This is a genomic window from Pantoea sp. sgz302252, from assembly GCF_042610525.1.
Classification (GTDB): domain Bacteria; phylum Pseudomonadota; class Gammaproteobacteria; order Enterobacterales; family Enterobacteriaceae; genus Erwinia.
The window spans coordinates 1-57,413 of sequence record NZ_JBHDVM010000015.1 but is presented as its reverse complement, the minus strand read 5'-3'; the positions used below and the strand labels follow the sequence as shown (position 1 = coordinate 57,413).

General features: G+C 53.6%; 52 protein-coding genes, 9 tRNA genes and 1 pseudogene (1 of these 62 running past the window's edge). 39 read left to right on the top strand and 23 right to left on the bottom strand.

Annotated elements, in window-relative coordinates; all coding sequences use genetic code 11:
- Positions 1-98, top strand: partial view of a 3-demethoxyubiquinol 3-hydroxylase gene (gene ubiF, locus ACETPC_RS20940; protein ID WP_380184405.1) — the end only. Its footprint begins 1,081 nt before the window's first position; only the last 98 of its 1,179 coding nucleotides appear in the window; the start codon falls outside the window, past its left edge; its stop codon occupies positions 96-98.
- Positions 99-334: 236 nt separating this feature from the next.
- On the opposite strand, the gene ACETPC_RS20935 is transcribed toward ubiF, so the two are convergent.
- From ACETPC_RS20935 to nagB, 14 genes are all read right to left on the bottom strand, one after another.
- Entirely contained in the window at positions 335-727 is a 393-nt protein-coding gene (locus ACETPC_RS20935) for a hypothetical protein (protein ID WP_380184404.1), read from the bottom strand.
- Between the two features lie 54 nt (positions 728-781).
- Positions 782-979 carry a hypothetical protein gene (locus ACETPC_RS20930; protein WP_380184403.1) on the bottom strand — a complete coding sequence of 66 codons (198 nt, stop codon included), beginning with the start codon at positions 977-979 and terminating at the stop codon, positions 782-784.
- Positions 980-1,293: 314 nt separating this feature from the next.
- Positions 1,294-1,368, bottom strand: a tRNA-Gln gene (locus tag ACETPC_RS20925).
- Positions 1,369-1,409: 41 nt separating this feature from the next.
- Positions 1,410-1,484: transfer RNA gene (locus ACETPC_RS20920), tRNA-Gln, on the bottom strand.
- Positions 1,485-1,491: 7 nt separating this feature from the next.
- Positions 1,492-1,568 (bottom strand) — tRNA-Met (locus tag ACETPC_RS20915).
- Positions 1,569-1,604: 36 nt separating this feature from the next.
- Positions 1,605-1,679, bottom strand: a tRNA-Gln gene (locus tag ACETPC_RS20910).
- Positions 1,680-1,713: 34 nt separating this feature from the next.
- Positions 1,714-1,788, bottom strand: a tRNA-Gln gene (locus ACETPC_RS20905).
- 19 nt (positions 1,789-1,807) lie between these two features.
- A tRNA-Leu gene (locus tag ACETPC_RS20900) sits at positions 1,808-1,892 on the bottom strand.
- Between the two features lie 11 nt (positions 1,893-1,903).
- Positions 1,904-1,980: transfer RNA gene (locus tag ACETPC_RS20895), tRNA-Met, on the bottom strand.
- 207 nt (positions 1,981-2,187) lie between these two features.
- Positions 2,188-3,855 carry an asparagine synthase B gene (gene asnB / locus ACETPC_RS20890; protein WP_380184402.1) on the bottom strand — a complete coding sequence of 556 codons (1,668 nt, stop codon included), beginning with the start codon at positions 3,853-3,855 and terminating at the stop codon, positions 2,188-2,190.
- A gap of 459 nt (positions 3,856-4,314) precedes the next feature.
- Complete coding sequence (locus ACETPC_RS20885) at positions 4,315-5,100, bottom strand: HAD-IIA family hydrolase (RefSeq protein ID WP_380184401.1); 786 nt, start codon at positions 5,098-5,100, stop codon at positions 4,315-4,317.
- Complete coding sequence (locus tag ACETPC_RS20880) at positions 5,100-6,320, bottom strand: N-acetylglucosamine repressor (protein ID WP_380184400.1); 1,221 nt, start codon at positions 6,318-6,320, stop codon at positions 5,100-5,102. Before ACETPC_RS20880 ends, ACETPC_RS20885 begins: the two co-directional genes overlap by 1 nt.
- 7 nt (positions 6,321-6,327) lie before the next feature.
- On the bottom strand, positions 6,328-7,476 hold the full coding sequence (gene nagA, locus ACETPC_RS20875; protein WP_380184399.1) for an N-acetylglucosamine-6-phosphate deacetylase: 1,149 nt from the start codon (positions 7,474-7,476) through the stop codon (positions 6,328-6,330).
- Positions 7,477-7,528: 52 nt separating this feature from the next.
- A complete protein-coding gene (gene nagB, locus ACETPC_RS20870) occupies positions 7,529-8,329 on the bottom strand; it encodes a glucosamine-6-phosphate deaminase (RefSeq protein ID WP_380184398.1) in 801 nt (266 codons plus the stop codon).
- Between the two features lie 322 nt (positions 8,330-8,651).
- Here nagB and nagE point away from each other — a divergent pair, with 322 nt between their 5' ends.
- The 4 genes from nagE (at position 8,652) to ACETPC_RS20850 (ending at position 16,842) form a co-directional block, all read left to right on the top strand.
- Positions 8,652-10,604, top strand: coding sequence for a PTS N-acetyl glucosamine transporter subunit IIABC (gene nagE / locus ACETPC_RS20865; RefSeq protein WP_380184397.1), 1,953 nt, complete (start codon positions 8,652-8,654; stop codon positions 10,602-10,604).
- Positions 10,605-10,743: 139 nt separating this feature from the next.
- Positions 10,744-12,411: a glutamine--tRNA ligase gene (gene glnS, locus ACETPC_RS20860; protein WP_380184396.1), complete on the top strand. Its 1,668-nt coding sequence runs from the start codon at positions 10,744-10,746 to the stop codon at positions 12,409-12,411.
- A gap of 257 nt (positions 12,412-12,668) precedes the next feature.
- The gene (locus ACETPC_RS20855; protein WP_380184395.1) at positions 12,669-14,072 is read left to right on the top strand and encodes an OprD family outer membrane porin; all 1,404 of its coding nucleotides are present in this window, start codon (positions 12,669-12,671) and stop codon (positions 14,070-14,072) included.
- Between the two features lie 100 nt (positions 14,073-14,172).
- Complete coding sequence (locus tag ACETPC_RS20850) at positions 14,173-16,842, top strand: beta-N-acetylhexosaminidase (protein WP_380184394.1); 2,670 nt, start codon at positions 14,173-14,175, stop codon at positions 16,840-16,842.
- A 107-nt stretch (positions 16,843-16,949) separates the two neighbouring features.
- Here ACETPC_RS20850 and fur read toward each other — a convergent pair whose 3' ends face one another.
- The 4 genes from fur to ybfF all read right to left on the bottom strand — a co-directional run bounded on the left by fur (position 16,950) and on the right by ybfF (position 19,608).
- Entirely contained in the window at positions 16,950-17,393 is a 444-nt protein-coding gene (gene fur, locus ACETPC_RS20845) for a ferric iron uptake transcriptional regulator (protein WP_336143781.1), read from the bottom strand.
- Between the two features lie 363 nt (positions 17,394-17,756).
- Complete coding sequence (gene fldA / locus ACETPC_RS20840; RefSeq protein WP_380184393.1) at positions 17,757-18,287, bottom strand: flavodoxin FldA; 531 nt, start codon at positions 18,285-18,287, stop codon at positions 17,757-17,759.
- A gap of 129 nt (positions 18,288-18,416) precedes the next feature.
- A complete protein-coding gene (gene ybfE / locus ACETPC_RS20835; RefSeq protein ID WP_380184392.1) occupies positions 18,417-18,698 on the bottom strand; it encodes a LexA regulated protein in 282 nt (93 codons plus the stop codon).
- A 145-nt stretch (positions 18,699-18,843) separates the two neighbouring features.
- Positions 18,844-19,608: an esterase gene (gene ybfF, locus ACETPC_RS20830; protein ID WP_380184391.1), complete on the bottom strand. Its 765-nt coding sequence runs from the start codon at positions 19,606-19,608 to the stop codon at positions 18,844-18,846.
- Between the two features lie 228 nt (positions 19,609-19,836).
- Between ybfF and seqA the strand changes: the two genes are divergently transcribed.
- The 6 genes from seqA (at position 19,837) to ACETPC_RS20800 (ending at position 26,030) form a co-directional block, all read left to right on the top strand.
- Positions 19,837-20,397, top strand: coding sequence for a replication initiation negative regulator SeqA (gene seqA / locus ACETPC_RS20825; protein WP_380184390.1), 561 nt, complete (start codon positions 19,837-19,839; stop codon positions 20,395-20,397).
- A gap of 24 nt (positions 20,398-20,421) precedes the next feature.
- On the top strand, positions 20,422-22,062 hold the full coding sequence (gene pgm, locus ACETPC_RS20820) for a phosphoglucomutase (alpha-D-glucose-1,6-bisphosphate-dependent) (protein ID WP_380184389.1): 1,641 nt from the start codon (positions 20,422-20,424) through the stop codon (positions 22,060-22,062).
- A 351-nt stretch (positions 22,063-22,413) separates the two neighbouring features.
- Positions 22,414-22,620, top strand: coding sequence for a YbfA family protein (locus tag ACETPC_RS20815; protein WP_380184388.1), 207 nt, complete (start codon positions 22,414-22,416; stop codon positions 22,618-22,620).
- A gap of 208 nt (positions 22,621-22,828) precedes the next feature.
- Positions 22,829-23,785, top strand: a complete 957-nt coding sequence (locus tag ACETPC_RS20810; protein WP_380184387.1) for a YbgA family protein — start codon at positions 22,829-22,831, stop codon at positions 23,783-23,785.
- 18 nt (positions 23,786-23,803) lie between these two features.
- Positions 23,804-25,222 (top strand): deoxyribodipyrimidine photo-lyase, encoded by a 1,419-nt coding sequence (gene phrB, locus ACETPC_RS20805; protein ID WP_380184386.1) that lies wholly within the window; start codon positions 23,804-23,806, stop codon positions 25,220-25,222.
- 64 nt (positions 25,223-25,286) lie between these two features.
- On the top strand, positions 25,287-26,030 hold the full coding sequence (locus ACETPC_RS20800; RefSeq protein WP_380184385.1) for a type 2 GTP cyclohydrolase I: 744 nt from the start codon (positions 25,287-25,289) through the stop codon (positions 26,028-26,030).
- A 48-nt stretch (positions 26,031-26,078) separates the two neighbouring features.
- Here the strand turns inward: ACETPC_RS20800 and ACETPC_RS20795 are convergent, their stop codons facing one another.
- Entirely contained in the window at positions 26,079-26,285 is a 207-nt protein-coding gene (locus ACETPC_RS20795; protein WP_380184384.1) for a hypothetical protein, read from the bottom strand.
- 272 nt (positions 26,286-26,557) lie between these two features.
- Here ACETPC_RS20795 and pxpB point away from each other — a divergent pair, with 272 nt between their 5' ends.
- The 7 genes from pxpB to nei all read left to right on the top strand — a co-directional run bounded on the left by pxpB (position 26,558) and on the right by nei (position 32,144).
- Complete coding sequence (gene pxpB, locus ACETPC_RS20790; RefSeq protein ID WP_380184383.1) at positions 26,558-27,214, top strand: 5-oxoprolinase subunit PxpB; 657 nt, start codon at positions 26,558-26,560, stop codon at positions 27,212-27,214.
- The gene (gene pxpC / locus ACETPC_RS20785) at positions 27,208-28,140 is read left to right on the top strand and encodes a 5-oxoprolinase subunit PxpC (protein WP_380184382.1); all 933 of its coding nucleotides are present in this window, start codon (positions 27,208-27,210) and stop codon (positions 28,138-28,140) included. Before pxpB ends, pxpC begins: the two co-directional genes overlap by 7 nt.
- Positions 28,130-28,864: a 5-oxoprolinase subunit PxpA gene (gene pxpA / locus ACETPC_RS20780; protein ID WP_380184381.1), complete on the top strand. Its 735-nt coding sequence runs from the start codon at positions 28,130-28,132 to the stop codon at positions 28,862-28,864. The genes pxpC and pxpA overlap by 11 nt, the downstream gene beginning before the upstream one ends.
- Positions 28,865-28,976: 112 nt before the next feature.
- Positions 28,977-29,705 carry a DUF969 domain-containing protein gene (locus tag ACETPC_RS20775; RefSeq protein ID WP_380184380.1) on the top strand — a complete coding sequence of 243 codons (729 nt, stop codon included), beginning with the start codon at positions 28,977-28,979 and terminating at the stop codon, positions 29,703-29,705.
- A complete protein-coding gene (locus ACETPC_RS20770) occupies positions 29,702-30,694 on the top strand; it encodes a DUF979 domain-containing protein (RefSeq protein ID WP_380184453.1) in 993 nt (330 codons plus the stop codon). Before ACETPC_RS20775 ends, ACETPC_RS20770 begins: the two co-directional genes overlap by 4 nt.
- A 7-nt stretch (positions 30,695-30,701) precedes the next feature.
- Positions 30,702-31,343: a pyroglutamyl-peptidase I gene (pcp, locus tag ACETPC_RS20765; protein WP_380184379.1), complete on the top strand. Its 642-nt coding sequence runs from the start codon at positions 30,702-30,704 to the stop codon at positions 31,341-31,343.
- A 9-nt stretch (positions 31,344-31,352) separates the two neighbouring features.
- On the top strand, positions 31,353-32,144 hold the full coding sequence (nei, locus tag ACETPC_RS20760; protein WP_380184378.1) for an endonuclease VIII: 792 nt from the start codon (positions 31,353-31,355) through the stop codon (positions 32,142-32,144).
- A gap of 325 nt (positions 32,145-32,469) precedes the next feature.
- On the opposite strand, the gene ACETPC_RS20755 is transcribed toward nei, so the two are convergent.
- The gene (locus tag ACETPC_RS20755; RefSeq protein WP_380184377.1) at positions 32,470-33,051 is read right to left on the bottom strand and encodes an SLATT domain-containing protein; all 582 of its coding nucleotides are present in this window, start codon (positions 33,049-33,051) and stop codon (positions 32,470-32,472) included.
- Positions 33,052-33,056: 5 nt separating this feature from the next.
- Positions 33,057-34,418, bottom strand: coding sequence for a nucleotidyltransferase (locus ACETPC_RS20750; protein WP_380184376.1), 1,362 nt, complete (start codon positions 34,416-34,418; stop codon positions 33,057-33,059).
- A gap of 457 nt (positions 34,419-34,875) precedes the next feature.
- Here ACETPC_RS20750 and ACETPC_RS20745 point away from each other — a divergent pair.
- Positions 34,876-35,371, top strand: a pseudogene (locus ACETPC_RS20745) (glutathione peroxidase).
- 238 nt (positions 35,372-35,609) lie between these two features.
- Here the strand turns inward: ACETPC_RS20745 and ACETPC_RS20740 are convergent.
- On the bottom strand, positions 35,610-36,890 hold the full coding sequence (locus tag ACETPC_RS20740) for a citrate synthase (protein ID WP_380184375.1): 1,281 nt from the start codon (positions 36,888-36,890) through the stop codon (positions 35,610-35,612).
- A gap of 611 nt (positions 36,891-37,501) precedes the next feature.
- Here ACETPC_RS20740 and sdhC point away from each other — a divergent pair.
- From sdhC to sucD, 8 genes are all read left to right on the top strand, one after another.
- On the top strand, positions 37,502-37,891 hold the full coding sequence (sdhC, locus tag ACETPC_RS20735; RefSeq protein ID WP_380184374.1) for a succinate dehydrogenase cytochrome b556 subunit: 390 nt from the start codon (positions 37,502-37,504) through the stop codon (positions 37,889-37,891).
- A complete protein-coding gene (gene sdhD, locus ACETPC_RS20730) occupies positions 37,885-38,232 on the top strand; it encodes a succinate dehydrogenase membrane anchor subunit (RefSeq protein ID WP_380184373.1) in 348 nt (115 codons plus the stop codon). The genes sdhC and sdhD overlap by 7 nt, the downstream gene beginning before the upstream one ends.
- A gap of 3 nt (positions 38,233-38,235) precedes the next feature.
- Positions 38,236-40,002: a succinate dehydrogenase flavoprotein subunit gene (sdhA, locus tag ACETPC_RS20725; protein WP_380184372.1), complete on the top strand. Its 1,767-nt coding sequence runs from the start codon at positions 38,236-38,238 to the stop codon at positions 40,000-40,002.
- Positions 40,003-40,017: 15 nt separating this feature from the next.
- On the top strand, positions 40,018-40,734 hold the full coding sequence (locus ACETPC_RS20720; protein WP_253454879.1) for a succinate dehydrogenase iron-sulfur subunit: 717 nt from the start codon (positions 40,018-40,020) through the stop codon (positions 40,732-40,734).
- 145 nt (positions 40,735-40,879) lie between these two features.
- Complete coding sequence (sucA, locus tag ACETPC_RS20715; protein ID WP_380184371.1) at positions 40,880-43,687, top strand: 2-oxoglutarate dehydrogenase E1 component; 2,808 nt, start codon at positions 40,880-40,882, stop codon at positions 43,685-43,687.
- Between the two features lie 14 nt (positions 43,688-43,701).
- Positions 43,702-44,925, top strand: coding sequence for a 2-oxoglutarate dehydrogenase complex dihydrolipoyllysine-residue succinyltransferase (odhB, locus tag ACETPC_RS20710; RefSeq protein WP_380184370.1), 1,224 nt, complete (start codon positions 43,702-43,704; stop codon positions 44,923-44,925).
- A gap of 105 nt (positions 44,926-45,030) precedes the next feature.
- Positions 45,031-46,197, top strand: a complete 1,167-nt coding sequence (sucC, locus tag ACETPC_RS20705; protein WP_380184369.1) for an ADP-forming succinate--CoA ligase subunit beta — start codon at positions 45,031-45,033, stop codon at positions 46,195-46,197.
- A complete protein-coding gene (gene sucD, locus ACETPC_RS20700) occupies positions 46,197-47,069 on the top strand; it encodes a succinate--CoA ligase subunit alpha (protein WP_380184368.1) in 873 nt (290 codons plus the stop codon). Before sucC ends, sucD begins: the two co-directional genes overlap by 1 nt.
- A gap of 352 nt (positions 47,070-47,421) precedes the next feature.
- Here sucD and ACETPC_RS20695 read toward each other — a convergent pair whose 3' ends face one another.
- Positions 47,422-47,697: an Abi family protein gene (locus ACETPC_RS20695; RefSeq protein WP_380184367.1), complete on the bottom strand. Its 276-nt coding sequence runs from the start codon at positions 47,695-47,697 to the stop codon at positions 47,422-47,424.
- 612 nt (positions 47,698-48,309) lie between these two features.
- On the opposite strand from ACETPC_RS20695, the gene cydA reads away from it, so the two are divergent.
- The 12 genes from cydA (at position 48,310) to ACETPC_RS20635 (ending at position 57,410) form a co-directional block, all read left to right on the top strand.
- Positions 48,310-49,875 carry a cytochrome ubiquinol oxidase subunit I gene (cydA, locus tag ACETPC_RS20690; protein WP_380184366.1) on the top strand — a complete coding sequence of 522 codons (1,566 nt, stop codon included), beginning with the start codon at positions 48,310-48,312 and terminating at the stop codon, positions 49,873-49,875.
- A gap of 2 nt (positions 49,876-49,877) precedes the next feature.
- On the top strand, positions 49,878-51,017 hold the full coding sequence (gene cydB / locus ACETPC_RS20685; protein WP_380184365.1) for a cytochrome d ubiquinol oxidase subunit II: 1,140 nt from the start codon (positions 49,878-49,880) through the stop codon (positions 51,015-51,017).
- A gap of 15 nt (positions 51,018-51,032) precedes the next feature.
- A complete protein-coding gene (gene cydX / locus ACETPC_RS20680; RefSeq protein ID WP_380184364.1) occupies positions 51,033-51,128 on the top strand; it encodes a cytochrome bd-I oxidase subunit CydX in 96 nt (31 codons plus the stop codon).
- A 244-nt stretch (positions 51,129-51,372) separates the two neighbouring features.
- Entirely contained in the window at positions 51,373-51,777 is a 405-nt protein-coding gene (ybgC, locus tag ACETPC_RS20675) for a tol-pal system-associated acyl-CoA thioesterase (protein WP_380184363.1), read from the top strand.
- On the top strand, positions 51,774-52,460 hold the full coding sequence (gene tolQ / locus ACETPC_RS20670; RefSeq protein ID WP_380184362.1) for a Tol-Pal system protein TolQ: 687 nt from the start codon (positions 51,774-51,776) through the stop codon (positions 52,458-52,460). The genes ybgC and tolQ overlap by 4 nt, the downstream gene beginning before the upstream one ends.
- Before the next feature lie 9 nt (positions 52,461-52,469).
- Positions 52,470-52,898: a colicin uptake protein TolR gene (tolR, locus tag ACETPC_RS20665; RefSeq protein WP_380184361.1), complete on the top strand. Its 429-nt coding sequence runs from the start codon at positions 52,470-52,472 to the stop codon at positions 52,896-52,898.
- A 25-nt stretch (positions 52,899-52,923) separates the two neighbouring features.
- Complete coding sequence (gene tolA, locus ACETPC_RS20660) at positions 52,924-54,285, top strand: cell envelope integrity protein TolA (RefSeq protein WP_380184360.1); 1,362 nt, start codon at positions 52,924-52,926, stop codon at positions 54,283-54,285.
- 119 nt (positions 54,286-54,404) lie between these two features.
- The gene (tolB, locus tag ACETPC_RS20655; protein ID WP_380184359.1) at positions 54,405-55,697 is read left to right on the top strand and encodes a Tol-Pal system beta propeller repeat protein TolB; all 1,293 of its coding nucleotides are present in this window, start codon (positions 54,405-54,407) and stop codon (positions 55,695-55,697) included.
- A 42-nt stretch (positions 55,698-55,739) separates the two neighbouring features.
- Positions 55,740-56,264, top strand: coding sequence for a peptidoglycan-associated lipoprotein Pal (gene pal / locus ACETPC_RS20650; protein ID WP_380184358.1), 525 nt, complete (start codon positions 55,740-55,742; stop codon positions 56,262-56,264).
- Between the two features lie 9 nt (positions 56,265-56,273).
- Positions 56,274-57,062 (top strand): cell division protein CpoB, encoded by a 789-nt coding sequence (gene cpoB, locus ACETPC_RS20645; protein WP_380184357.1) that lies wholly within the window; start codon positions 56,274-56,276, stop codon positions 57,060-57,062.
- Positions 57,063-57,226: 164 nt separating this feature from the next.
- A tRNA-Lys gene (locus ACETPC_RS20640) sits at positions 57,227-57,302 on the top strand.
- Between the two features lie 32 nt (positions 57,303-57,334).
- Positions 57,335-57,410 (top strand) — tRNA-Lys (locus tag ACETPC_RS20635).
- Positions 57,411-57,413 lie beyond the last annotated feature (3 nt).

The window sequence follows — 57,413 nt, the reverse complement described above, 5'->3', positions numbered from 1 at the left end:
CCGCGCCGTTAAAAGTGCTGCGCAACTTAGGTTTGATGGCGGCGGAGAGATCGGGCGTGCTGAAGCGCCAGGCGCTGCGTTACGCGTTGGGCTTATAAGCTTTCAGGCATAGTTTCAGGCGCAGCGCACGGGCCATTACGGCAAAAATTTCATAAAAGCCTGAGGCCCGCCAGGGCCTTAGTGGCCAGAGGAGGAACAAGCGGCCAGGTTCATGCTGTGTGCAGTTGTTTTGCGGCGTGGTTGCGATGTGTTTTCCGGAAATACTACGGAACTAAAGTCAGCGGCGAAATTAGCGGTGAAGAGGCTTCAATAGAAAATTCAATGCAAAGAGTTGTTACGCAAAATCATCATCAGGAAATTTTCCCTGTATCAGATTATCCAGTTTGGTATGGATACGGTTCATTTGCGTTCTGTTATGTTTCGCTTTACCTTTTGCGCCAAACATATCTGCATGGTCAATCATGGTTAAAATTATCAGGACCGGGTCAGCTAAACCTTCGCGCATTTCAAAAGAGACAACCAGTAGCGGATCCACCTCTTCCTCATCATCCATAACCCGCGTATGGTGCAAACCAATATATAAGGGAACGATGGATCCATCGGTTCTTAAGTGCGATTCTTTAATCCATCCGTATTGATAGCGTTCGCCCTGAGAATAAACCCAGACCTGGCTATCTTTTTCCCATAGCCGCTGTAAATCGTCTATATCCTGAAAGTAAGAAAGCAAAACTTTATCGTCAAAACCATACTCATTGCTGATTGCCTGAAAAGGGCACTGGTTTCAACGTGCGGGATCTTTCTTTTGATGGCCACGGCTTTTTCCTTCAACCCGGATTAACTCTTCCTTGCCCAGTATCTCTTTCATGAACTGCGCACGACGCTTTTCATAAGAATCACCTTCAATGCGCACAGAACCAGCTTTGCGGGCTTTGGTTAACATGCTTGTGAGATTCTCGGCATTTACTGGGGTACTTTTCATACAGCCTCCTGTTCATTTATCCGGCAACTATACCACAGGCATAAGTACTAAAAAGAAGATGGCTCGCTATGAAAATCTCTATTTGCGAGAGAGCTTCAGAATTTGACCGTTCAGGTACCTGAAAACACATTAACCTGCCGTCCGAATGCTGAAAGCATTGGCTAAAGTGTGAAGCTGACCAACGACTACCCGATAAAGCGCCAATGTTGTAAGAAGGTGTAATGAGTGTGATTCCCACGCCGGCCGTCAGACAGGAAGAGGTGAGGAGAAGCACAGACGTAAAAAAGCCCGCTTGCGCGGGCTTCTTTACTTATTGGCTGGGGTGCAGGGATTCGAACCCCGGAATGCTGGTATCAGAAACCAGTGCCTTACCGCTTGGCGACACCCCAATTTTTTGGGTGCGACCCGTTTGCACAGGTCGTCTTTTTTATGGCTGGGGTGCAGGGATTCGAACCCCGGAATGCTGGTATCAGAAACCAGTGCCTTACCGCTTGGCGACACCCCAATAAAATTGGTGGCTACTACGGGAATCGAACCTGTGACCCCAGCATTATGAGTGCTGTGCTCTAACCAGCTGAGCTAAGTAGCCTAATTTTACTGCGTTACAACTATACTACATTCTGACTGGCTGGGATACCTGGATTCGAACCAGGGAATGCCGGTATCAAAAACCGGTGCCTTACCGCTTGGCGATATCCCAATGTCCGTTCAAGTCACAAACCATCAGAAAAAACTGGCTGGGGTACCTGGATTCGAACCAGGGAATGCCGGTATCAAAAACCGGTGCCTTACCGCTTGGCGATACCCCATCCGTGCAATACCTTGAAATGGTGCGGGAGGCGAGACTTGAACTCGCACACCTTGCGGCGCCAGAACCTAAATCTGGTGCGTCTACCAATTTCGCCACTCCCGCTAAAAAAAAGATGGTGGCTACTACGGGAATCGAACCTGTGACCCCAGCATTATGAGTGCTGTGCTCTAACCAGCTGAGCTAAGTAGCCATCTTTTTTCGCGTTACCTTCATCGGCGTTGCGGGGCGCATTATGCTAATTTGACCTGAAAGCGTCAACTGCTTTTTTCCCGTTTTTTCGCTGAATTGATCTGTTTGTCTGGCTTATAACCATTATGGCGACTAATTGGTCAGGGTTTGCGTTTTTTTAAACAACTACGGGCCGCTGAGGGCCCGTTTTGCGAGTAAAAGCCGTCAGTTATTTATAGGCGGACTGGTGAACGCCTACGGCGCGACCGGAGGGATCGTCCATTGTTTTGAACGCTTCATCCCATTCAATGGCTTTTGCCGAAGAACAGGCAACGGATGGGCCGCCCGGCACGCATTCTGCCGCGCTGGGAACCGGAAACAGCTCTTCAAAAATTTCCCGATACAGATAGCCCTCTTTAGAGGTTGGCGTGTTGTAAGGGAAACGGAAGTGCGCCGTTTGCAGCTGCTGGTCGCTGACCTGCTTCGCCGCTACTTCTTTCAGCGTATCGATCCAGCTGTAGCCTACGCCGTCGGAGAACTGCTCTTTTTGGCGCCATGCCACGCTTTCCGGCAGGTAGGAAGAGAAGCATTCACGCAGGATATGCTTTTCCATTTTGCCGTTAGCGCCACACATTTTGTCCGCCGGGTTGATGCGCATCGCCACATCCAGGAATTTTTTATCCAGGAAAGGTACGCGAGCCTCTACGCCCCAGGCCGACATCGCTTTGTTAGCGCGGGCGCAGTCGAACATATGCAGCGCCAGCAGCTTGCGCACGTTCTCTTCATGGAATTCTTTGGCGTTCGGCGCCTTATGGAAATAGAGGTAGCCGCCGAAGACTTCGTCCGCGCCTTCGCCGGAAAGCACCATCTTAATGCCCATTGCCTTGATTTTACGGGACATCAGATACATTGGCGTGGAGGCGCGAATGGTGGTCACGTCGTAAGTTTCAATGTGATAGATCACATCGCGGATCGCATCCAGGCCTTCCTGCACCGTAAAGTGGATCTCATGGTGCACCGTGCCCAGATGGTCGGCGACCGACTGGGCCGCTTTCAGATCCGGCGAGCCTTCCAGGCCTACCGCAAAAGAGTGCAGCTGTGGCCACCAGGCTTCGCTCTTGTCCTGATCTTCGATGCGTTTGGCCGCGAACTTTTTGGTGATCGCGGAGATCACCGAGGAGTCCAGGCCGCCGGAAAGCAGCACGCCGTAAGGCACGTCCGACATCAGATGGCTTTTCACAGACTCTTCCAGCGCTTCTTTCAGCGCCACCGCGTCAGTTTTGTTATGCTCGACCGCTTCGTAGCTGAACCAGTCACGCTGCCAGTAGCGGCGGATCTCGCCGTCGGTGCTGGAGAGATAGCTTCCCGGCGGGAATTCTTTAATGGATTTGCATACCGGCACCAGCGCTTTCATCTCTGAAGCGACAAACAGGTTGCCGTGCTCGTCGTTGCCCATATAAAGCGGGATGATACCGATATGGTCGCGACCCACCAGCCAGGCTTTTTTCACGCTGTCATACAGAATAAAGGCGAACATGCCCTGTAAGTCATCAAGGAAATCGACGCCTTTTTCCTGGTAAAGCGCAAGAATAACTTCACAATCGGAATCGGTCTGGAACTGATAGCGATCGCCCAGCTCTGCCCGCAGCGCCTGGTGGTTGTAGATTTCACCGTTTACCGCCAGCACATGCGTGTGGTCGGCGTTATAGAGAGGCTGCGCGCCGTTGTTGACGTCCACAATGGAAAGACGTTCATGAGCCAGAATCGCGTTGTCGTCTGCGTAAACGCCTGACCAGTCCGGGCCGCGGTGACGCATAAGACGGGAAAGCTCCAGGGCTTTCTTACGCAGTTCAACAGGATCGCTTTTAAGATCCAGCACGCCAAAAATAGAACACATAGCTAACTCCCTAACGACGAACCGTAACGGTGGTGAAAAACAGGATTTAACGGCGATTTCTTCGCCCGATAGATAAGAAAATGCTCTGGTTTGAGAGAGTATGCAAGCGTTTTAGTGTTTCGCTGATAAATAACCTCTTCGTCAACGCTTAAAATTGAATATTATTCATTTTTAAGGCTGTTTTTTTGATGATTGTTTAATAAGGCTACAAAAGCGAATAAAAAGTGAGCTGTGATGTGATAAAAAAAGCCCGACGCGAAGGTCGGGCTGAGATTGATGTCAAAGTATACCGGTGCCGGCTCAGGAGGGCCTGTGTCTTCCGCAAAGACGCAAAAGGCGCCGTCCATAGCAGCTCAGTACGGGCCGTCCATGGCCCGTAATGCTTTGCTCCAGCCACAGGCCCTCCATCGCTTCAAGCTTGTCAGCAGTCTGAGCCCGACACGCAGGTCGGGCTGCTTGTCAGAGAATGTCGATATCCGCCACGGAGGGGAATACCCAACTGGGTCGGAAAGGCATGGCGTCAATATCGCTAAGCGTGGAGACGCCAGACAGCACCAGAATGGTCTCCAGACCCGCCTGGAAACCCGCCAGGATATCGGTACGCAGGTTATCGCCGACGATAACCGTTTCTTCCGAGTGCGCCTGCATCTTGTTTAATGCCGCCCGCATAATCCACGGGCTGGGTTTGCCAACATAAAACGGCGTACGGCCAGAGATCTTTTCTATCCCGGCACAGAGTGCGCCACAGGCTGGCACAAAGCCACGCGCATGCGTATCGGGGTTGGTGGCAATAAAACGCGCGCCGTTCGCTACAAAATAGGCAGCCTTATGCATCATATCCCAGTTAAAGGAGCGGGTTTCGCCCACGATAACGAAATCGGGATTGATATCAGTAATGGTGAAACCGGCTTTATAAAGCTCGTGCACCAGCGCGCCTTCGCCAACCACATAGGCTTTTTTGCCTTCCTGGCGGCGCAGAAAATCTGCGGTAGCCATTGCCGAGGTATAGAAAACGCTTTCCGGCAGATCTATTCCCGCAGAGGAGAAACGGTTTGCCAAATCCATCGCGGTTTGCGAAGGGTAGTTGGTCAGGACGACCAGCGGCATGCCTTTATTCAGGATATGCTGCAAAAATTCGTTGGCGCCGGGTACGGCGGTATTGTCGTGCATTAAAACGCCGTCGATATCGCAGATAACGTTTTTAATCGTCCTTTTTTCACTGTCGTTCAGAGTTAGAGCGCTCATCAACTTTCCATTAAGTGTTGTAACAGGATGCCGTTAAGCATGGCGCGCTTCGCCAGGGCGAAAGCGCCAATTGCAGAACGATGATCGAGCTCAGAGCGCACCACCGGCAAATTTTTGCGGAAAGCCTTTAGCGCCTGAGTGTTAATGCAGCCCTCAACAGCGGGCAGCAGAATTTTATCGGCTTCGGTAATCTCGCCGGCGATCACCACCTTTTGCGGATTGAACAGGTTGATGGCGATGGCGATAGCCTTGCCTAAATGGCGGCCAACGGTTTCAATCACTTCCGCCGCCAGCGCGTCGCCGCGATTAGCGGCTTTGCAAATTTTCGCTATCTGACAGTCATCCAGCGTCAGCGAGCTGGGATAGCCCTGTTTAATCAGATTACGCACGCGGTTTTCGATAGCGTTATTGGCAGCAAGCGTCTCCAGGCAGCCAAAGTTACCGCAGTGGCAGCGCTCGCCCAGCGGGTCAATTTGAATATGGCCCAGCTCGCCTACGTTGCCGTTGCTGCCTAAAAAAATATGGCCGTTAGCGATAATGCCCGCGCCCGTACCGCGATGTACCCGCACCAGGATCGAATCAGCGCAGTCGCGGGATGCACCAAAGTAGTGCTCGGCAAGCGCCAGGCTGCGAATATCATGACCAACAAAGCTGGTCACGTTAAAGCGCTTTTGCAGGTTGGCGACCAGCGGCCAGTTATTAACGGCAATATGCGGCATATAGCGAATAATGCCGTTATTGGGATCGACCAGTCCCGGCAGGATTACTGCGATAGCGATAAGCTCCCGCAGTTTGCGCTGATGCTGTTCGTGAAAAGCCGCAACAGCGTTAAAGAGCGCATGCTCCAGCGTATCCTGAGTTCTTTCCGGTAGCGCGTAATCTTCCTGCGCCAGCACTTTTCCGCTGAGGTCGAACAGGGTAAGGGTAGCATCGTTACGGCCAAGGCGAATGCCGATAGTGGTAAAGCTGCGGGTTTCGGTCACGATTGAGATAGCGCGGCGGCCTCCGGTGGAAGCCTGCTGATCGACTTCTTTGATCAGCCCGCGCTCTATCATCTGGCGGGTTATCTTGGTGACGCTGGCGGGGGCTAGCTGGCTAAGCTCGGCGATCTGTATGCGCGATATCGGGCCCTGCTGGTCGATAAGCCGGTAGACGGCCGCGCTGTTGAGTTGCTTGACAAGATCGACATTTCCTATTTGAGCCTGGCCGCCAGTGGTCATTCAGTTTCTACTCGCTTAAGACCTCGTCACCATTAACGATGGTCTGGATTATTTGATAGTCACGGGTGAACACCGTCAGGTTCGCCGTTTTTCCGGCTTCAATGGAACCTAACTTATCCTCCACACCCATAGCGCGGGCTGGATACAGCGTTGCCATCCTCAGCGCTTCATCCAGCGAAATGCCGACATGTTCGACGCTGTTGGCCACAGCTTCGATCATAGTCAGCGCAGATCCACTGAGCGTGCCGTTTTCGTCAACGCAGAGTCCATCCCGATAGTATATTGTTTTTCCTGCAAAAATGAACTGGTCAATGTTCGCACCAGCAGGCGCGGTGGCGTCGGTCACCAGCACCAGCCTGTCGCCTTTAATGCGTTTTGCATTACGGATATTAACGTAGTCGACGTGCAGGCCATCCGCGATTATGCCGCAGTAAACCGCTGGCGAATCAAACAGCGCGCCGATTAAGCCGGGTTCGCGGCCTGTCAACGGCGGCATAGCGTTATAAAGGTGAGTAGCGAAACTGATGCCCGCAGAAATGCCCTGACGTGCTTCATTGCAGGTGGCATAAGAATGGCCGGCAGAGATAATGATGCCGGCCTGGCGCAGCTGGCGAATAACGGTGGCATCGACCTGCTCAGGGGCCAGCGTGATTTTAGTGATGACGTCGCTGTTTTCGCACAGGTAGTCGACCAGCGCCTGCTCGGGGCGGCGGATTAGCGCCGGATTATGCGTGCCTTTTTTTAGCGGATTCAGCCATGGTCCTTCCAGATGCAGGCCCAGCGCCTGATTGGCGTTTTGCGCCAGGTAAGCGCGCATTACTTCTACCGCGCGCTTTATCAGCTCGTCGCTGCTGGTGATCAGCGTCGGCAGAAAACTGGTGCAGCCTGATTTTTCATTGGCTTTTTGCATAATATTCAGCGTTTCTACGCTGATGGCGGCAATATCGTCGTTAAACTGCACGCCGCCGCAGCCGTTCAGCTGCAAATCGATAAAGCCGGGAGCGATCAGCGCGCCTTGCATATCACGGCGAACGATGTCGGCAGGCAGCTCCTCCAGCCTGCAAACGCGGTTAATCAAGCCATTGGCGATAACAACGGCGTGATTATCCAGTATTTCATAGCCGGTAAAAATTCGGCCCTGAGTTAAAGCATACATAATAGTCTCCCGGCTTTATCGGGTTCAGTTCCGATAATCCTGTGCAGATGAGTTACAGATTTTCCATGTTTTCCGCTTCCATTTCGCGGAAATATTTAACCGTTTTAACTTTCAGTTCCATGGTGGCCGGTTCGTCGCAGACCACCACAGATTTCGCATGCAGTTGCAGGCAGCTAATGGTCCACATATGGTTGACGTTGCCTTCTACCGCGGCCTGCAGAGCCTGCGCTTTAAGATGGCCTGTCACCAAAATCATTACTTCTTCTGCATCCAACAGCGTACCCACGCCCACGGTCAGCGCATACTTAGGTACCTGATTAACGTCGCCGTCGAAAAAGCGGGAGTTCGCCAGGCGAGTATCATGCGTCAGGGTTTTGATACGAGTGCGGGAAGCCAGCGATGAGGCAGGCTCATTGAATGCGATATGCCCGTCGTTACCCACGCCGCCCATAAACAGATGAATTTTGCCGTAAGCACGGATTTTTTCTTCATACTGGCGGCATTCTGCGTCAATATCCGCCGCGTTGCCATTAAGAAGATTGATATTTTCTGGCTGAATATCAACATGATCGAAAAAGTTGCGATACATAAAGCTGTGATAGCTCTCCGGATGCGTCTTAGGCAGGCCCACATACTCATCCATGTTAAAGGTCACCACATTTTTAAAACTAACCTGGCCTGCTTTATGCATTTCAATCAGATGGCGGTAGGCTTCCAGCGGCGTGCCGCCGGTAGGTAAACCGAGCACAAACGGACGTTCTGCCGTGGGTTGAAAAGCGTTAATACGGTTTACAATATGACGAGCGGCCCATTTGCCGACCTGGTTTGGCGTTGCAAGGGGAATCAGTCTCATTTTTTAACCTCTTGATAGGAAGTATTTGGAATAATAAAAAGCTAACGTGCTGCTGTAAGCCTAACCTGGCTGGGCAGCAAAGCGGAAAAACCACCGATAATCATTTTTTTTATCATAAAATAAGTGGCGAAATGTCGCCAGCAAGTTGCGATAAAAATTGCAGGGTTTGGTGATAAAAATCACAAATGCTGCGGTTTTAATTTGCGTGACGAATTAATTTTTTCCTAAACTGCAGCGGATAAATTTCAGGCCATTCAGCAAGCAGTCAAGCCAATAAAAAAACTGTATTACTGGCGACTCATCGGTTCTCATAGGGGGAAGAGTGAATATTTTAGGATTTTTCCAAAGGCTGGGGCGCTCTTTACAGCTGCCGATAGCCGTGCTGCCGGTCGCGGCGCTGATGCTGCGCTTCGGCCAGCCCGATCTACTCAATACGCCGTTTATCGCGCAGGCCGGTGCGGCGATTTTCGAAAATCTCGCGCTGATCTTCGCCATCGGGGTTGCCTCGACCTGGTCAAAAGATAACGCGGGCGCCGCTGCGCTGGCAGGCGCTGTTGGCTATCTGATCCTGACCAAAGCCATGGCGACCATTAATCCGGCGGTCAATATGGGCGTACTGGCGGGGATTATCGCCGGTCTGGTGGCGGGCGTAGCCTATAACCGCTGGGCGGATATCAAACTTCCCGACTTCCTGAGCTTTTTCGGCGGCAAACGCTTTGTGCCTATCGCGACCGGCTTCTTCTGCCTGATCCTGGCCGCTGTTTTCGGTTATGTCTGGCCGCCGGTACAGAACGCCATCCATGCGGGCGGCGAATGGATAGTATCGGCAGGCGCGTTTGGCGCTGGCGTGTTCGGTTTTGTTAACCGACTGCTGATCCCTACCGGGCTGCATCAGGTGCTGAATACCATCGCCTGGTTCCAGATCGGCGACTTTACTAACGCGGCGGGCGCTGTGTTCCACGGCGACATCAACCGTTTCTATGCGGGCGACGGCACGGCGGGCATGTTTATGTCCGGCTTCTTCCCTATCATGATGTTCGGCCTGCCGGGCGCGGCGCTGGCAATGTATATGGCTGCGCCAAAAGCGCGTCGTCCTATGGTGGGCGGCATGCTGCTCTCTGTAGCGGTCACCGCTTTCCTGACCGGCGTAACGGAGCCGCTGGAATTTTTGTTTATGTTCCTGGCACCAATGCTCTATCTGATCCACGCCATTCTGACCGGCATTAGCCTCTATGTGGCAACGGCACTGGATATTCACGCTGGCTTCTCCTTCTCTGCGGGTGCCATCGACTATGCGCTGATGTACAACCTGCCGGCAGCCAGTAGTAACGTCTGGATGCTGCTGGTTATGGGCGCGATTGCTTTTGTGCTCTACTTCGCTCTGTTCAGCGCGGTCATCCGTATGCTGAACCTGAAAACGCCGGGTCGTGAAGAAGCGACAGCGCCGGTAACGGAAGAAGCCAACAGCAATACAGAAGAGGGGCTGGAGCAGCTCGCTCGCCACTATATCGCAGCGGTCGGCGGCTCTGACAATCTGAACGTCATTGATGCCTGCATTACCCGTTTACGTCTTTCCGTCAAGGATTCCGCGCAGGTTAATGATGCAGCCTGCAAGCGTCTTGGCGCGTCGGGCGTGGTGAAGCTGAACAAGCAGACCATCCAGGTCATTGTCGGCGCGAAGGCCGAGTCCGTAGCAGAAACAATGAAAAAACTTATCGCCAAAGGCCCAATCGCGCCGGTCGCGGTCAGCGCTGCTGCGGTAACCAGCGCGCCCACCACGCCGCCGGTTACGCAAACCCCGGTTCAGGCTAAGGGCGTAGTTGAAACGCTGCTAGCGCCGGTCAGCGGCGAGGTGGTGGCGCTGGAGCAGGTGCCGGACGAAGCCTTTGCCAGTAAAGCGGTAGGCGAAGGTTTGGCGATCAGACCAACCGGCAACACGGTGGTTTCACCTGCCAGCGGCACCGTCGTTAAAATCTTCAACACCAACCACGCGTTTTGCCTGGAAACGGCAAAAGGCCTCGAAGTGGTCGTGCATATGGGCATTGATACCGTAGCGCTGGAAGGCAAAGGCTTTACGCGGCTGGTGGAAGAGGGCGCGCAGGTCGAAGCTGGCCAGCCGGTGCTGGAGATGGATCTGGCTTGGCTAAACGGCAATGCGAAGTCGATGATCAGCCCGGTAGTGGTCACCAATATCGAAGATTTCAGCGGTATCCGGCTGGTAGCCGGAGCGACCGTAACGGCGGGTGAGAGTCCGCTCTGCGAAATCATCGGCTAAGGGGAGCGCCAGCAATAAGGGCGGGAAGCGATTCCCGCCCTTTTTTATGTGATATACCAACAAACGGTTGTTTCCCTTCGCGGCTTTGTGGATCATACTCCGTTATTTCACGTACTAAAGTATTCCAGAGGATATTGAGATGAGTGAGGCTGAAGCCCGCCCAACTAACTTTATTCGTCAGATCATCGACGAAGATCTGGCGAACGGTAAGCACAGCAGCGTGCATACCCGCTTCCCGCCGGAGCCGAACGGCTATCTGCACATTGGCCATGCCAAGTCCATTTGCCTCAACTTTGGCATCGCTCAGGATTATCAGGGGCAGTGCAACCTGCGCTTTGACGATACCAACCCGGTTAAAGAAGACCTGGAATATGTCGAATCCATCAAGCGCGACGTGCAGTGGCTGGGCTTCGAGTGGAGCGGCGACGTTCGTTACTCCTCTGACTATTTCGACCAGCTGCATCACTACGCGGTAGAACTTATCAACAAAGGCCTCGCCTATGTTGATGAGCTGTCGCCAGAGCAGATCCGCGAATATCGCGGCACGTTGACATCGCCAGGTAAAAACAGTCCTTACCGCGAGCGCAGCGTGGAAGAAAACCTGGCGCTGTTTGAAAAAATGCGCAACGGCGAGTTTGCAGAAGGCAGCGCCTGCCTGCGAGCGAAAATCGATATGGCCTCCAGCTTTATCGTGATGCGCGATCCGGTGATTTACCGGATTAAATTCGCCGAGCATCACCAGACCGGCAATAAGTGGTGCATCTACCCGATGTATGACTTTACCCACTGCATTTCCGATGCGCTGGAAGGCATTACCCACTCGCTCTGTACGCTGGAGTTTCAGGATAACCGCCGCCTCTATGACTGGGTGCTGGATAACATTACTATCCCAACGCACCCGCGCCAGTACGAGTTCTCGCGCCTGAATCTTGAATACGCCATCATGTCCAAGCGCAAGCTGAACCTGCTGGTCACCGAAAAAGTTGTAGAAGGCTGGGACGATCCGCGCATGCTGACCGTTTCCGGTTTGCGTCGCCGCGGCTATTCTGCCGCTTCGATCCGCGAGTTTTGCCGCCGTATCGGCATCACTAAACAGGACAATATCGTCGAGATGGCGTCGCTGGAATCCTGTATTCGTGACGATCTGAATGAAAACGCGCCGCGCGCGATGGCCGTTCTGGATCCGGTCAAGCTGGTAATTGAGAATCTGCCGGCCAATCACGAAGAAATCATTACCATGCCAAACCATCCGAACAAACCGGAGATGGGAACGCGTGAAGTGCCATTCAGCCGCGAAGTCTATATTGACCGCGCGGATTTCCGTGAAGAGGCCAACAAACATTACAAGCGTCTGGTGCTGGGCAAAGAAGTTCGCCTGCGCAACGCCTATGTGATTAAAGCCGAGCGCGTCGCCAAAGATGAAGAGGGCAATATTACCTGCCTGTTCTGCACCTGCGATGTCGATACCCTGAGCAAAGATCCAGCCGATGGCCGCAAAGTCAAAGGCGTCATTCACTGGGTTTCCGCCGAGCACGCGCTGCCAGCCGAATTCCGTCTTTACGATCGCCTGTTCAGCGTGCCTAATCCAGGTGCGGCGGAAGATTTTCTGACTACCATCAACCCGGAGTCACTGGTTATTCGCCAGGGCTTTGTTGAGCCGGGTCTGAAAACGGCGGAAGCTTCCAGTCCTTACCAGTTCGAGCGTGAAGGTTACTTCTGCGCGGACAGCGTCTACTCCAGCAGCAGCCATCTGGTGTTTAACCGCACCGTAGGCTTGCGCGACACCTGGGCCAAAGCGGGCGAATAAGCGTTTCTGTAATAAAACAGCAGCCTTCGGGCTGCTTTTTTTTTGGAAATTTTCCTTATTTTATTAACAGCTGAAATACATAAAATTTATAACCTGTCTCAGGTCATATTTTGCGTCTGAGAATAATGTAATTTATTGATAATTTTTGGCGCGAAAAATATACTTGCTGCGTTTTCCGGGGAATTAAAATTAATTAATTTTTATTATTTTCATCTTATTTAGCTTTTGTTTAATTCTTTTTCCGAGAAGGGTTTCTCATGCAAGATTTAAATTTTACGCGAAAAGCGTTGGCAATTGCTGTTGCCTGCGGCTCTGTATTCGTCGGCGGCTTTTACTCTCCTGCTTCTTTAGCCTCAGGTTTTATTGATGACGCCAGCCTGACCGGCGGTATTTATTACTGGCAAAGGCAGCGAGACAGAAAAGAAATGGATCCGGTTCATAATAAATATGGGCAGTATACAGAAAACCTTCATCATGCCACTTTTAACGGCAGTCTTGATTTCTCATCGGGCTACGCGGCGGATTTTGTTGGCCTGGAACTGGGGGTTAATGGCGCGTTGCAGCTGGCGGGAACCGGGCCAGCAGCGCCAAATGAAATCGCGTTCAGCAACGTAAAAAATCGCTGGGATGAAAGGTTTGATGGCGATGCCAGCGGTGCCTCTTTTTATAAAGCTGCGTTAAAATTTAAATATGATAATTATTGGTTAAGAGCTGGTTATATTCAGCCGCAGGGAGAGACGCTAATTGTGCCGCAGTGGGGGTTTGTACCTGGAACCTATCGCGGATTTGAAACGGGCGCGCTGTATGATTTTGACGATGCGGGCGCGCTTTCGCTCTCCTATATGTGGACAGATGAGTATAAAGCGCCCTGGTATCGGCAAATGTACGAATTCCGCAAGCCCGATTTAAAAACCAGAATAAACTATCTGCATTCGGTCGGCGTAAAATACGATTTTAAAAATAAACTGGTGCTGGAAGCTGCGTTGGGCCAGGCCGAAAACTATATGGAACAATATTTTACCGAAGCTTCCTGGGCCTTTCCGGTTGCCGGCAACGATCTGCATACCAGCTGGCAATTTTACGGGGCGCGGAATAAAGAGCAGGGCGGCGTAAATAATATTAATAATGTGTATGACGGGCTGGCCTGGCTACAGGCCGTGACGCTGGGCTATAAAACCGGCCCGTTTGATTTCCGTGTCGAGGGCACAATGGTGAAAGCCCGCGGCAATCAGGGTTTCTTTCTGGCGCGCATGACGCCGGTTGGCGCGACTTCCAACGGCCGTAACGATGTCTGGTGGGATTCGCGCAGCGACTTTAATGCCCATGGTGAAAAATCACTGTTTGCGGGCGTGCTTTACGATCTTAATGGCTGGCAGCTTCCCGGCTGGGCAGTTGGTACTTCTTATGCCTATGGCTGGGATGCCCGTCCCTCCACCAACCCAATCTACGATCAGAGCCTGCGTCGTAGCGAATCCGCATGGAATATGGATTTGCGCTATACGGTGCCGCAAGGGCGCGCCAAAGATACTCAGATCAATCTGCACTATACGCGCTACAAAAATCACTCCGATATCCCCAGCTTCAGCGGCGGTTACGGAAATATGTTCCAGGACGAGAAAGACGTGAGACTGACGGTTATCGCGCCTTTTACCGTGTTTTAAAGTCAGGAGATGCTAAACCTCTTGCGGATAAAGCGGCGCCGTCGCGGCGTCTTTTTTCGCTCGCAGCAGGCGGCTCCTTTAATAACGGATGAGAAAAGTGATGAAAAAAATCAAACTGACAGCGATAGCCACGACGCTGTTATCGGCAACGATCTGCGGCGGTGCCGTGGCGGATCAGAGCGTTGTTGATCAGATTAGCCAGTTTGGCGTGAAGTACACCGTCAACGATAACCATGCCGCGCTGCATGGTATTGACTGCGCCGCATTGGGCGCAGACTGGGCCTCCTGCAACCGGGCGACCATTACTTTAACCAATCCCGGCAAGGCCATTACCAGCAAAGACTGGGCTATCTGGGTGCCCAATATACGCCAGACGCTGCGTGTCGATAATGACCAGTTCCGAATGGTGCATGTGACAGGCGATCTGACGCGGCTGGAGCCCACCGAAAAGTTTAAAGGTTTTGCCGCAGGCGAGTCGGTGGAGATCCCCATCATCAACGAATACTGGCAGCTTTTTATCACTGACGTGATGCCGCGCTGGTACGTGACTTCTGAAAATGCGCGGCCCGCGATTATCGCCAGCACGGATACAGAGGATCTGAATTCATTTGTAGCGCCAATGGACAAACACTGGCAAAGAACCGCTGAAGATCGCAACGTGCTGATGACGCCAGAAAGCCGCTTTGCGAAAAATAGCGATACTGCGCCGTTGGCGGCTGAGGCCTTGCGCGGCCAAATCGTACCGACGCCCCTGCACGTTACTCTTTATGAGCAGGACGCGAATTTAAGCCAGGGCGTAGAGTTTGAACTGGCGGGGCTTAGCAGCGCCTCGGCAGAAGCGATCGGAGAACGTTTTGCGCTGATGGGCGTGGCGGAAAGCCCGCGGGGCTACCCCATTAAAAGCAAAATTTCTCCTGAGGCGTTCAAAGGCAAAGAAGCGGTTTCCGGCGCCTATAAGCTGAGCGTCAGAGCGGATAAGGCGCAGATCGAGGGCTTTGACGAGGCTGGCGTCTACTACGGCATGATGTCCATCCTTTCGCTGCTGCCAGCCAGCGGCGAGCAAAAAATTGCTACGCTGGATGTCGTCGACGCGCCTCGCCTGGCTTACCGCGGTATTTTTCTTGATATTGGCCGTAATTTCCACAGCAAAGAGGCAGTGCTGCGCCTGCTGGATCAGATGGCGGCCGTGAAGCTGAATAAATTCCATTTTCACCTCAGCGATGACGAAGGCTGGCGCATTGAAATCCCGGGCCTGCCAGAGCTAACCGACGTTGGCTCGAAACGCTGCCACGATTTAACGGAGCAGCGCTGCCTGCTGCCGCAGCTGGGATCCGGGCCTTTTGCCGACGCGCCAGGCAACGGCTACCTGAGCCGCGATGATTATATTGATATCCTGCGCTATGCGAAGGCTCGCGCCATTGAGGTTATTCCTGAGATAGATATGCCCGCGCACGCCAGGGCAGCGGTAGTTTCGATGGAAGCTCGCTACAACAGGCTGATGAAAGAGGGCAAAACTGCTGAGGCGAATGAGTATCGCCTGGTGGATCCCAGCGATACCTCGAATACGACTTCCGTACAGTTCTACAATCGCACCAGCTATCTGAATCCTTGCCTGGATTCCTCGACGCGCTTTGTCGATAAGGTAATTAGTGAGATTCAGGCGATGCACCAGGCCGCTGGCGTGCCGCTGACAACCTGGCATTTTGGCGGCGACGAAGCGAAAAATATCCGTCTCGGCACGGGCTATACCGATGTGGCGAAGCCGGAAGCAGGCAAAGGCCTGGTTGATCTGAGCCGGGAAGACAAACCCTGGGCGAAATCGCAGGTTTGTCAGGCGCTGGTTAAAGCTGGCAAGGTTGCCGATATGGATCATTTGCCCAGCTACTTTGGCAAAAAAGTCAGCGAGCTGGTTAACGCGCACGGCATTGAGAAAATGCAGGCGTGGCAGGACGGCCTGAAAGAGGCGCAGGGCGCGAAGGATTTCGCCACCAGGCGTGTCGGCGTAAACTTCTGGGATACGCTGTTCTGGGGAGGTTACGACAGCGCGAAAGAGTGGGCTGGCAAAGGCTATGAGGTAACGCTTTCCAACCCGGACTATCTCTATATGGATTTCCCTTATGAAGTTAATCCGCAGGAAAGAGGCTACTACTGGGGCACCCGTTTCAACGACGAGCGCAAAATGTTCACCTTTGCGCCGGATAACCTGCCGCAAAACGCAGAGACTTCGGTGGATCGCGACGGCAACTTCTTTAGCGCTAAATCTGACCGGACATGGCCTGGCGCTTATGGCATCTCGGCCCAGCTCTGGAGCGAAACAGTGCGCACCGACGAGCAAATGGAATGGATGATCTTCCCACGCGCCATTTCCGTTGCGGAACGCGGCTGGCATCGCGCGCAATGGGAGCAGGACTATCAGGCGGGGCGCGAGTATAAAGGCGGCGAAACTGAGTATGTCGATCGGGCGGCGCTGAACCGGGACTGGCAGCGTTACGCTAATCTGCTGGGACAACGAGAACTGGCGAAAATGGATAAAGCCGGAATCTCTTATCGTCTGCCACAGCCGGGCGCGCGTATCCATGCTGGCGTACTGGAAGCTAATATCGCGCTACCGGGGATCGCAATCGACTATTCGCTGGATAACGGCAAGAGCTGGCAGCGCTATGACGACAGCGCCCGTCCGCAGGTTTCCGGCAAGGTGCTGATTCGCTCCGCCAGCAGCGATGGCAAGCGCTTTAGCCGCACAGAAAGCCTGGAGAGCGTCGAAAAATAAGAAACGGCTATAAAGCAGCGGCGGAAAACGGCCAACATGCTATCGGCCATTTTCCGCAAGGCAAAAAAAAACCGGCGAGCGATCGCCGGTTTTTCCGTTTAAACAAATTACTTATCGTGCAGCGTATCGTCTTCGCGGCAGTCGCCGGTAGCGCAGTGGCCGTAAAGATAGAGACTGTGGTTACTCAGCTTGATACCGTGTTTCGTAGCGATATCACGCTGGCGGGATTCAATGGATTCATCGCTGAATTCAATAACTTTGCCGCAGTCCAGGCAGATCAGGTGATCGTGATGGTGCTGCTGCGTCAGTTCGAAAACGGATTTGCCGCCTTCAAAGTTATGGCGGGTAACGATCCCCGCATCGTCAAACTGGTTCAGAACGCGGTAAACCGTCGCCAGGCCAATCTCTTCGCCCATGTCGATCAGGCGTTTATACAAGTCTTCCGCACTGACGTGATGGCACTCTGGTTCCTGAAGCACTTCCAGAATTTTCAGTCGAGGAAGCGTGACTTTCAGGCCGGCCTTCTTTAATGCGGTGTTATTGTCAGTCATGCGGATATTGTCCTGTTACTTTGCTGGTCACTAAGTGGCTGAAAAGCCCTGAGCATCGGTCGACGCAAAAGCTGAGCGTCTCATTATAGAACTGATGCCTTGAAGAAACCACAGCGGCGATGCAAAACCATCAGGGGATGTAAGGATAAGAAGTCGTTACGTCCGTAAAGCTGGCACCCCTTTGCGCTGGGTTATGATTTCGTGCTGCCCGAACTTTATTGTCGCCGGGGCGTAAAGCATGCAGGAGGGCAGCGTAGCGCTATTCTACCTTTTTGTCGGTAAAAGTTACAGATATGTATCTATTACTGCTATAGGAAAAACCGTAGAAGCCCGCACGAAGGGTTTGTTCGGCGGGCCTTTGTATCAGGCTTCGAGGATGTCTTTTAACTGAAGCTCATCGGAAATCTGTTTGACCCACTTGTCGACGCGTTCGTTGGTCAGTTCCGGCTGGCGATCTTCATCGATAGCCAGGCCCAGGAAGTGGTTGTCGTCCGCCAGGCCTTTAGAGGCTTCGAAATCGTAGCCTTCGGTCGGCCAGTGGCCTACGATCACCGCGCCATTAGGCTCGATAATATCGCGAATGGTGCCCATTGCGTCGCAGAAATACTCTGCGTAATCTTCCTGGTCGCCGCAACCGAACAGCGCTACCAGCTTGCCGTTGAAGTCGATCTCTTCCAGCGTTGGGAAAAAATCATCCCAGTCGCACTGCGCTTCGCCGTAATACCAGGTCGGGATGCCCAGCAGCAAAATATCAAAGGCTTCAAGGTCTTCTTTGCTGCTTTTAGCGATATCATGAACTTCAGCTACCTCGGTACCGAGCTGCTTCTGGATCATCTTTGCAATGTTTTCCGTATTGCCCGTATCGCTGCCAAAGAAAATGCCTACGATTGCCATGAGTTTAATAACCTCTTGAAACTTAATGATATGCGGCGGCTAGCCTGAAAATGTTATCGGCAATGATAGCAGACAGCCACAGGGGGATAAACGGCTAATCCGCCCGCATTTGTCGCTTTGTGCTTTACCTTAGCGCTTCGGCCCGGCTAACTGCGCCATGACCATCTCTTCTATCAGCTCGCTGCGGCTCATATTGCGCTGCTCGGCAAGCTGGTTAAGGGCATCGACCGCGTCGCTGTTCATTTTCAGCTCTACGCGCTTCAGCCCGCGCACTTTATCACGCTTGAGCTGGTTGCGTTTGTTGATACGCAGCTGCTCGTCACGTGCCAGCGGATTAGTTTTGGGTCGTCCCGGACGACGCTCGTCTGCGAACAGGTCGATCGTGGTGCGGTCCGTGTTTTCTTTTGCCATAGAATCGTGATACTGAAGGCTGGAGTTCTGATGGATTAGGCCATTAACGTCGGCGGCCGGAACCGCCGTCAAATTTTAGCGCGCCATCATACCCCAGCGAAAGTCGCGACGGCAATTATTTAGCTTTTTGCTGAAACATTTGTTTTCACAGGGCAAAAAAACGACGGATGGCGCGCAAAACGGCATCAGGTTTCTCTGCATGCGCCCAATGGCCCGCGCCAGCGATCACATGAGCGCGCGCAGCGGGGAACTGTTCCAGCAAGGCTTCGCGATACGTTTCCTGAATATAGGGCGAAAGCTCACCGCGAATAAACAGTGCGGGATGCGGCCAGGCAGGCAGGCTTTCCCAGCCGATAAGGCGATCGTAGCTCTGCCGCAGCGCGGGCACGTTAAAGCGCCACTCACCGTTGTGAAAAGATTTTAGCAGAAACTGAATAACGCCTTCTTCGTCTATAGTTTTACGCATCAGCGCGGCGGCTTCGCTACGCTGGGTGACGCCCGCTTCGCTGACGGCGGCGAGAGCGGCGAAGATGTGGTCATGATGACGTTGCTGATAAGCCACAGGCGCGATATCAATAACGGCCAGTTGCTTAACGCGTTCCGGTGCAAGAGAGGTCAGCATCATGGCGATTTTACCGCCCATGGAATGCCCGATAACGTCAAACTGGTCGACGTTGAGTTCATCCAGCGTTTCCAGCACGTCTCGCGCCATTGCAGCATAGCTGACTTCCTCGGAGCGGGGCGAAAGACCATGATTACGGACATCGATTTGGATAATCCAGCGATCCGCTTTCAGGTCGCGCGCAAGGACACCAAGGTTGTCCAGGTTGCCGAAAAGACCGTGAATCAGCACGATGGGTGCGCCAGAAACGGCCAGTTGTTCAGATTGCAGGCGGAAATTCAATTTCATGGCAAACTTCTTACAGAGGAGACGAGGGGTTAGGTTATCATAAATTCACGATTTTCTGCCGCGGCAGCAGCCCCTCACATTTTACGGCATATTCCGACTTTTGCCTGCAAACGGGGCTGGCGCTACAACCCGGCAGGATTTAACTTTATAATCCTCGTGTTAGAGTCGGGCCGCGCCGAAAAGCGCACCGTAACCGGCTCTTATCAGCAATAATCGTACTGGATCAAGATGAAAACTATTGAAGTCGACGAAGAGCTCTACCGTTATATCGCCAGCCACACTCAGCATATTGGTGAAAGCGCCTCTGACATTTTACGCCGCATGCTGAAATTCTCGGCGGGCCAAACGGCGGCGAAAGCGCCTGCGCCAACGCCAGTGCCTGCGCCGGTCGCGGTCGCCAGCGTGCAGGAAACGGCTGTGAAAGAGGTTTCCCGCCCGCAGGAGAAAGTTCGCGCCGTACGCGAGCTGCTGCTGTCGGACGAGTATGCCGAGCAGAAAAAAGCGGTTAACCGTTTTATGCTGATCCTGTCGACTTTATACAATCTGGATCCCAAAGCGTTTGCCGCCGCGACCGAGTCGCTGCATGGGCGCACGCGCGTCTACTTTGCCGGTAATCAGCAAACACTGGTACAGAACGGCACCCATACCAAGCCGCAGCATATTCCCGGCACGCCGTATTGGGTGATCACCAACACCAACACAGGCCGCAAGCGCAGCATGATCGAACATATCATGTCGTCCATGCAGTTCCCGACGGAACTGGCGGACAAAGTTTGCGGCACACTCTAAACACAGCGTCAGGGAGAAGCGCCAATGGCCAGTCATTCCCGTGCCGGGCAGCCAGCACAGCAAAGCGATTTGATTAACGTTGCACAACTGACTTCGCAGTACTATGTTCTGCAACCTGAGTCGGGCAACGCGGAACACGCGGTGAAATTCGGTACTTCCGGCCATCGCGGCAGCGCAGGACGGCAGAGCTTCAACGAGACGCATATTCTGGCCATCGCCCAGGCGATCGCAGAAGAACGCAAAAAGAATGGCGTTACCGGCCCTTGCTACGTAGGTAAAGATACGCACGCATTGTCCGAACCGGCGATTATTTCCGTGCTGGAAGTGCTGGCAGCAAACGGCGTGGACGTTATTGTACAGCAGGATAACGGCTATACGCCGACCCCTGCGATCTCTAACGCTATTCTTGAGCACAACAAAGCGGGCGGCGCACAGGCGGACGGCATCGTCATTACGCCATCGCACAACCCGCCGGAAGATGGCGGCATCAAGTACAACCCGCCAAACGGCGGCCCGGCTGATACCAACGTCACCAAAGTGGTGGAAGATCGCGCTAACCAGCTGATCAAAGACGGCCTGAAAGAGGTTAAACGCATTTCTCTGGCACAGGCCTGGGAAAGCGGACACCTGCAGGAAAAAGATCTGATCCAGCCTTACATTGAAGGCCTGGCACAGATTATCGATATTCCGGCTATCCAGAAAGCGGGCCTGAAAATCGGTGTCGATCCGCTGGGCGGCTCCGGTATCGCCTACTGGCAGCGTATCGCCGAGTTCTACAATCTGGATTTGACTATCGTTAATGATTCGGTGGATCAGACGTTCCGCTTTATGCATCTGGATAAAGACGGCGTGATCCGCATGGACTGTTCTTCCGAGAGCGCGATGGCGGGTCTGCTGGCGCTGCGCGACAAGTTCGATCTGGCCTTCGCTAACGATCCGGACTATGACCGCCACGGCATCGTTACGCCTGCGGGCCTGATGAATCCAAACCACTACCTGGCCGTTGCTATTAACTATCTGTTCCAGCATCGTCCGCAGTGGGGCAAAGAGGTTGCCGTTGGCAAAACGCTGGTGTCCAGCGCCATGATTGACCGCGTGGTTAACGACATTGGCCGCAAGCTGGTGGAAGTGCCAGTGGGCTTTAAATGGTTTGTGGATGGCCTGTTCGACGGTAGCTTTGGCTTTGGCGGCGAAGAGAGCGCGGGCGCATCCTTCCTGCGCTTTGACGGCACGCCATGGTCAACCGATAAAGACGGCATCATCATGTGCCTGCTGGCAGCCGAGATCACTGCGGTGACCGGCAAAAACCCTCAGCAGCACTACGATGAGCTGGCGGAGCGCTTCGGCGCACCAAGCTATAACCGTTTGCAGGCTTCCGCTACTTCTGCGCAGAAAGCGGCGCTGTCGAAGCTGTCGCCAGAAATGGTCAGCGCGGATACGCTGGCGGGCGATCCAATTACTGCTCGTCTGACTGCCGCGCCGGGTAACGGCGCGTCAATTGGCGGCCTGAAGGTAATGACGGACAACGGCTGGTTCGCCGCACGTCCATCCGGTACGGAAGATGCCTACAAAATCTATTGCGAAAGCTTCCTGGGCGCCGAGCACCGCGAGCAGATCGAGAAAGAAGCGGTAGAAATCGTTAGTGAAGTACTGAAAAACGCTTAATTGATAGCAGATAAAAATAAAGGCGCTGAATTTCAGCGCCTTTTTTGTGCGTATTAATCTGGGTTAGAGAAAAATATGGCATTAAATAATGATGCCAGCAGGTTATAAACCCAGCGCCCATGCTTTTACAAAGTGTGGGCGTTTTCACGTCCGCAATTTCGCCGTCACTGCGTTTCTGACTCCGACCTGAATGTGAATTATTTGTTATTATATTTTTTAGATTTAACCAGAATTTAACCTTTTGAATCCGCACAACTATTTTTTCTTTTATCTGGTCGGATGAGTGGTAAAAATATCGCCAGATCGGTATCATCTTAGCCAGCTTGTTTACTCTTTTATTCAGGAGGCTATATGAATCTCTATCAACCCTATTCGCTGCCTCATCTTATTCTGCGCCGTAGCGCAGCGGTTGCTACTGGTCTTCTTGCGCTGCCTTTTATGCTCTTTTATCCCGACAGAAGCCGGTTTTACAGTTTCCTCCATCGCTACTGGTGTAAAACCAGCACGCAGCCCGTCTGGCTGGCGCAGGCGGAAACGGCCGCAACCGATTTTTACTAACGCAGCTCCCGTTTATCCTGTTTCTCCAATGCCCCAATTTCGGGGCATTTTCTTTCTATTTTCAGCTAATTAGCTTTGCCGCACAGGCCTTCCTCTCCGCTTGCCACTCGCTACCAGTACAAGTATCTGTAAAGTTGTACAGCTTGTTTTGTTTTGTATAGCTTTAACGGCTACACTTAAGGGAGCAAGTAGCGAAGGGGAGAAAGGTATGAGTGGTAAAATTCCGGTGGGCATCAGCGCCTGCCTGCTTGGTGACACCGTCCGCTTTGACGGCGGCCATAAACGTTGTGCCTTTGCGGCCGAAGAGCTGGCGCCTTTTATGCGCTATGAGCCGGTCTGCCCGGAAATGGCGATTGGCCTGCCTACGCCGCGCCCTGCGCTGCGTCTTACTGAAACGGCCGATGACAGCGTCGAGCTCTGCTTCAGCAACGGCAAAGGCGAGCCGCAGACGGAAAAAATGCAGAGTTTTTCCGAAAAGAAAATTGCCAGCCTGCATCACCTTTGCGGCTATATCGTCTGCGCTAAATCACCCAGCTGCGGTATGGAGCGGGTTCGCGTTTATCAGGCGGAAAACAACAACAATCGCAAAGAAGGCGTCGGCATCTTCACGCGCGAACTGATGAAACAGATGCCCTGGCTGCCGGTGGAAGAAGACGGCAGACTGCACGACCCTGTACTTCGTGAAAACTTTGTCGAGCGTATCTATACGCTGCATGAATTTAATGAACTGTGGCGCAGCGGATTAACGCGCGGCAAGCTTATCGCCTTTCACAGTCGCTATAAGCTTTCATTGCTGGCGCATTCGCAGCCTGAATATCGTGCAATGGGCCGCTTTGTTGCGGGCATTGAAAACTGGTCTTCGCTGGAAGCTTTTGCTTTTGAATACCGCCAGCGGCTGATGGATCTGCTGAAGCACAAGGCGACACGCGGCAACCATACCAACGTTATGATGCACGTTCAGGGCTACTTCCGGCCGCAGCTGAATGCCAAACAGCGTCAGGAGTTAACTTCGCTTATCGATCATTACCGTCAGGGCCTACAGCCGCTGCTGGCGCCGATGACGCTGCTCAAGCATTACATGTCGGAATACCCCGATCCTTACCTGGAACAGCAGCGCTATTTTGAGCCTTATCCGGAAGCGCTCCGGCTGCGTTACGGCCACTAATCCATTTCAGAGAAAGCTATGCCCACCCATTTAGTCTGGATGCGCAATGACCTGCGCATCCACGATAACTATGCGCTTTATGCCGCCTGCCACGATGCCAATGCCGAGGTGCTGGCGCTCTATATCGCCACGCCGGAGCAATGGCGCTCGCATGATATGTCGCCGAAACAGGCCGCTTTTATTTATCAGAGCGTGCAGGATGTCCAGCAATCGCTGGCGGAAAAAGGGATCCCGCTGCATTACTTACAGTGCGATGATTTTTCCGCCTCGGTGGAAGCGCTGAAGGATTTTTGCCAGCAGCATCAGGTTAACAGCCTGTTTTACAACTATCAGCACGAAGTGAATGAACGGCAGCGCGATGCGAAAGCGGAACGTGAACTGGATCGGCTGGGCGTTGTTGTTCAGGGCTTTGACGACGGCCTGTTACCGCCCGGCAGCGTGCAAACCGGCAATCGCGAAATGTTTAAAGTTTTTACGCCGTTCAGCAAAGCCTTCGTGCGTCGTTTGCGTGAGGGCATGCCAGAATGCGCGCCAGCGCCTAAACCGCGTGCTCATGCACCTTTAGATAAACTACCTTCGCTTAAACCTTTCGATTACCCTCAGGAAGAATTTAACCGCGAGCTCTTTCCGCCAGGCGAAAAAACGGCTATTCAGCGGCTGCGCGACTTCTGCCAGCAGCCGGTCGCCGATTATGCAGCGAAACGTGACACGCCTTCTGTCGATGGCACCAGCCGCCTTTCGGTTTACCTGGTTACCGGCGTGCTTTCGCCGCGGCAATGCCTGCACAGGCTGCTGCGCGAGCATCCGGACGCGTTAGAAAATGAAAAAATTTTTAGCTGGTTCAATGAGCTGATCTGGCGTGAATTCTATCGTCATCTGCTTGTCGCCTGGCCTGCGCTCTGCAAGCACCAGCCTTTTATCGGCTGGACTAAAAATGTGCAGTGGCAGAGCGATCAAAAACAGCTTGAGGCCTGGCAGCAGGGCAAAACCGGTTATCCCATCGTGGATGCCGCTATGCGCCAGTTAAACAGCCTGGGCTGGATGCACAACCGTCTGCGGATGATTACGGCCAGCTTCCTGATTAAAGATCTGCTGATCGACTGGCGGATCGGCGAGCGCTATTTTATGTCGCAGCTGATCGACGGCGATCTGGCTGCCAACAATGGCGGCTGGCAATGGGCTGCCTCCAGCGGCAACGATGCCGCACCGTATTTCCGTATTTTTAATCCAACCACGCAGGGCGAGCGTTTTGACAAGCAGGGCGAGTTTATTCGCCAATGGCTGCCGGAACTGAAAGAGGTGCCTGAACAGCATATTCATCAGCCACATGAGTGGGCGCGGAAAAACAGTGTCCAGCTCGACTATCCTCAGCCGATTGTCGATCACAAAGAGGCACGCAAGCGCGCGCTGGCGGCCTACGAGGCGGCAAGGAAATAGTCGCGCCTGCTTCTGTCTGCTAAAGTTGCCGCATTCAGAACGGCGAAAACTATCAGGACGCTTTATGCACAACAGTGAATTAGAACAGATCGTTAACCAGCAGCTAAATACAGCCGGCTTCAGCGACTATGCGCCAAATGGCTTGCAGGTGGAAGGGCGTGAACAGGTGCAAAAAATCGTTACCGGCGTTACCGCCTGTCAGGCGCTGCTGGATGAAGCGGTACGTTTACAGGCGGATGCAGTGCTGGTGCATCACGGCTATTTCTGGAAAAGCGAAGCGCCGGTTATCAAAGGCATGAAGCGCAACAGGCTGAAAACGCTGCTGGCTAACGATATTAACCTCTATGGCTGGCATTTGCCGCTGGATGCGCATCCCGAGCTGGGCAACAATGCACAACTGGCGAAACTGTTTGGCATTGATGTAAAAGGCGAAGTAATGCCGCTGGTGTTTTGGGGCGAGTTGAAAGAGCCGTTAACTGGTGCGCAGCTTGCTGAACGTATTGGCAAAACTCTTAACCGTGAACCGCTGCACTGCGGCGATAACGCGCCTGAACTGATCCGTAAAGTTGCCTGGTGCTCCGGTGGTGGTCAGGGCTTTATCGATGCAGCAGCGGCTTTTGGCGTGGATGCTTATATTTCCGGCGAAGTTTCCGAACAGACTATCCATAGCGCGCGCGAGCAAGGGCTGCACTTTTTCGCCGCGGGCCATCACGCTACGGAGCGCGGCGGCATTAAAGCGTTGGGCGAATGGCTGGCGGGATCACACGGCCTGGACGTGACTTTCGTCGATATTGATAATCCTGCCTGATTGCAGACGGGCGGTTAGCTAGCCGCCCGTTTTTAGCGACAGAAAAACTCAGGGCGTCGGCGCTACAGAGATAATCGAAAATCCCGCCACGCCGTCTACGCCAGCGCCAGGACTGTTCTGCTGTGCCGTATCCTGTAACACCGCTTCGTGCACTTCTTCCTGCGAAGGTTCGCCCTCGCTTTCCAGCAGCACCTCTTCAGAGCGGGTTTGCCCGTCAATTTCGTGTTCGTAAGTGATTTTATATGTCGTGCCCATAGCAACCTCCGTTACAGGTGAAACAGTAATAGTAGCCAATATGTAACGACAGGCCGGTATTTTCGTCTTATAGATCCGCTAAAAAGGTTGGCGATATTGCTTAAAGTAGCTCTGCTGATAGTGAAATATTATGCAAAAAGCAGACAGGCTGCGGTTGCAGAAGGTGAAAGGCAGAGGCGCTAATCCATCATTGACACTTCCCTTACATTTCCGCATAACTATTTCTTCTTTCTGGAAATCAATGGCCCGATCGGCGGGCCGGGAGAAGCCTTTTGCAACGAGCACGTTGTTACCTGTCAGGCGAACGCGCGGTAGTGCTTGAGCTGGAACCCCCTGTCTCCCTTAGCAGCCAGCAGCGTATCTGGGGACTGTCAGCGCGGCTGACAGGGCGGCCAGAAGTGACGGAAGTGATTCCGGGTATGAATAACATCACGGTGGTTTTAAGCAATCCGCAACAGCACGCGCTGGACGCCATTGAATGGCTTCAGGGCTGGTGGGAAAAAAGCGAAGCGCTGGAACTGGAAACGCGCGATATAGCTATCCCGGTAGTTTATGGCGGCACGGCCGGGCCAGATTTGGAAGAGGTGGCCCGGCATAGCGGCCTGTCGCCGCAGCAGGTTGTCGAAGCGCATGCGGCGGGGCTCTATACCGTTTATTTTATCGGCTTTCAGCCAGGCTTCCCCTATCTGGGCGGTCTGGACGAGCGCCTGCATACGCCTCGCCGGGCGGAGCCGCGTCTGGTAGTGCCGGCCGGTTCTGTCGGCATTGGCGGTAGCCAGACCGGCGTTTATCCGCTGGCGGCGCCCGGCGGCTGGCAGCTTATCGGCCAGACGACAATTGCACTGTTTACGCCTGAGCGGCAACCGCCAACCTTTTTACGGCCCGGCGATCGGGTACGCTTTGTGCCGCAAAAGGAGGGCGTATGCTAAAAATTATTCGCGCAGGTATGAGCACGACTTTACAGGACGCGGGTCGTATCGGCTGGCGGCAATATGGCATCAGCAGCGGCGGCGTACTGGACTATCCGGCGATGGCGACCGCGAATTTACTGGTGGGTAATGAGCGGAACAGTCCGGTACTGGAAATCACCCTGGGCCAGTTCTGTGCCGAGTTTACCCGCGACGGCTGGATGGCGCTGACGGGCGCAAGCTGTAGCGCGGAACTGGACGGCAGGCCGGTCTGGACAGGCTGGCGCATCGCCGTGCGCAAAGGCTCACGTCTGACGCTGAAAATGCCCCAGCGCGGTATGCGCAGCTATCTGGCGCTGGATGGCGGCTTTGCCGCTGAACCGGTATTAGGCTCGTGCAGCACGGATCTAAAAACGGGGCTGGGCGGCTTTAACGGAAAGCGTATCGAAGAGGGCGATCTGCTGCCGCTAAACGAGCCTGCGCTCTCCTTCAATAAACCGGCGGGTGTCCGCCAACTACTGTTCGGCAACCGCGTTCGCGCCATGACCGGGCCGGAATATCATGAATTTAGCCGCGAAAGCCGCGAGCTGTTCTGGCGTACAGGCTGGCAACTCAGCCCACAGAGCAATCGCATGGGCTATCGCCTGCAAGGGCGTGCGCTGGTACGTAACGCCGGGCGCGATATGCTTTCTCATGGCCTGATGCCGGGCGTGGTGCAGGTTCCGCCTAATGGGCAGCCGATTGTACTGATGGCGGATGCGCAAACGACCGGCGGCTATCCGCGTATTGCCTGCGTGATCGAAGCCGATCTTTATCATCTGGCGCAGATCCGCCTGGGCGAGCCGATCCATTTTGTGCACTGCACGCTGGAAGAGGCGCTCCAGGCTAAACGCGAGCAGGATCGGGTACTGGAACAAATGGCGTGGGGATTAGCGCATGAAAATTGATTTAAATGCCGATCTTGGCGAAGGCTGCGGCGACGATCGCGCGCTGCTACAGCTGGTTTCTTCAGCAAATATCGCCTGTGGCTTTCACGCGGGCGATGCGCAAACCATGCGGCAGAGCGTACGCTGGGCGCTGGAGTATGGCGTAGCTATTGGGGCGCATCCCAGCTTTCCTGACCGTGAAAATTTTGGCCGCACACGAATGCAGCTACCTGCCGATACGGTTTACGCGCAGACGCTTTATCAAATTGGCGCGCTACAGGCTATCGCGCGAAGCGAAGGCGGTAAAGTTACCCATGTGAAGCCGCATGGCATGCTTTACAACCAGGCCGCGCAGGAACCGGCGCTGGCGGAAGCTATCGCGCAGGCGGTTAAAGCTGCCGATCCGCAGCTGATTCTGGTTGGTCTGGCGGGAAGCGAATCGATTCGCATCGCAAAATCCCTGGGGTTAATAACAAGAGAAGAGGTCTTCGCCGATCGCGGCTATCAGGCGGATGGCTCGCTGGTACCTCGTTCACAGCCAGGTGCGCTGATTGAAAGCGACGAGTTGGCTATCGAACAAACGCTGGCTATGGTGCAGCAGGGCAAAGTGCGCGCCGTCAGCGGCGAATGGGTCAGCGTTAACGCTGAAACCGTTTGCCTGCACGGCGATGGCGCACACGCGCTGGCTTTTGCGCGTCGGCTGCGGGAAGCCTTCTCCCAACGAAATATCGTAGTCAGCAGTTAACTGGCTGGCCCGGTAATTGCATCTGTCAAACGGGCCGTCGCGGTGACGGCCCTTTCTTGTTCTTCCTTAATTGCATAAAAAGCTAACAGGAAAACCATTATCAGGAGGATAAATGGATCATATGGTTAATCTCTGGCCGCTGGTGGGTATCGCCGCTATTGTGGTCGGGTTTCTGCTGCGTTTTAACCCGGTGCTGGTAGTACTGATTGCCGGGTTAATTACCGGTCTGGCAGCGAAAATGCCGCCCGGCGACATTCTGGAAAAATTAGGCTCGGGCTTTCTCAACACCCGTAATCTACCGCTAATTCTGCTACTGCCGCTGGTGGTGATCGGCCTGCTGGAGCGCCACGGGCTGAAAGAACGCGCCCAGGCCTGGATTGCGCAGATCAAAAGCGCTACGGCGGGAAGATTGCTGATTGTTTATTTGCTGGTGCGTGAGCTCACCGCAGCGATGGGGCTGACCAGTTTGGGCGGCCATCCGCAGATGGTGAGGCCGCTGCTGGCCCCGATGGCGGAAGGCGCGACTGAGAACCGTTATGGAGAGCTGCCGAATGAAGTCCGCTATCGGCTGCGTGCTATGTCTGCCGCTACTGATAACGTTGGGCTGTTTTTTGGCGAAGATATCTTTGTCGCCTTTGGCGCGATTATCTTTATGCACAATTTTATGCAACAGTCGGCGGGCATTCAGACCGATCCGCTGCAAATCGCCGTCTGGGGCATTCCTACCGCCGTTTGCGCTTTCCTGATCCACGCTTTCCGTCTGCGTCGTTTGGATAAAAAACTGGCTGCCGAGCTTTCCGCTCTGAACGCTCAGGCGCAGCAAGCGAAAGGAGGGCACTGATGTTTCAGCAACAATATCTTTATTGGCTGGCGGGATTGATTCTGCTGGTGGTCGCCGTGATGTCCTGGCGGGACAAAGCCAATCCGCGTCGTTTGACTACAGGGCTTTTTTGGGCGCTCTATGGCCTGGTCTTTCTGGTTGGCGACGGCCTGGCGGAGATAGTCGGCGCGCGTACGCTACATATCGCGGTCGGTGTGGTTGTGGTCATTATGGCGCTGATTGCCGGACTGGGTGGCGTGAAGCTCGGTTCCTATCACCAGCGCAGCCCGGAAGAGCGGGAAGCAAGTGCAAAACGCCTGCGCAACCGGCTATTTTTGCCCGCGCTGGCTATTCCCGTTGTTACAGTGGTTGGCGTGCTGTTGTTCAATAACCTGCCGGGATTACGCGTGGCGCTGTTTGGTGAAGGCAATCAGGCCACGCTGGTGACGCTTTTTTCCATGATGGTTGGCTGTCTGGTGGGTTGGCTGATTGCGCTGAAAATGACGCATGAAGCCCCTGCACAGTCCGTTCAGGAAGCGCGTCGCCTGCTGGATGCCATCGGCTGGGCATTTATTCTGCCGCAAATCCTCGCCACGCTGGGCTTGCTGTTCACTACGGCTGGCGTAGGCACGGCAATCTCTCATCTGACCGAGACTTATCTGGCCGTAGATAACCGCTTTGTCGCGGTAGCGGCCTATGCTATCGGCATGGCACTATTGACCATGATTATGGGCAATGCTTTTGCCGCTTTCCCGATTGTTACCGCTGGTATCGGCATTCCAATCCTGGTACTGCAACATCATGGCAATCCGGCAGTTATGGCGGCAATCGGCATGTTCTCCGGCTACTGTGGATCGCTGATGACGCCGATGGCGGCCAACTTTAATATCGTACCGGCCGCGCTGCTGGAGCTGCCCGATCGCAACGCAGTGATCAAGGCCCAGGTGCCGACCGGCGTGCTATTGTTAATAGCTAATATTTTTCTTCTCTGGCTCTTAATGTTTCGGTGAGGCATGAATGAAAAACGTATTAGTAGCGGCCTTTGAGCCTTTTGAAGGCGAGCTGGTTAACGCCTCCTGGGAAGCGGCAAGCCAGCTACACGAAAGAATGATCTGCGGCGCGCGCGTAGTGGCAAAGCAATTGCCCTGTGTTTTTGGCGAATCGCTAAAAGTACTGAATGCCGCGATGGACGAGCTGGAGCCGGAGCTGGTAATCGTGGTCGGCCAGGCGAACGGACGGCCCAATATTACGGTCGAGCGCGTGGCGATAAATATTGACGATGCGCGTATTCCCGATAACGCGGGCAACCAGCCGATTGATGTGCGCATCGTTGAGGATGGCCCGGCGGCTTACTTCGCTACACTGCCGATCAAAGCGATTGTCGAAGGCATCCGCGAAGCAGATATTCCGGCAGCGGTATCGCAAACGGCGGGTACTTTCGTTTGTAACCATGTGCTGTATGGGCTACTGCACCGGCAGGCGAAGCAGGGCGGACGCGGCGGATTTATTCACGTGCCCTATTTGCCTCAGCAGGCGGTTAAGCATCCGGGCGCGGCCAGCATGCCGCTGCAAACGGTAGTGCTGGCGCTGGAAATGGCACTGAGCATCGCGCTGACGGTAGAGGAAGATAAAAAACTGGAAGGCGGCGCCACGCAATAAGGAGAGAAAATGCCGGAAGGCCCTGAGATCCGCCGCGCGGCGGACAAGCTGGAAAAAGCCATTAAGGGGAAAACGCTGACCGAGGTCTGGTTTGCTTTTCCCCAGCTGAAAACCTATGAAAATTCGCTGATCGGCGAACGCGTAGAGGCGATAGAAACGCGAGGAAAAGCGATTCTGACGCATTTCTCCAACGGCCTGATCCTCTACAGCCATAACCAGCTTTACGGTGTCTGGCGCGTAATTAAAAGCGGCACCGAGCCGCAAAGCAATCGCGTGCTGCGCGTCAAGCTGGCCGCTGAGGATAAAACCCTGCTGCTTTACAGCGCTTCGGATATCGAACTGCTAACGCAGGATACGCTGGCGGCGCATCCGTTTCTGCTGCGCGTTGGGCCAGACGTGCTGGATATGACGCTGACGGTCGCCGAGGTAAAAGAGCGCCTGCTCTCTACGCGCTTCCGGCGGCGGCAGTTCAGCGGCCTGCTGCTGGATCAGGCTTTTCTGGCCGGTCTGGGTAATTATCTGCGGGTGGAAATCCTCTGGCACGCCGGGCTGGCGCCGCAGCATAAAGCGCAGGATCTGAACGAAGAGCAACTGGACAAGCTGGCGGAAGCGCTGCTGGCGATCCCGCGCCTTTCCTACCAGACGCGAGGCGTAGCGAAAGAGAACAAGCATCATGGCGCCCTGTTCAGCTTTAAAGTTTTTCATCGTGCAGGGAAAAAGTGCGAGCGCTGCGGCGGCACCATTGAAAAAACGTCGTTATCGTCACGACCTTTTTACTGGTGTCCGGGCTGCCAGAAATAAGCAGGCGCTGATGCTCGCTGCGCCGTGAGTAGAAGCGTAGCGCATAAAGCATTTCGGGCGTTTTTTGCCCGAAACGCTTTTGCCTCAAGGCTTACTTAGCAGAGGTTGTAGAAGGTCTGAACCCTTATGGTAAAAGCGGGTTCAGATCAGGTCCGGGAAAGGGATTGCTCACTGCCTGCCTGAGACTGTGAGTTATAGTTATTACGATATCCGCTTTGTGCCAAAGCGGACGTTGAAAACGTACAGTATATTACCCGATGCGGGCAAAGCAGGACCAGTAACCCCCTAGAGATGGTAGAGGAGTGCAACTCCTCTATCACGACAATCAATTAAACCTATAAATTATCGAAAGCAAAATGACGCAGAAAACTATCAGAATGAAAATTTTCAATGTGTTAGGAAATTTATCCTTCCAGAAAGTCAATGACAACTGATCTTCAATCCACCTTTTTTCCATTTCACTAAAGAATTTATAATGAGCATACCAATTGCTTCCACAAATTTGTTTGGTGATAGTGGTTTCATCAAATTCTTTCATCAGAATGTCAAGTTGCCCAATATATTTAACAGAATCCGGTTCGTTTTCTGATTTCGCATCGTAATACAATCTTTCAATCTTTCTGAAGATTGCTGTTTGCTTCTTACCTGCTTCTTCATATTTATTTTTATCACCATCATAGAAATTGATGTACAAACTGCCAATACTTAAAATGATAAAAATGGCTGAAATATGCTTAGAACTCATTTCGTCCAAGTAAAGGCCTAAAATAGAGACTGCTAGTGATATGATGCCAATCCAGCCAGGAATTTTGCTGACAATATCGAATGTAGCAAAATTTTTCTTAGCACCAAATCCAACATTATATCCAGCAGAAGCAATATGAGATAATAGGTCATTTTTTTGCATAATAATTACTCGATTGGTATGTCGATAACGTTTTGGGCAATTACTATATGGTTCTTAACTATATAACACCAAATCTTGTGAGCACCTCTAAATTTTGTATGTTCAGTATGAGTTACTTGACCTAAAACTATTTGGCCTCGAACTTCATCACGCTGTTCAGCTTCTAGACCTCTGTTCAATACTTTCCAGTAAATATCATAAGGTTCGGGAATGAGCTCCAAACTTGCTTGGTTGATCGAAAATGATAAAGTTCTATTCGGTGGTAACCAATAACGAGCTATATCCGACAGGTAAGCCCTAATCGAACGATCCCTATACCCGTTTTCTTTGACAATGCAGTTAACTTCGAGGGGATATCTTATATCAACATCATCAAACTTTTCATCTGTAAACTCTTCCGTATTGCGCCATGTCTGAGTCGTATAGGACTCATTAATGAAATTAGCTGACTCTAACCCCTGAGAGTCACGCATTTCTACAACTGCTTTAGGGAAAGTTAGCCCGAAAACTTCTCGCCAGTGTTCATGGCATTTCTTTATCGAGCCATTCTCATAAGCTTCAATCGCTTTTGTACATAATTTAAAGGCTCGTTTTGCTTGCCGCTGAAAATTTCTATAGACCTTAACTCTCTGCCCACTTCCTATCGCTGCATAATGTTCATGGGCATCTTCTTGATGCAAAAAGTCAAAGAAGTCTCGACACATAAGCCCATAACTGATCATTCCGGTATTATCATAATCATCTGTTTGTTTCAGAAATCTCCAGGCTAATGTGTCAATGAGAAGTCCCCCCACATCAACGGTGTTTCTATTTTTCCAAGCTCTTAACATGCGGCAAAGATTATGAAGATTACTACTTTTTTTATTACGGAAATTTCTCATCTCGGCAATTTCCATCCGAGGTTTAGTTATTCGCCACCCGCCATTACCATCGTTGGCCTTAGTATCAGGATATTTAAAATACCCTTCATCAGTCTCAAAGACTGGTTGCACCTCTATATGGAAAGAGTCAAAAATGATCTGCACAACTAATCTATCAACCTTGATCTCTTGCTGGGTAAAAGATAGTTTTAACGCTTCTTTTACATCGCGAAGCAAACGGCGCTGTGGATTAATTCCGGATTGGTAATCTTCCCACAATCTCGCGGGCATAATATACAGCATATCCAAGTCTGATGTTTTACTAACCGCTGTTCGGCGACCTGCTGAACCGACTTTCAATCGATTGTTGAATCCATTTGCTACCCCTCTAAACTCTATGTTAAGTCTTCTTGTGGCATTTTTATAATGTGTCGCAATTGCCTGCATACGTTCGTCTGGAATTTTCAAATTGTTCAAAAAAATTTGAAACATCTCTGCTGTTTGCATCTGACTATCCTTTATCTGACCACGGATTTCATAATCCACTGATAGCAATGATTAATCTTTATTGTCTACGTCTGCTTCATTACTTTCGCCCAATCAGCCTTCTTGGTGCCTCCCTGTGCTAAGGCACGCGGTGGTTAATTTTAATACAGTAGGTATGTTTTTCATACGATTTTATGATCTGTACTAAAAAACTTTTTTGATACCAATAATCCATAACTTCCTGATACCAGTTCATATCTAACGAACTGTGGTCATGATGTAAGCATCCCCGCAATACCAACCATTCACTTTAACAGCTATGCCAACTTCCGCTTTTCGCTCAAAGCGGAAATTTAGCTCGGTGGGTTAGTCCGCTTTGTGCCAGATACGACATAGAGAACGTGCAATTCCGATCGACAAGTCACTATCCTGTCTTACCCAAAAAATTTGCGATATGAGTAATATTGAGGATTCCGACATGACCACTTTTCATCAACTTGCTGCCACCAGTTTGAGTGGTCAGCTCAACCCTACGGCTAACTATGCTGGCAAGCTGGTTCTCGTAGTCAATACTGCCAGTCATTGTGGATTTACGCCACAGTACGCAGGCCTTGAATCCCTTTATAAAAAGTACGCTGCCCAAGGGCTGGTGGTGCTTGATTTTCCCTGCAACCAGTTTGGTAAACAAGGAACCTGGCGGTGCTGATGAAATCGCGCAGACCTGCCATATTAACTATGGGGTAAGCTTCCCAATGTTCGAAAAAGTGGAGGTCAATGGCGCGTCAACGCACCCGGTGTTTTGGTACCTGAAAGATGAATTGCCTGGCGTGCTCGGCGGACGGATCAAATGGAACTTTACTAAGTTCCTGATCGGACGCGATGGCAAACCACTTAAACGTTTTGCGCCGATCGCTACCCCAGAGAAAATAGAAGCCACAATTATTGCTGCACTTGAAAACCCGGCGCTTTTATAACTTCAATTATTCATCGTTAGAGCGTGGTTATATCTATGCGAAATTAACGTCTTCTTCTCGCTCATAACGGCTACTTTTGCAGTTCTTAAATGAACGGCCAGTTTCGCTATTAGATAGTGATAGCAGCGGCAACACGCCAGCGCTTGTCCCGCAAGCGATAAAATATGTTGCCCGGCCAGTGTCCGTAAGCCATAAAAAAAGCGCCGCAGTGCGGCGCCTCTCGCGAAAACTCTGCCCGTTACTTAGTGGCAGATTTAAAGTCGCGCTGATCGTAGCCGGTATAAAGCTGGCGCGGACGGGCGATTTTAATGCCGTCGTCGTGCATCTCTTTCCAGTGCGCAATCCAGCCTACGGTACGCGCCATCGCAAAGATAACGGTAAACATAGAGGAAGGAATGCCCATCGCCTTCAGGATCAGGCCGGAGTAGAAATCGACGTTTGGATAAAGCTTACGCTCGATAAAGTACGGGTCGTTCAGGGCGATATGCTCCAGCTCCATGGCTACTTCCAGCAGATCGTCCTTCATGCCCAGCTCTTTCAGCACTTCGTGACAGGTTTCGCGCATTACGGTGGCGCGTGGGTCATAGTTTTTATAAACGCGGTGACCAAAGCCCATCAGGCGGAAAGAGTCGTTTTTGTCTTTCGCACGGCGCAGGAATTCCGGGATATGCTCAACCGTTTTGATCTCTTCCAGCATACGCAGGCAGGCTTCGTTTGCACCGCCGTGTGCCGGTCCCCACAGCGAGGCGATGCCCGCGGCGATACAGGCGAACGGGTTAGCGCCGGAAGAACCAGCGGTACGCACGGTAGAAGTCGAGGCGTTCTGCTCGTGGTCGGCATGCAGGATCAAAATGCGATCCATCGCACGTTCAAGAACCGGGTTTACCACGTACTCTTCGCAAGGCGTGGAGAACATCATGTTCAGGAAGTTGCCGGAATAGGAAAGATCGTTGCGCGGATAAACAAACGGCTGGCCGATAGAGTATTTGTAGCACATAGCGGCCACGGTCGGCATTTTGGAAAGCAGACGGAAAGCGGCGATTTCACGGTGACGCTCAATATTGACGTCCATCGCATCGTGATAGAAAGCCGCCAGCGCGCCGGTCACGCCACACATTACCGCCATTGGATGTGAATCACGGCGGAAGCCGCGGAACAGATGGTGGATCTGTTCGTGGATCATGGTATGGCGGGTAACGATAGTGCGGAACTCTTCAAACTGCTCTTTGGTCGGCGCTTCGCCGTTCAGCAGGATATAGCACACTTCCAGATAGTTGGAGTGCAACGCCAGCTGGTCGATTGGGTAGCCACGATGCAGCAGAATGCCCTCGTCGCCATCGATATAGGTAATTTTGGATTCGCAGGAAGCCGTGGAGGTAAAACCCGGGTCAAAGGTGAAATAGCCTTTAGAGCCGAGACTACGGACATCAATCTCTTCCTGGCCTAACGTGCCGCTTAATACGTCAAGTTCAATGGCGTCTTCGCCGGGCAGGTTAAGCGTTGCTTTTTTATCAGCCATTTAAGTCTCCTTAGCGCCTTATCGATGAATCTATGACAGCTGAAACGCCGTTATGTCACCGCTGGTGGTTAAAAAACCATCTCCACTCTGTGGCATCTTGGTGCGTGCAGGGTACAGAGTGACGGCGCGTACAGGCCGGAAGGACACAATCAGGCTTGGTTCAGTAATTGTTAAAGATTCGGTGTGGTCGTAACTTGTTGACCTGATGCTTTATAAGTTTAGTTCACCAATGTTACATAACTTGTGATTAGGTGAAAGTGTATCCCCATAACTTTTGTGCATCATAGAACTTTTCGTGCTGGGTTTGTAACAAGAATGTTGAAGTTTTGTCAAATCAGATAATTAAACTTGTATAAATTGTGAAAAACGTGAGTAAGATCACTGTTCCACCTATTTTTCCACCGGATGATTGTAGGGGAATTGTAATAGGATTGTGATCGACCTATACTGCCGCCAGGTCTCCGGAATACCCTGACACCAGGAGCCACCCAGCGTTTTAGCGCCACATATTAACACTGGATGTTGCTGTTTTGGTGCCGGTTCACAGTCAGAACGCTTATGTGTTCGGCTGTTACCTTCAGGACCGGAGGAAGCAAAATAAGAAAGGCTCTGTGGGCAAAACCGTGAAAAAACAAAGACCTGTCAATCTGGATCTCTCAACGATCCGGTTTCCCGTTACCGCAATCGCGTCCATTCTCCACCGCGTGTCCGGCGTCATTACGTTTGTTGCCGTTGGCATACTGCTCTGGTTACTGGGCCTCTCTCTCTCATCGCCGGAAGGCTTTCTGCAGGCGTCCGCCGTTATGCAGAGCTTCTTTGTTAAATTCATCATGTGGGGCATCCTGACCGCGCTGGCATACCACATTGTCGGCGGCGTACGCCATATGCTGATGGATTTTGGCTATCTGGCAGAGACGCAGGTGGTGGGAACGCGTTCAGCGCAAATCTGTTTTGGTATCACCGTCGTGCTTTCAATTCTGGCTGGAGTCCTCGTATGTTAAGCAACGCTTCTGCACTGGGACGCAATGGCGTTCATGACTGGCTGCTGGTGCGCGCCTCGGCGATTGTAATGACGCTCTACGTCCTCTACATCCTCGGCTTTATCGTGATGTCGGATACGCTGACTTACGATCTCTGGCGCGGTTTTTTTGCCTCCTCCGTGACTAAGGTATTCACGCTGCTGACGCTGTTCTCCATTTTAATGCATGGCTGGATAGGGATGTGGCAGGTGCTGACCGATTACGTTAAGCATCTGGCAACCCGTCTGCTGCTGCAGATGGCGATTGTCGTCGCGCTGTTTGTCTATGCCATTTATGGAACTGTCGTTGTGTGGGGTGCGTAAAAAATGAAGTTGCCAGTCAGAGAGTTTGATGCCGTTGTTGTCGGCGCCGGTGGTGCAGGCATGCGTGCCGCGCTGCAGATTTCCCAGTCGGGCCAGAGCTGCGCCCTGTTATCTAAAGTCTTTCCAACCCGTTCCCACACTGTTTCCGCGCAGGGCGGTATTACCGTCGCGCTGGGTAACAGCCACGACGATAACTGGGAATGGCATATGTACGATACGGTAAAAGGTTCCGACTATATCGGTGACCAGGACGCTATCGAATATATGTGCAAAACCGGCCCGGAAGCGATCCTGGAGCTGGAGCATATGGGCCTGCCGTTCTCGCGCCTGGACGATGGCCGCATCTATCAGCGTCCGTTCGGCGGCCAGTCGAAAAACTTCGGCGGCGAGCAGGCTGCGCGTACCGCAGCGGCGGCTGACCGTACCGGCCATGCATTGCTGCATACGCTTTATCAGCAGAACCTGAAAAACAAAACCACTATCTTCTCCGAATGGTACGCGCTGGATCTGGTGAAAAACGCCGACGGCGCTATTGTTGGCTGTACCGCGCTGAATATAGAAGATGGCGAAGTCGTTTACTTTAAAGCGAAAGCCACGGTACTGGCTACCGGCGGCGCGGGCCGTATCTATCAGTCCACCACCAACGCCCATATCAATACCGGCGACGGCGTCGGCATGGCGCTGCGCGCTGGCGTGCCGGTACAGGATATGGAGATGTGGCAGTTCCACCCAACCGGTATCGCGGGCGCGGGCGTGTTGGTAACGGAAGGCTGTCGTGGCGAAGGCGGCTACCTGCTGAACAAGCACGGCGAACGCTTTATGGAACGCTACGCGCCTAACGCGAAAGATCTGGCAGGCCGCGACGTGGTTGCCCGTTCAATGATGATTGAAATCCGTGAAGGCCGCGGCTGCGAAGGTCCGTGGGGCCCGCATATCAAGCTGAAGCTTGATCATCTGGGAAGTGAAGTGCTGGAAGCACGCCTGCCGGGCATCCTGGAGCTCTCCCGTACCTTCGCCCACGTCGATCCGGTGAAAGAGCCGATTCCGGTTATCCCAACCTGCCACTATATGATGGGCGGTATTCCTACCAAAGTGACCGGTCAGGCGCTGACGGTTAACGAGCAGGGCGAAGATGTTGTGGTGCCGGGCCTGTTTGCGGTAGGCGAAATCGCCTGCGTATCCGTGCACGGTTCCAACCGTCTTGGCGGTAACTCGCTGCTGGATCTGGTGGTATTTGGCCGCGCAGCCGGTCTGCATCTTCAGCAGTCCGTGCAGGAGCAGGGCGAGCTGCTGGAAGCCACCGATGAAGAAATCGAGGCTTCGCTGGCGCGTCTGAACCGCTGGAACAATACCGAAACCGGCGAAGATCCTGCCGAGCTGCGTAAAGCGCTGCAAACCTGCATGCAGAATAACTTCTCAGTATTCCGCGAAGGCGACGCGATGGCCAAAGGCCTGGAAGAGCTGAAAGTACTGCGCGAGCGCCTGAAAAACGCCCGCCTGGATGACCGCTCACCAGACTTCAATACCCAGCGTATCGAGTGCCTGGAGCTGGATAACCTGATGGAAACGGCCTACGCCACCGCCGTAGCGGCAAACTTCCGCACGGAAAGCCGTGGCGCACACAGCCGCTTCGATTACCCGGATCGTGACGATGCAAACTGGCTGTGCCACAGCGTTTACCTGCCGCAGAGCGAAAGCATGACGCGCCGCGAGGTAAACATGGAGCCAAAACTGCGCGCGGCTTTCCCACCGAAAGCTCGTACCTACTAGTTTGCGGAGCAAGAGATGAGAATCGAATTTTCAGTTTATCGTTATAACCCGGATGTGGATGACGCGCCGCGCATGCAGGATTACAGCCTGGAGTCGGAAGAAGGGCGCGACATGATGCTGCTGGACGCTTTAATCCGCCTGAAAGAAAAAGATCCGACACTGGCTTTCCGCCGCTCCTGTCGTGAAGGCGTCTGCGGCTCCGACGGCATCAACATGAACGGCAAAAATGGCCTGGCCTGTATCACGCCGGTTTCCGCGCTGGGTGCGGGAAAACGTAAAATTGTTATCCGTCCGCTGCCCGGATTGCCGGTTATCCGCGATTTGGTAGTAGACATGGGGCAGTTCTACACTCAATATGAGAAAATTAAGCCTTACCTGTTGAATAATGGGCAAAATCCTCCGGCACGCGAGCATCTGCAGCAGCCGGAGCAGCGCGAGAAGCTGGACGGCCTGTACGAGTGTATTCTCTGCGCCTGCTGCTCTACTTCCTGCCCATCTTTCTGGTGGAACCCGGACAAATTTATCGGTCCGGCAGGGCTGTTGGCCGCCTACCGCTTCCTGATCGACAGTCGCGATACGGAAACCGGTGCGCGCCTGGATGACCTTAATGATGCTTTCAGCGTGTTCCGCTGCCACAGCATCATGAACTGCGTCAGCGTCTGTCCAAAAGGGCTGAACCCGACGCGCGCTATCGGCCATATCAAGTCGATGCTGCTGGCGCGAAGCGCGTAGATTTTCCGGGAGCCTGGCTCCCGGCTGTTTTATCAGGCCGCGCCTGCAGGCGCGACCGAGGGCAAGCCGCTGACGCGGCGCGGGGCTTAGCTGTTCCGTTACATAATCACGGCAACAAAAAAGCGTAATGCTTTAAGGGATCACAATGCAGAACAGCGCGATGAAACCCTGGCTGGACTCCTCCTGGCTGGCCGGCGCGAATCAGACCTATATAGAGCAGCTCTATGAGGATTATCTGACCGATCCTGACTCTGTCGATGAGGCCTGGAAAACGCTGTTTCAGCAGCTTCCGGGTCATGGAGTCAGGCCAGAGCAGTTCCACTCCACCACTCGCGAATATTTCAAGCGTCTGGCGAAAGATGCCTCTCGCTACACCTCTTCCGTCAGCGATCCCGACACCAACGCCAAGCAGGTCAAGGTGCTTCAGCTGATCAACGCCTTCCGTTTCCGCGGCCACCAGCAGGCCAGACTCGATCCGCTGGGCCTGTGGAAGCAGGAATCGGTGCCGGATCTGGATCCCGCTTTTCACGATCTGACCGAAGCCGATTTCCAGGAAACCTTTAACGTTGGCTCTTTCGCCTTCGGCAAAGAGACCATGAAGCTGGCCGATCTCTTCAGCCTGCTGCAGCAGACCTACTGCGGCTCCATCGGCGCGGAGTATATGCATATCACCAACACCGAAGAGAAACGCTGGATCCAGCAGCGTATCGAATCGGTGGCGGGCCAGGCCTCTTTCTCTACCGATGAGAAAAAAGGTTTCCTGAAGCAGCTTACCGCGGCAGAAGGGCTGGAGCGCTATCTCGGCGCTAAATTCCCGGGCGCGAAACGCTTCTCGCTGGAAGGCGGCGATGCGCTGGTGCCGATGCTGAACGAAATGATCCGCCACGCGGGCAAAAGCGGCACGCGCGAAGTGGTGCTGGGCATGGCGCACCGTGGCCGTCTGAACGTGCTGATCAACGTGCTGGGCAAAAAGCCGCAGGATCTGTTTGACGAGTTCTCCGGCAAGCATAAAGAACATCTGGGCACCGGCGACGTAAAATACCATATGGGCTTCTCGTCCGATGTCGAGACCGAAGGCGGCATGGTGCACCTGGCGCTGGCGTTTAACCCGTCGCACCTGGAAATCGTCAGCCCGGTAGTTATGGGTTCCGTTCGTGCGCGTCTGGATCGTCTGGATGAACCGCGCAGCAGCAAAGTACTGCCGATTACCATCCACGGCGATGCGGCTGTTACCGGCCAGGGCGTAGTTCAGGAAACGCTGAACATGTCGCAGGCACGCGGCTACGAAGTTGGCGGCACCGTGCGTATCGTGATCAACAACCAGATTGGTTTTACCACTTCCAATCCTCAGGATGCGCGTTCTACGCAGTACTGTACCGATATCGGCAAAATGGTGCTGGCGCCAATTTTCCACGTTAACGCGGACGATCCGGAAGCCGTGGCTTTCGTTACCCGCCTGGCGCTGGATTTCCGTAACACCTTTAAGCGGGATGTCTTTATCGATTTGGTCTGCTACCGCCGCCACGGCCACAACGAAGCCGATGAGCCAAGCGCAACGCAGCCGGTAATGTACCAGAAGATCAAAAAGCATCCGACGCCGCGTAAGCTCTATGCCGACCGTCTGGAAGCGGAAAAAGTCGCTACGCTGGAAGATGCCACCGAGATGGTCAATCTTTACCGCGATGCGCTGGACGCGGGCGAATGCGTAGTGCCGGAATGGCGTCCGATGAGCCTGCACTCCTTTACCTGGTCGCCGTACCTCAATCACGAATGGGACGAAAGCTATCCGTCCACGCTGGATCTCAAGCGTCTGCAGGAGCTGGCAAAACGCATCAGCACCGTGCCGGAAGCGATCGAGATGCAGTCGCGCGTCGCCAAAATCTACAACGACCGCGCCGCGATGGCAGCAGGCGAAAAACCTTTTGACTGGGGCGCAGCGGAAAACCTGGCCTACGCCACTTTGCTGGATGAAGGCATCCCGTGCCGTCTCTCCGGCGAAGATATGGGCCGTGGTACCTTCTTCCATCGCCACGCGGTGATCCATAACCAGGCCAACGGCTCTACCTATACGCCGTTGCAGCATATCCATAACGGTCAGGGCACTTTCAGAGTCTGGGATTCCGTCCTTTCCGAAGAAGCGGTGCTGGCGTTTGAATATGGCTACGCCACGGCGGAACCGCGCACGCTGACCATCTGGGAAGCACAGTTTGGCGACTTCGCCAACGGCGCACAGGTAGTTATCGACCAGTTCATCAGCTCCGGCGAGCAGAAATGGGGCCGTATGTGTGGCCTGGTGATGCTGCTGCCGCACGGCTACGAAGGGCAGGGCCCGGAGCACTCTTCTGCGCGTCTGGAACGCTATCTGCAACTCTGCGCCGAGCAGAACATGCAGGTCTGCGTGCCTTCCACGCCAGCACAGGTTTACCACATGCTGCGTCGCCAGGCGCTGCGCGGAATGCGTCGCCCGTTAGTGGTGATGTCACCTAAATCGCTGCTGCGCCATCCATTGGCTATCTCTTCACTGGAAGAGCTGGCTAACGGCGGCTTCCAGCCGGCGATTGGCGAAATCGACGATCTCGATCCAAAAGGCGTTAAGCGCGTGGTGCTCTGTTCCGGCAAGGTTTATTACGACCTGTTGGAAAAACGCCGCAAAAACGAGCAGACCGATGTGGCTATCGTCCGTATCGAACAGCTTTATCCTTTCCCGCACAAAGCGGTACAGGAAAAACTCCAGCAGTATGCGCACGTGCATGATTTTGTCTGGTGCCAGGAAGAGCCGCTGAATCAGGGCGCCTGGTACTGCAGCCAGCATCACTTCCGCGAAGTTGTGCCGTTCGGCGCTTCATTGCGTTACGCCGGCCGTCCCGCTTCGGCTTCGCCAGCGGTTGGCTACATGTCCGTTCACCAGCAGCAGCAGCAAGATCTGGTTAATGACGCGCTGAACGTTAATTAATTAAAGGAAAAATAATGAGTAGCGTAGATATTCTCGTCCCCGACCTGCCTGAATCCGTCGCCGACGCCACCGTGGCGACCTGGCACAAAAAACCAGGCGATGCGGTAACCCGTGACGAAGTGCTGGTTGAAATTGAAACTGACAAAGTGGTGCTGGAAGTGCCTGCCGCTGCCGATGGCGTGCTGGAAGCGATTCTGGAAGACGAAGGCGCGACCGTGACTTCCCGTCAGGCGCTGGGCCGCTTAAAAGAAGGCAACAGCGGCGGTAAAGAGAGTTCTGTTAAAGCGGAAGAGAAAGAGTCTACTCCGGCACAGCGCCAGAGCGCCTCGCTGGAAGAAGAGAGCAACGATGCACTCAGCCCGGCTATCCGCCGTCTGATCGCCGAGCATGGCCTGGAGCCTTCAGATATCAAAGGCACCGGCGTGGGCGGACGTCTGACCCGTGAAGACGTTGAAAAGCATCTGGCGAAAGCGCCAGCCGCGAAAGCCGCCGAGCCAAAAGCAGCTGCGCCTGCCGCCACCGCCGCGCCGCTGGCTGGCCGTAGCGAAAAACGCGTGCCGATGACCCGCCTGCGTAAGCGTATCGCCGAGCGTCTGCTGGAAGCGAAAAACAGCACCGCTATGCTGACCACGTTTAACGAAGTCAACATGCAGCCGATCATGAACCTGCGCAAGCAGTACGGCGAAGCCTTTGAAAAACGTCACGGCATCCGTCTGGGCTTTATGTCCTTCTACCTGAAAGCGGTAGTGGAAGCGCTGAAGCGTTTCCCGGAAGTGAACGCTTCTATTGATGGCGAAGACGTGGTTTACCACAACTACTTTGACGTCAGCATCGCTGTTTCCACGCCTCGCGGCCTGGTCACGCCGGTACTAAAAGATATCGACGCGCTGGGCATGGCGGATATCGAGAAAAAAATCAAAGAGCTGGCCATCAAGGGCCGCGACGGCAAGCTGACTGTAGACGAACTTACCGGCGGTAACTTCACCATTACCAACGGCGGCGTCTTTGGCTCGCTGATGTCCACGCCGATTATCAACCCGCCGCAAAGCGCCATCCTGGGCATGCACGCCATTAAAGATCGTCCGATGGCGGTTAACGGCCAGGTGGTGATCCTGCCAATGATGTATCTGGCGCTCTCCTACGATCACCGTCTGATCGACGGCAAAGAGTCCGTGAGCTTCCTGGTGGCGATCAAAGAGCTGCTGGAAGATCCGTCTCGCCTGCTGCTGGACGTTTAATTCCTGCTGGACGCGGCGCAGGTCGCGTCCACCCTATGTGTGGCTGACATGCCGGCATGATGCCGGATGCGGCCGAGTCTTTTCCGAACTGGATGGATTAACAACATGAACTTACATGAATATCAGGCAAAACAGCTGTTCGCCCGGTATGGTTTACCGGCTCCCGTCGGCTATGCCTGCACCACTCCACGCGAAGCGGAAGAAGCAGCTTCTAAAATTGGCGCTGGCCCGTGGGTCGTGAAATGTCAGGTTCATGCCGGAGGCCGCGGCAAAGCGGGCGGCGTGAAGGTAGTGAAAAGCAAAGAAGAGATCCGCGCGTTCGCTGAGCACTGGTTAGGCAAGCGTCTGACCACTTACCAGACCGACGCCAACGGCCAGCCGGTTAACCAGATCCTGGTAGAAGCGGCGACCGATATCGATCAGGAGCTTTACCTGGGCGCGGTAGTGGATCGCGGCACCCGTCGCGTGGTGTTTATGGCCTCTACCGAAGGCGGCGTGGAAATCGAAAAAGTGGCGGAAGAAACCCCGCATCTGATCCACAAAATGGCGCTGGATCCGTTAACCGGTCCGCAGCCTTACCAGGGCCGCGAGCTGGCCTTTAAACTGGGCCTGAAAGGCAAACAGATCGGTCAGTTCACCAAAATCTTTATGGGCCTGGCGACCATGTTCCTGGAGCGCGACCTGGCGCTGGTAGAGATCAACCCGCTGGTGATCACTAAGCAGGAAGATCTGATTTGCCTGGACGGCAAGCTGGGCGCGGACGGCAATGCGCTGTTCCGTCAGCCAGAGCTGCGTGAAATGCGCGATCCAAGCCAGGAAGATTCCCGCGAAGCGCATGCGGCGCAGTGGGAGCTGAACTACGTGGCGCTGGAAGGCAATATCGGCTGTATGGTGAACGGCGCGGGCCTGGCGATGGGCACCATGGACATCGTTAAGCTGAACGGCGGCCAGCCAGCTAACTTCCTGGACGTTGGCGGCGGCGCAACCAAAGAGCGCGTGACCGAAGCCTTTAAAATCATCCTTTCCGACGACGCGGTTAAAGCCGTTTTCGTTAACATCTTCGGCGGCATCGTACGCTGCGACCTGATTGCCGACGGCATCATCGGCGCGGTAGCCGAAGTAGGCGTGAATGTACCTGTGGTGGTGCGTCTGGAAGGAAACAATGCCGAGCTGGGCGCGCAGAAACTGGCGGACAGCGGCCTGAATATTATTGCAGCAACCAGCCTGAGCGACGCGGCGCAGCGCGTTGTGGCCGCAGCGGAGGGGAAATAATGTCCATTTTGATCGATAAAAACACCAAGGTAATCTGCCAGGGCTTTACCGGCGGGCAGGGGACTTTCCATTCCGAGCAGGCGCTGGCTTACGGCACGCAGCTGGTTGGCGGCGTAACGCCGGGCAAAGGCGGCACCGAGCATCTGGGCCTGCCAGTGTTTAACACCGTGCGTGAAGCGGTGGAAGCCACTGGCGCGACCGCCTCCGTGATTTACGTTCCGGCTCCGTTCTGCAAAGACGGCATCCTGGAAGCGATTGATGCGGGCATCAAGCTGATTATCACTATCACCGAAGGTATCCCGACGCTGGATATGCTGACGGTAAAAGTGAAGCTGGATGAAGCTGGCGTGCGCATGATCGGCCCGAACTGTCCTGGCGTTATTACCCCAGGCGAATGCAAAATCGGCATCATGCCTGGCCATATCCATAAGCCTGGCCGCATCGGTATCGTTTCCCGTTCCGGTACGCTGACTTATGAAGCTGTTAAGCAGACCACCGACATCGGCTACGGCCAGTCTACCTGCGTGGGCATCGGCGGTGACCCGATCCCGGGCTCTAACTTTATCGATATCCTGAAGCTGTTCCAGGAAGATCCGCAGACTGAAGCGATCGTGATGATCGGCGAGATCGGCGGCAGCGCGGAAGAAGAAGCCGCGGCCTTTATCAAAGAGCACGTCACCAAGCCGGTTGTTGGCTATATTGCTGGCGTAACCGCGCCGAAAGGCAAGCGTATGGGTCACGCGGGCGCAATCATTGCGGGCGGTAAAGGCACGGCGGACGAGAAATTCGCTGCGCTGGAAGCGGCTGGCGTTAAGACCGTTCGCAGCCTGGCCGATATCGGCGATGCAGTGAAGGCTGTACTGCCACACTAAACTTACATTCGGTCTGAAGGCGACATTTAAAGCCAGTCTGACGGAAAGTAATAAAAAAGGGTTTATGCTCAGGCATAAACCCTTTATCAATTGCAAGCCGATCATTTTTAGCTCTTTTCCGAACAAAAGGCGCGGCCTTATTTAAATAAAATTTTGGTGAATTTTTTTATTAAGCTGACAGGCTTAACTGCCGACTCCAGAGAGAATCGGTTCGCCAGTTTTTCGGAAAGCCCATTTTTTCCCATGTAACGCATACCGGACTCTGTACCATCAGGCTTTCCAATTGTTCTTTAAGTCCGTCGCTCCATGACAACCGATCGGAAAGATATTTAAGTACGGCCACTTCTACTTTTTAAATCTGCTCAAGTATAATGAGAAGTAATCGGCGATCAAATTCATAGAGATTGATAATCTGTTCGGTGCCAATAATAAAGTGTTTGGGCTCCAGCGGACGAGGAACGCGATCGTCAGTTACAGAGTAAAACGGATAAAAACAGCCACGCAGGCGATAATAACCAATGAAGCGCAGAGCATTTTCTGCAATCTTCTTATCGCTGATTATGAGGCCACGCATCCTGAGTTTGTTGCTCAAATCTTCAGGTCGGCTGGTTGGTTTTTCGTAGGTCACTCTGTTTCGGCTTATTTCCCCATACCTACTACCCAGGCAACTCTCCTGATGCTTTTGGCTGCCAGACACAAATGCAGCCCCGCAGCGGTGGGTTTTCAAACTTTAAATATAGAGCTTGCCGATAATTTTGAACGGTTTTTGATAATCAAGCTTGCGTCTACACGTTAAGGAGAACTTCTCATAAGAAAAAATTAAATAGTTGTCTTTTTTATATTTATATTAAATTCTTGTTCTAATTATTGCTTGTATAGGGGTTTCCATTTAAATTCTGTTAAATTTATATTTGTCAAAGCCTATTTTTTAACATTGTTTAATGTAGATCAAAGAAGAAACTTTTATTTGCGTCTCAGACGCTGGCTAAACACGCGCTTAAGGATTAAATTGCTCTGCGTCAAAAAAGCCGTTTTACGCCATTAATTATAATTGGGTGGATTCTGAGTTGAGCGCAAATTTACTCACTCATTACTCTTCTGGCATATAAAGAGCGTAAATCGCGCTGGTTTTAAGTTCTTTGATTAACAACAGGGTCACTTACAGCCCGATGATTAGCGATCCTGTTCTGCCGTCGCGCCTGGCGCGGGGATAACACTGAGCAAGGAGCAAGGAGTCAATATGTTAGATGTAGTCGAACTGTCGCGTTTACAGTTTGCGCTAACGGCCATGTACCATTTTCTGTTTGTGCCTTTAACGCTGGGGATGGCGTTTTTACTGGCAATTATGGAAACGGTTTACGTGCTGTCAGGCAAACAAATCTATAAAGATATGACCAAATTCTGGGGCAAGTTATTCGGTATTAACTTTGCGCTGGGCGTGGCTACCGGGCTGACGATGGAGTTTCAGTTCGGTACCAACTGGTCTTACTACTCACACTATGTTGGGGATATATTCGGCGCACCACTGGCAATAGAAGGACTGATGGCGTTCTTCCTCGAATCCACCTTTGTCGGCATGTTCTTCTTCGGCTGGGACAGATTGAGCAAAGTCCAGCACCTTACCGTGACCTGGCTGGTGGCGCTAGGCTCCAACCTTTCCGCATTGTGGATTTTGGTAGCAAACGGCTGGATGCAAAACCCGATCGGCTCAGAATTCAACTTTGAAACCATGCGTATGGAGATGGTGAGCTTTTCCGAGCTGATCCTCAATCCTGTGGCGCAGGTGAAGTTTGTGCATACCGTGGCGGCTGGCTACACCTGCGGCGCGATGTTTATTATGGGCATCAGCGCCTGGTATCTGCTGCGCGGGCGCGATACCGCCTTTGCTAAACGCTCGTTCGCCATCGCTGCCAGTTTCGGTATGGCTGCCGTGCTGGCAGTAATTCTGCTGGGCGACGAATCGGGTTACGTAGTTGGGGATGTGCAGAAAACTAAGCTTGCCGCCATCGAGGCGGAGTGGGAAACGCAGCCGGCACCAGCGCCCTTTACGCTGTTTGGTTTACCCGATCAGCAGGCGCAGCAAAACCGTTACGCCGTTCATATTCCCTGGGCGCTTGGGTTGATCGCTACCCGCTCGGTGGATCAGCAGGTTACCGGTATAAAAGATCTGATGGTGCAGCACGAAATCCGCATTCGCAACGGCATGCACGCCTATCGCCTGCTGGAGCAACTGAGGGAAGGGAACAGCGATCCGGCAGTACGCGCTGCTTTTGATAAGGCAAAACAAGATCTGGGCTATGGGCTGCTGCTGAAACGCTATACGCCAAACGTTGCCGACGCCAGCGAGGCGCAAATCCGCCAGGCTACGCAGGATTCAATTCCTCCAGTTGCGCCACTCTATTTCTCTTTCCGCATTATGGTGGCATGTGGCGTGCTGATGCTGCTACTCACCGTCTGCTGCTTCTGGAGCGTTATCCGCAACCGCATCGGCAAGAGCAGGTTGCTGCTGAAATGCGCGCTATACGGTATTCCGCTACCGTGGATTGCGGCAGAAGCGGGCTGGTTCGTTGCGGAATATGGTCGTCAGCCGTGGGCGATTGGCGAAGTTCTGCCGACGGCAGTCGCTAACTCCTCGCTAACAGTCGGTCAGATCCTCTTTTCGCTGCTGCTAATCTGCGGCCTTTACACGCTGTTCCTGATCGCCGAAATGTATCTAATGTTCCGCTTCGCCAGGCTTGGGCCGAGCAGCCTGAAGACCGGGCGTTACCATTTCGAACAGGCTATTAGCACCGGAACAGGAGCTTGATCATGATTACCTATGAACTGCTGCGTTTTGTCTGGTGGCTGCTGATTGGCATACTGCTGATTGGCTTTGCGGTCACCGACGGCTTTGATATGGGCGTAGGCATGCTGGGCCGTCTTATCGGCCGTAACGATGTCGAACGCCGCATAATGATTAATACCATAGCGCCGCACTGGGACGGTAACCAGGTTTGGCTAATCACCGCTGGTGGCGCGCTGTTCGCTGCATGGCCAATGGTTTACGCTGCCGCTTTTTCCGGCTTCTATGTGGCGATGATCCTGGTGCTGGCCTCGCTGTTTTTCCGGCCTGTTGGTTTTGACTATCGGTCGAAAATTGAGGATCCCCGCTGGCGCGGCCTCTGGGACTGGGGCATTTTTGTCGGCAGCTTTGTGCCGCCGCTGGTGATCGGCGTGGCTTTCGGTAACCTGCTGCAGGGCGTGCCTTTTTATGCCGATGAATATCTGCGCCTCTTCTATACCGGCAGCTTCTTTCAACTGCTAAACCCCTTTGCGCTGCTAACGGGCGTGGTCAGCGTAACCATGATCCTGACCCAGGGCGCCACTTATTTGCAGATGCGCACCACGGGCGAGCTGCATTTAAGATCGAAAGCGATCGCGCAGATCGCCACTCTGGTGATGCTGGTCTGCTTTGTGTTAGCGGGCGTCTGGGTGAAGTACGGTCTTGAAGGCTATCAGCTGGTCTCCACGCTGGATCACAATGCGGCATCCAATCCGCTGGCGAAAGAAGTTACCCGCAAGGCTGGTGCCTGGCTGGTCAACTTTAATCAAATGCCGCTGCTGTGGGCCATTCCGGTGCTGGGCGTAGCGCTGCCGTTAGTGACGGCGCTTTTCGCAAGGGTGAACAAAGCGGGCTGGGCGTTTTTATGCTCTTCATTAACCATGGCCTGCGTGATCCTGACAGCAGGCATAGCGATGTTCCCGTTTGTGATGCCTTCCAGCAGCGTGCTGAACCATAGCCTGACGATGTGGGATGCGACCTCCAGTTTGCTGACGCTAAAAATCATGACGGTAACGGCCATTATCTTCGTGCCGATCATCCTGATTTACAGTACCTGGTGCTATTACAAAATGTTTGGCCGCGTGACGCGTGAACAGATCGAAGCCAACACGCATTCTCTTTACTGAATAAGGAGCTGAACCATGTGGTATTTTGCCTGGATCCTCGGCACGCTGCTGGCCTGTGCCATCGGTGTGATTACCGCGCTGGCTATTGAGCATCTTGAAGAAAGCGCATAGCCACCTGCGCACCTCGTTGTTATCCATCCTTCTGCTAAACGGGCCGCCTTGTCGGCCCGTTTCTCCTCTGGTTCGCGTTCTTTTTTTAACCTGGTTTGTGTCAATAAAGGTTTAAGATTTCTCTTTAAATCCGCGGAATTGTTTCCGGAAGATAATTATTTTGTTTAGCCTCTGGCAATCCATTCCAAAGGCGTATGCTCTTGCGTATAGTAGCAACGGTTAAAAAGTTATACCGGGATGTAGAGTGAGTACAACGCTGTTTCGATGGCCGGTGCGTGTCTACTATGAAGACACCGATGCCGGTGGTGTGGTCTACCATGCCAGCTATGTCGCTTTTTATGAACGGGCACGAACCGAGATGCTGCGCCAGCACCATTTCAGCCAACAGACGCTGCTGGAACAGCAGGTCGGGTTTGTCGTGCGTCGTCTCACGGTCGATTACCTGGCTGCCGCGCGTCTGGATGAACTTCTGGAGGTACAAAGCGAGGTGGTCAAAATGACCAGAACGACCATGACATTCGCACAACGTATTGTTAATGCAGAAGGCCGGACGCTGAACGAAGCCGAAGTGCTGATCGCCTGCATCAATCCACATCTGATGAAGCCCATTGCGCTTCCCAAGTCTATTGTCGCGGAGTTCAAGCAGTGACTGACATGAACATTCTTGATTTGTTCCTGAAGGCGAGCCTTCTGGTCAAACTTATCATGGTGATTTTGATTGGCTTTTCCATCGCCTCCTGGGCAATCATTATTCAGCGCACCCGCATTCTGAATGCGGCGGGCCGCGAAGCTGACGCCTTTGAAGACAAGTTCTGGTCGGGCATTGAGCTGTCGCGTCTCTACCAGGAAAGCCAGGCGCGCCGCGACGAGCTGGCGGGTTCCGAACAGATTTTCTACGCGGGCTTTAAAGAGTTCGCCCGGCTGCATCGCGCCAACAACCATGCGCCGGAAGCGGTAGTGGAAGGCGCGACCCGCGCCATGCGCATCTCGCTGAACCGCGAGCTGGAAACGCTGGAAAACCATATTCCTTTCCTCGGCACCGTGGGTTCGATCAGTCCCTATATTGGCCTGTTCGGCACGGTCTGGGGCATCATGCACGCCTTTATCGCGCTGGGCGCGGTAAAACAGGCCACGCTACAGATGGTTGCGCCGGGGATCGCAGAAGCGCTGATCGCCACCGCAATCGGCCTGTTTGCGGCTATTCCAGCGGTAATGGCTTATAACCGCCTGAATCAGCGCGTCAACAAGCTGGAGCAGAACTACGACAACTTTATGGAAGAGTTCACCGCCATTCTGCATCGTCAGGCATTCTCCAGCGAGAACAGCAGGTAGGAGTGACCTATGGCCAGAACGCGTGGTCGCGGCAAACGCGACCTGAAGTCCGAAATCAACATTGTTCCGCTGCTCGACGTTCTGCTGGTACTGCTGCTGATCTTTATGGCGACGGCGCCGATCATCACCCAGAGCGTAGAGGTGGATCTGCCGGACGCAACGGATTCCAAAACGGTTGCCAGCGATGATAATCCGCCGGTGATTGTCGAAGTCGCAGGCGTGGGGCAATACAGCCTGGTGGTCGACCACGATCGCATGGAACAGCTGCCGCCGGAGCAGGTCATAGCTGAAGCGCAGCGCCGCATTGAAGCGAATCCTAAAACGGTGTTCCTGATCGGCGGCGCGAAAGAGGTGCCTTACGATGAGATCATCAAGGCGCTGAACCTGCTGCATCAGGCGGGCGTAAAGTCCGTTGGACTAATGACGCAGCCGATTTAGTTTGGATCGTTTTTGGGAATCGAAAGTGTCGAAGGTAACCGAACAGAACGATAAGTTAAAACGCGCCATTATCATTTCAGCGATCCTGCATATCATTGTGATTGCGCTGCTGATCTGGAGCTCGTTTGACGAACATATCGACGCCAGCAGCGCTGGCGGCGGCGGTAGCGACATTGATGCGGTGATGGTCGATCCGGGCGCTATTGTCGATCAGTATAACCGCCAGCAGAATCAGCAAAGCGACAGCCAGCGCGCCGAGCAGCAGCGCCAGAAAAAGGCGAAGCAGCAGGCGGAAGAGCTACAGCAAAAGCAGGCGGCGGAACAGCAGCGGCTGAAAGAGCTGGAAAAAGAGCGCCTGCAGGCGCAGCAGGACGCGAAAAAGCAGGCGGCTGAACAGGCCGCCGAGCAGAAAAAAGCCGAGGAGGCCGCGAAGCAGGCCGCTGAGGAGCAGAAACAGGCTGAAGCCGCGGCGGCGAAAGCCAAAGCGGAAGCAAAAACGCAGGCGGATGCGAAAGCGGCAGCAGCGGCAGAAGCGAAAGCCAAAGCCCAGGCGGATGCGAAAGCGCAGGCGGATGCCCAGGCGAAAGCGGCGGCGGAAGCGCAGAAAAAAGCGGAAGCCGAGGCGAAGAAAGCCGCTGCCGATGCGAAGAAGCAGGCCGAAGAGAAAGCGGCCGCGGCGGCGGAAGCCGCTAAGGCGAAAGCGGCGCAGGAGGCGAAAGCCAAAGCACAGGCGGACGCGAAGGCGCAGGCCGCCGCCGAGGCAAAGGCGGCGAAAGAAAAAGCCGCTGAAGAGGCGAAAGAGAAAGCGGCCGAGGCAGCGAAGGAAAAAGCGGCCGAGGCGGCAAAAGAGAAAGCGGAAGCGGCGGCGAAGGCTAAAGCGGAGGCGGCCGAAAAAGCGAAAGCCGAGGCGGCGGCGAAAGCCAAAGCGGATGCGGCAGCCAAGGCGAAAGCGGCAGCGGACGCGAAGAAAAAAGCGGCGGCGGACGCGGCAAAAGAGAGCAGCGACGTTGACGACCTGCTGGGCGGTTTGACCTCCGGTAAAAACGCGCCGAAAGCGGGTAAAGCCGGTAGCGCAGGCGCGGCGGGGCAGGGCAACGCGAAGAAAGCGGGCGCCTCGCAGGGAGCGATTGACAGCTATGCAGGGCAGATCCAGTCAGCTATTCAGAGTAAATTTTACGAATGGGAATCCTACAAAGGGAAAACATGTACACTTCGTATCAAGCTGGCTCCTGATGGATTGTTAATCGATGTTAAATCTGAAGGTGGCGACCCTGCGCTATGTCAGGCCGCGTTGGTAGCTGCTAAACAGGCCCGAATACCTAAACCGCCGAGCCAGGCTGTTTATGAGGCGTTAAAGAATGCGCCATTGGATTTCAAGCCGCAATAATTTCGGTATTAGTCGGCAGGTTGAACTATGGTCAACTTGCCGTACTCTATAAATGCACCATTGGTTCGTTGAAACACTGCTAATTATCGTGGACGTAGCGTTCAGGTAAGGGAGAAAAGATGAAGCAGGCATTACGTGTAGCACTAAGTTTCCTGATGCTGTTTGTCGCCGTGGCGCATGCAGAAGTTCGAATTGAGATTACGCAGGGCGTCAATACGGCGCGTCCTATCGGCGTGGTGCCGTTTAAATGGGCCGGGCCGGGCGCAGCGCCGGAAGATATTGGCGGCATCGTAGCGGCGGATCTGCGCAACAGCGGCAAATTCAACCCGCTGGATCGCGCTCGTCTGCCACAGCAGCCGGGCAGCGCGGCGGAAGTTCAGCCAGCGGCCTGGACCGCGCTGGGTATTGATGCGGTTGTTGTCGGGCAGATCCAGCCTGGCGCAGACGGCAGCTATACCGTGTCTTATCAGCTGGTGGATACCTCCGGCAATCCGGGCACCGTACTGGCGCAAAACCAGTATAAAGTGACCAAACAGTGGCTGCGCTACGCGGCGCACACTGCCAGCGACGAAACCTTTGAAAAGCTGACCGGCATCAAAGGCGCATTCCGCACCCGTATCGCTTACGTAGTGCAGACCAATGGTGGCCAGTTCCCGTATGAGCTGCGCGTCTCGGATTACGATGGCTACAACCAGTTTGTAGTGCACCGTTCGCCGCAGCCGCTGATGTCTCCGGCCTGGTCGAAAGACGGCAGCAAGCTGGCCTATGTCACCTTTGAAAGCGGCAAATCGGCGCTGGTGATCCAGACGCTGGCCAACGGCGCTATCCGTCAGGTTGCCTCTTTCCCACGCCACAACGGCGCGCCATCTTTCTCGCCGGATGGCAGCAAGCTGGCTTTCGCCCTGTCGAAAACCGGCAGCCTGAACATCTACGTGATGGATTTGGGTTCCGGTCAGATTCGCCAGGTCACCGACGGTCGCTATAACAGCACTGAGCCAACCTGGTTCCCGGACAGCCAGACGCTGGCCTACACTTCGGATCAGGCTGGTCGTCCGCAAATCTATAAAGTGGGTATTAACGGCGGCGCGCCGCAGCGTCTGACCTGGGAAGGCTCCCAGAATCAGGACGCAGACGTCAGTACCGACGGTAAATCACTGGTGATGGTGAGCACCAATGGCGGTGCGCAACACGTCGCCAGACAAGATCTGGAAACGGGAGCCGTTCAACAATTAACGGACACGTTCCTGGACGAAACGCCGAGCCTCGCGCCAAACGGCACTATGGTAATCTACAGCTCTACTCAGGGCATGGGTTCCGTACTGCAGCTGGTATCGACCGACGGCCGTTTCAAAGCGCGTCTTCCGGCTACCGATGGTCAGGTCAAATTCCCTGCCTGGTCGCCGTATCTGTGATGCATATAAATATGTATGGCAAACAATAATAGGATTGTAGAAATGCAACTGAATAAAGTGCTGAAAGGCTTAATGCTGGCACTGCCAGTTATCGCAGTGGCTGCATGTAGCTCACACAAAAACAACAACAACGACCAGACCAACGGTATGGGCGATGACGCAAACGGCAGCATGAACAGCGGCATGAACGGCGGCAACATGTCTTCCGACGAGCAGGCGCGTCTGCAGATGCAGCAGCTGCAGCGTAACAACATCGTTTACTTTGGCCTGGACAAATACGACATCCAGTCCGAGTTCGCTCAGATGCTGGACGCGCACGCGACCTTCCTGCGCAGCAACCCGTCTTACAAAGTGACCGTAGAAGGTCATGCGGATGAGCGCGGTACGCCAGAGTACAACATCGCCCTGGGCGAGCGTCGTGCTACTGCCGTTAAAATGTACCTGCAGGGTAAAGGCGTTTCCGCTGACCAGATCTCTATCGTTTCTTACGGTAAAGAGAAGCCAGCCGTACTGGGTCACGACGAAGCGGCTTACGCTAAAAACCGTCGCGCCGTACTGGTCTACTAAGAGAAGAATATGATTAGTAACTTCAGACTTCACTTGCTGGGTCTGTCGTTACTGGTTGGCGTAGCGGCCCCCTGGGCCGCTAATGCCCAGGCGTCAATCAGTAACGTAGGGTCAGGCTCGGTCGAAGACCGCGTCACCTCGCTTGAGCGTATTTCCAATGCTCAGGCCCAGCTTCTTCAGCAGCTTCAGCAGCAGCTTTCCGACAACCAGCGCGATATCGACTCGCTGCGTGGTCAAATCCAGGAAAACCAATACCAGCTTAGCCAGATCACCGAACGCCAGAAAGATCTCTATCAGCAGATCGGTAATCTGAGCAGCGGCGCCTCTGCGCAGCCGCAGGCAGCTTCTGGCGATGCGGCTCCCGCCGCTACCGTAGACGGCTCTGGCGGCGGCGACAGCGCCTCTGCCGCGCCGGTGCAGGGCGGAGACGCCAACAGCGACTATAACGCCGCCGTAGCGCTGGTGCTGGAGAAAAAGCAGAACGAGCAGGCTATTACTGCTTTTCAGGCTTTTATCAAAAAATATCCGGATTCAACCTATCAGCCTAACGCAAACTATTGGCTGGGACAGTTGAATTACAACAAGGGTAAAAAAGACGACGCGGCTTATTATTTCGCTACCGTAGTTAAAAATTATCCTAAATCACCGAAAAGCGCCGATGCGCTGTATAAGGTGGGCGTGATCATGCAGGAGAAGGGCGACAGCGCAAAAGCGAAAGCCGTCTACCAGCAGGTGGTCAAGCAATACCCAAACACCGATGCGGCGAAACAAGCGCAAAAACGCGCGGCTGCGCTGTAATTGACCGCCTGAAGGCCATTTTAGCCTGATTTCTGTTCCGGTCGGGTGAAAGTCAGGCAGTTGAACGGGTTATCTGAAAATAGTGGTTGCGCTAAAACGGTAAATCAGTAATATATGCCGCCGTTGCCGGGACATATATCAAAACGTTCCGATAGCGTGAAAGTGGGTCGTTAGCTCAGTTGGTAGAGCAGTTGACTTTTAATCAATTGGTCGCAGGTTCGAATCCTGCACGACCCACCACTAATAAAGTAGTAGCAGTAACCGCATGATGCGGGTCGTTAGCTCAGTTGGTAGAGCAGTTGACTTTTAATCAATTGGTCGCAGGTTCGAATCCTGCACGACCCACCACTA

What these genes read in the sequence shown, in the direction of transcription:
- ybfE (WP_380184392.1), bottom strand. Translation starts at nt 18,698, where the DNA reads ATGGCAAAAGAAAACACGGACCGCACCACGATCGACCTGTTCGCAGAC.
- ACETPC_RS20815 (WP_380184388.1), top strand. Translation starts at nt 22,414, where the DNA reads ATGAATCTCTATCAACCCTATTCGCTGCCTCATCTTATTCTGCGCCGT.
- pxpC (WP_380184382.1), top strand. Translation starts at nt 27,208, where the DNA reads ATGCTAAAAATTATTCGCGCAGGTATGAGCACGACTTTACAGGACGCG.
- ACETPC_RS20775 (WP_380184380.1), top strand. Translation starts at nt 28,977, where the DNA reads ATGGATCATATGGTTAATCTCTGGCCGCTGGTGGGTATCGCCGCTATT.
- cydA (WP_380184366.1), top strand. Translation starts at nt 48,310, where the DNA reads ATGTTAGATGTAGTCGAACTGTCGCGTTTACAGTTTGCGCTAACGGCC.
- fur (WP_336143781.1), bottom strand. Translation starts at nt 17,393, where the DNA reads ATGACTGACAATAACACCGCATTAAAGAAGGCCGGCCTGAAAGTCACG.
- ACETPC_RS20850 (WP_380184394.1), top strand. Translation starts at nt 14,173, where the DNA reads ATGAAAAAAATCAAACTGACAGCGATAGCCACGACGCTGTTATCGGCA.
- nagB (WP_380184398.1), bottom strand. Translation starts at nt 8,329, where the DNA reads ATGAGACTGATTCCCCTTGCAACGCCAAACCAGGTCGGCAAATGGGCC.
- tolR (WP_380184361.1), top strand. Translation starts at nt 52,470, where the DNA reads ATGGCCAGAACGCGTGGTCGCGGCAAACGCGACCTGAAGTCCGAAATC.
- nei (WP_380184378.1), top strand. Translation starts at nt 31,353, where the DNA reads ATGCCGGAAGGCCCTGAGATCCGCCGCGCGGCGGACAAGCTGGAAAAA.
- seqA (WP_380184390.1), top strand. Translation starts at nt 19,837, where the DNA reads ATGAAAACTATTGAAGTCGACGAAGAGCTCTACCGTTATATCGCCAGC.
- ACETPC_RS20800 (WP_380184385.1), top strand. Translation starts at nt 25,287, where the DNA reads ATGCACAACAGTGAATTAGAACAGATCGTTAACCAGCAGCTAAATACA.
- ACETPC_RS20795 (WP_380184384.1), bottom strand. Translation starts at nt 26,285, where the DNA reads ATGGGCACGACATATAAAATCACTTACGAACACGAAATTGACGGGCAA.
- pxpA (WP_380184381.1), top strand. Translation starts at nt 28,130, where the DNA reads ATGAAAATTGATTTAAATGCCGATCTTGGCGAAGGCTGCGGCGACGAT.
- glnS (WP_380184396.1), top strand. Translation starts at nt 10,744, where the DNA reads ATGAGTGAGGCTGAAGCCCGCCCAACTAACTTTATTCGTCAGATCATC.
- ACETPC_RS20930 (WP_380184403.1), bottom strand. Translation starts at nt 979, where the DNA reads ATGAAAAGTACCCCAGTAAATGCCGAGAATCTCACAAGCATGTTAACC.
- ybfF (WP_380184391.1), bottom strand. Translation starts at nt 19,608, where the DNA reads ATGAAATTGAATTTCCGCCTGCAATCTGAACAACTGGCCGTTTCTGGC.
- ACETPC_RS20855 (WP_380184395.1), top strand. Translation starts at nt 12,669, where the DNA reads ATGCAAGATTTAAATTTTACGCGAAAAGCGTTGGCAATTGCTGTTGCC.
- ACETPC_RS20810 (WP_380184387.1), top strand. Translation starts at nt 22,829, where the DNA reads ATGAGTGGTAAAATTCCGGTGGGCATCAGCGCCTGCCTGCTTGGTGAC.
- sdhA (WP_380184372.1), top strand. Translation starts at nt 38,236, where the DNA reads ATGAAGTTGCCAGTCAGAGAGTTTGATGCCGTTGTTGTCGGCGCCGGT.
- sucD (WP_380184368.1), top strand. Translation starts at nt 46,197, where the DNA reads ATGTCCATTTTGATCGATAAAAACACCAAGGTAATCTGCCAGGGCTTT.
- asnB (WP_380184402.1), bottom strand. Translation starts at nt 3,855, where the DNA reads ATGTGTTCTATTTTTGGCGTGCTGGATCTTAAAAGCGATCCTGTTGAA.
- tolB (WP_380184359.1), top strand. Translation starts at nt 54,405, where the DNA reads ATGAAGCAGGCATTACGTGTAGCACTAAGTTTCCTGATGCTGTTTGTC.
- ACETPC_RS20755 (WP_380184377.1), bottom strand. Translation starts at nt 33,051, where the DNA reads ATGCAAAAAAATGACCTATTATCTCATATTGCTTCTGCTGGATATAAT.
- cydX (WP_380184364.1), top strand. Translation starts at nt 51,033, where the DNA reads ATGTGGTATTTTGCCTGGATCCTCGGCACGCTGCTGGCCTGTGCCATC.
- sucC (WP_380184369.1), top strand. Translation starts at nt 45,031, where the DNA reads ATGAACTTACATGAATATCAGGCAAAACAGCTGTTCGCCCGGTATGGT.
- ACETPC_RS20885 (WP_380184401.1), bottom strand. Translation starts at nt 5,100, where the DNA reads ATGAGCGCTCTAACTCTGAACGACAGTGAAAAAAGGACGATTAAAAAC.
- sucA (WP_380184371.1), top strand. Translation starts at nt 40,880, where the DNA reads ATGCAGAACAGCGCGATGAAACCCTGGCTGGACTCCTCCTGGCTGGCC.
- fldA (WP_380184393.1), bottom strand. Translation starts at nt 18,287, where the DNA reads ATGGCAATCGTAGGCATTTTCTTTGGCAGCGATACGGGCAATACGGAA.
- odhB (WP_380184370.1), top strand. Translation starts at nt 43,702, where the DNA reads ATGAGTAGCGTAGATATTCTCGTCCCCGACCTGCCTGAATCCGTCGCC.
- sdhD (WP_380184373.1), top strand. Translation starts at nt 37,885, where the DNA reads ATGTTAAGCAACGCTTCTGCACTGGGACGCAATGGCGTTCATGACTGG.
- phrB (WP_380184386.1), top strand. Translation starts at nt 23,804, where the DNA reads ATGCCCACCCATTTAGTCTGGATGCGCAATGACCTGCGCATCCACGAT.
- pgm (WP_380184389.1), top strand. Translation starts at nt 20,422, where the DNA reads ATGGCCAGTCATTCCCGTGCCGGGCAGCCAGCACAGCAAAGCGATTTG.
- nagA (WP_380184399.1), bottom strand. Translation starts at nt 7,476, where the DNA reads ATGTATGCTTTAACTCAGGGCCGAATTTTTACCGGCTATGAAATACTG.
- ACETPC_RS20720 (WP_253454879.1), top strand. Translation starts at nt 40,018, where the DNA reads ATGAGAATCGAATTTTCAGTTTATCGTTATAACCCGGATGTGGATGAC.
- ACETPC_RS20740 (WP_380184375.1), bottom strand. Translation starts at nt 36,890, where the DNA reads ATGGCTGATAAAAAAGCAACGCTTAACCTGCCCGGCGAAGACGCCATT.
- ACETPC_RS20750 (WP_380184376.1), bottom strand. Translation starts at nt 34,418, where the DNA reads ATGCAAACAGCAGAGATGTTTCAAATTTTTTTGAACAATTTGAAAATT.
- ACETPC_RS20880 (WP_380184400.1), bottom strand. Translation starts at nt 6,320, where the DNA reads ATGACCACTGGCGGCCAGGCTCAAATAGGAAATGTCGATCTTGTCAAG.
- pal (WP_380184358.1), top strand. Translation starts at nt 55,740, where the DNA reads ATGCAACTGAATAAAGTGCTGAAAGGCTTAATGCTGGCACTGCCAGTT.
- cpoB (WP_380184357.1), top strand. Translation starts at nt 56,274, where the DNA reads ATGATTAGTAACTTCAGACTTCACTTGCTGGGTCTGTCGTTACTGGTT.
- pcp (WP_380184379.1), top strand. Translation starts at nt 30,702, where the DNA reads ATGAAAAACGTATTAGTAGCGGCCTTTGAGCCTTTTGAAGGCGAGCTG.
- cydB (WP_380184365.1), top strand. Translation starts at nt 49,878, where the DNA reads ATGATTACCTATGAACTGCTGCGTTTTGTCTGGTGGCTGCTGATTGGC.